We start from the raw sequence: 57671 nt of genomic DNA, 5'->3' as shown, positions 1-57671 counted from the left end.
GACAATCGAAAGTTTTTCTGACTGCAATAGAATTTCTTCCGCTTTTTTGCGGTCGGAGATATCGCGGCTGATGACGATGACATAATGACTACCTTTGACAGGCTGGCAGCGTGATTCAAACTCTTTCCAATGTCCATCTTTATGTTTAAGGCGAACTTCCAATGAATAACCTTCCTGCCCTCCAATCATCGTCGAAATCGTTTGATGAAAGATCTCCAAGTCCTTCGGGTGCACCAACATCCACAATAGATTCCCTTTTAATTCATGGTGTTCATACCCTAACACAAGCTCATGGGAGGGAGAAAAATAACTCACCGTATGATTTTGATCCATAACGATGATCAAGTCGGAAGTATGATTAGCGATCAGCTTGTACTTCGATTCGCTTTTTTCCAGCGTCGCTTCCATGTATTTATTTTGCCTATTAATTCTTAAAAGCCGATCATTCGATTCGATCAGCAAGCCGCCCAAAATAACGCCTAACATGACAAACAGGACATATTGCAAATGAAATAACGGCTCGGTCAATAAAATATGAAACGACAGAATCGTTACCAAATATCCCGCAACATAAGCCATAAAAAGAGAGCCGATTTTTCTGAATTGTGAGCTGTGAGACATGATTTTATGTACAACACACAAAATCATCATATTGATCAACCAGCCTATGATGGCCGGAGCCCAATTTCCACCGGAAACAAGTCTGGTAAGCAGTGAGAATAACCCGGTTATCACCCCAGGGATCGGCCCAAAATAAGCAAACACAAGAATAACGGGCGCGTATCTAATATCGTAGGCATACCCTTGCTGCTTGATAGAAAGGATGACGAGAATAACCGAAACAACCCCAGCATAAAGGCTTGCCCACAAACTAAAATACTTAATCGGCTTTTGGTGAATAAACGAGCGGATGACCAATGGTGTACTGACAAGCAGTGAAAATATAGCAATATTGACTATAAAGTCAAATAGAATCATAACTCCCTCACTTCTGTTAAAATTCTTAAACTTGTTAGCGCATACTTCATATATTAAACCAACTCTGCATCTTCTACCAGCAAAATAACAAGTTAGGAGAATCATGCGTTTTCACACGAAAAAGCCCATGAGCAGTTCATGCTCATGGACTTTTTTGTTTGAATTTTATTAATGATTTGGTACCACGTATACACTGCCATCAGACAACGTTTGTACGGTGCCGGAGGCTGATTCAATTTCACGAAGTGCCCAATGCTCCTGCGGTACATCCGGCCAGCTCGATGACTTCACATCGGCAGTCGGCCGCTTAAACAATCGGTTCAAAATCGTGACTGCTTCCGCACGATTCAATTGCTTTTCCGGCAGGAAGGTGCCATCGGAATAACCCTGCAGAATGCCCGCTTGCGATGCTTTCTTAATGGCTTCGAAAGCCCAATGCTGTTGCGTATCGCTGTATCCCGCATAGGAGGTGCTGCCATCTCCGGCAGGAAGCAGCCTTGCCGCAATGCTGGCCATTTCCCCGCGGGTAATCGCGTCATCTGGGCGGAAGCCGGTGTCATCGCCAAGCATCACACCTGCGCGCTGCATATTGGCAATGGCTTCTGCCGCCCAATGTTCTTTGGCAACGTCAGGATAACCGCTAGGTTGTGCCGATGCCGAATCATTGCCCGACTTCCCAGCGCCAATACGATTCAAAATCATCGCCAATTCCGCACGCGTAATGGCTTGTGAAGGGCGGAATGTGCCGTCCGGGTAACCGGATAAATAAGGTTGCAGTGCATTCGCTCCATTTTTCTGAATAATGGTAAATGTACTGAACTTACTAATTTCAATAGCAATACCAACTGGTTTGCCATCCGCATCATAACGGATTTCTCCGTGCGTTAGCACCTTTTCGCCATCGCTATGTTCAATGTACACAGCCAGCTCATCCAAAATTTCTTTGGCCGCAGCTGCGTTATCCGGCAGGCTGAGGTTATTCAGCGGGAATACAACTTCCGTCTTGTATCCTGAATAGTTTGTCTCAATCTTGACTGGTTGACCGATAATGGAGACAGATCGATCTCCTGCATCTTTGAGCACAAGCTCAGCAGCTTGCACGCGTTTTGTTACTTCACTGCGCTCAGCTTCAACACGGACTGGAACAATTCGGAAATAAGCATCTTTTCCGTCTTTACTCATTTGCTTCAGGGACTCCGCTGATACTGTGATCTGCCCGTCAGGCAGCACCAGTTGCAGCGCCATGCCGCCACCTGCAAGCAAGCTAACCGTTTCTGAATTTAAGCTGACAATTCGCTCATCCGCTGGATTTTCTGGCAAATCCGTTACATAAATACGAGCAACCTGGTCGTTATTCTGTGCTGCTTTTTCCAAAATCCTACGTGCATCCACGCCATCCAACTTCACCGTATCCAACACTTTGCCATCTGACGATTGGGTCCGTACGATGTTGGTTTGGAAAGTCCAACCTCCGGAACTTCCAGCAACCGTCGTTTGGCGCGTGTCAGGGCTAGAACTTGACTCCTCGATACGTTTGACGTCGATGGAATAAGTCTGTGAAGACTTAAGGTCCGCTGACTCCACATTAACGATAATGGTATTGCTGCCAATTGCTAGAGCAGGTTCAAAGGTGCCGCCGCCTTTTTGTTTTACATGCTGCACCGTTACCGTTGCCTCTGGATCATTGGTAATCGCCTTAATTGTTGCGTTAGCACTTTCGGTTGTTGAAATCGTTCCGTATTTAAGCTTGTATGGCGTAAAAGCACCGTCCAAGATCGTACCTGCCTGCAAACTCGCCAGTAATGGCGGCTGCCCAGGCACTGTCTGCTTACGCAATACAGATACGTTATATGTGAGCGTCGTACCATCTTGAGCCTTGACCTCAATAGCATAGGTTTGTGCATCCTTCGTAAATGGAAGGGGCAAGACCGCTCCGCTTGTTACCTTTTGACCATCGATATGAATTTCTGCATCCGACTGTTCGGGAACTGGCAGAAGCTTAAACTCGAGCGCTGTGTAAGGCACTAGTACCTCATAATTTTTCACTGCCGGGTTAAAATCAGCTAACAAATCAGCTCCGTCTGTAGCAAGCCCCAAGCTTTGCAACAGCGCATTACCGCTTGGTTCCCGCCATACGGCTACTTGGTAGCTCCGTGTTTCCGCACCGTCCGGAGAGGTAACTTCCACAGGAACTTGATTCTCGCCAACTTGCAGCTGAATCGCTTGGGATGCTTGCCCGCTCTGAACGGACTGTCCTTTGACCTTAATGCTGGAACCTGCTTTCATAGCGCCGGGTGTCAAGGTTACCGTGTCCACGGTGTTATCCACATAAACAGCATAACTTTCTTCCGCCCCTGTGAAGGCTTGCGCTGGAAGCACATCGCTTTTTTGCGAGGCCGTGGCATTCGTGAGCTTCAAAGTAGCCAATAATGCTTCATTGGAGCCTGTTCCATCAAGACTTAGCGTATAGAACTTGTCTCCTGCACTATCGGAATGTACTTTGATGGATACCGATTTCCCTGTAACAGGTACCGCGATATCGACATAACCGCTCTCAGAAACTGGCTTGCCGTCGATCGTTACGACAGAAGCAGCAGCCATCGGAACTGCATAAATACGAACATTGTCCGAATAAGCTAAAGCTTGATAAGCGGTTGTACCGAATTGATACGGAGCGCGCATCTGTGCGTTGCCTGTTGTCAGTGCTGCAAGATCACTAGGGGTTGCCGGAATTGCTTCAGCTACACCTCGAATGACTTCAAAGCCATACTCCGTTTTGTTGCCAACCCGGTCCGTAGCCGTCATCGTGAGCTGCACTCGATCCGTCGATGTTCCCCACTCCAATGGTGCGTAATAGTCGAATTTCCCTTTATCATCCAGCGGTACTTGAATGCCGTTGACAACAAGCTTAGCTCCCGCGTCAGTTTGGCCGGCGATATAAACTCTGCTGGTATCTGTAACGATACCATTCAACGAAATCGGCTTGCCCTGCGCGTCATTGCCTCCGGAAGCGATCAGCATCGGTCCGGTGCGGTCAATGAAAACCTTGCGGTATGCCGTACTCCGGTCGCCGCGCTCATTCACGGCTTCAACCAATACGTTATATTCTCGCTCTTTCAATACAGCCGTTTGAAGCAAATCTTGCAGAACAAACGTGGAAGTTCCACCTGCTGCTACATGCTCGCTGCTGCCAAGCTGCTGTCCGTTCACAAACAAAGTAAGAGCTGCGGCTTGATTAGCCGTCACTTTCAGAGAGGCTTGTTCAGCTGTTGTAAGCAACAACGTCTCTTCATTTCCGTCATATGACGTATACGTTTGTTCAATGACGGGTTGTGCGCCAGCGTCAAGCGCCACGGCTAACGTTGACGGTTGCGGAACTGGCAAATCCGTCGTCACACTCGCAGATGTTGGGCTGAGCACAACACGCCCTTGCTCATTGCCAATAGCCGAGACGGCAATCTGGTAAGTTGCTCCAGCCGTTAATCCAGTCATTACGGCGTTCTGCTCACTTCCCGCTTCAGGTGTTATATCCATCACCGGAACTGCCGCCTTGCCGCTCGTACTGTCACTAACCCAGATACGATAAGCAGTCACGTTACCTGCAATAGAAGCAAAGTGCAAGGATATTTCTCCATTTCCTGTAGAAAGCACCTTAGGTTGCTCAGGTGTGCTCAGTGAAATAGGCGCAGTCACCTCTACGGTTGTTTCCGCAATGGCATGGATCGGTGCTTTATCTGCACTTTCCCCTACTACAGAAAGATAGTAAGTTCCAGGCAGCATGGAAGTCGGAAGATCAATAGCTTTACTGCCGGAAGATGGCAGACCGCTTTGAATAACTTCTCCCACCCATTGATCGGCGCTGTCCGTTAACATCATGGTTACTTGTGCATCAGATGATGCATTCTCCATGGACCATGCAACTTGAACACGATTTTCCGCGCCAGCTGCAGTCTTCACGGAAGCCTTAATCTCTGGCTGAGGGATTAGTTTCTGTATTTGCAAATCCACTTTTTTCGCGTTTTGAATCATCCATTTGCCAGCTGGCGCATTAAGGAGTGTCACGTAAAGCGTATCCTTGCTGTCGTTCACTGGATTTGGTGTTGTGACCTTCGTCTGTTCAAGCGGATCTCCGCCTGGGCTCGCATTTGTTACTCGGTCTGACGCCGGCTGTAAATAAGCGTTGCCGGCAGGAGCATCAAAGTTCAGTGTGTACGGCGAACCGTCAGGTGCTGTAATCACGGTATTGGCGTTTCCGCCGCTGACCGTCAACATATAATCGCCTTTTTCGGCAATATCAAAATATTTGCCAAATCGGCCTTCCATCGTCAGTGGTTTAATCGACTTAAACTTCCTTGTCGACTTGTAGGCAACAACATTTGTAAAACTGCTGCTTACAACTTGCCACTGTCCACTCAAATCAATACCGTCCAGCAAATACGTTTTCTTCTGCTGTGATTCATCATACAGCACATTCAAACCTGGCAAACTCGGATCAGTTTGAAGTTTGTACAATTCACCATTTGGCGCATACAGCTTTGTCTGCTCATTGGCCCCGTAAATCTCTACAATCGCTTGACCATTATCTGTTTTGGTCATATCAAACACGGTAGGATAAGCTTGATCCTGCACCCACTGCGCGACATCCTCGATTTTCACCTTAGATGATACTGTGCTTAATACGGCGCTTGGACTTGTGCCTGCGCTGATCATCCATGTTCCGGCCTCGACCGCATCCACTAACGTGTACACATGACCATTGGCGTCGCGCAAAGCATTCCAATTCGCTTCGTTCTGTGCCGTGTTCAGACTGTATGGCCTTCCATCTGGTTTGTAAACAATAACATCGCCTTGAGCCTCACCAACGTTAAGCACGTAGCTTCCACGCTCTTTCACTGTAAATGAGGTAACCGAGCGATCCGGTGTTTGCGACCATAGCTCCGCCAACTGGCTCAAGTTCAGCGCTCCGTTGGCAAATAACAATTCATTCACTTGAATGTGACTATTTGTGTTTGTTGTTAGACTCCATTTGCCTGCAAACAAGGATACACGCATATAGGTCATTTGGCTGGCGGCATCATAGCTGATTTCTGGACGCAAGGTCTGCTCAAAACCTTGTCCCGATGCCGTCGCTTTTAAAACAGCAGCCCGTTGATCTCCTGTCAAGGCAAAAAGTGCCGTGAAGGAACGTTCCACCGCAAATGAAGCTGTCGACTTCCCGTTTGCAGCATTGGTTTCCGTTGTGATCAAAGGTGTTTGATCCAGTGATGTAAGCTGTCCATTCACAATGCGTGCTTTCGCATCGGTATGCACTGGCTCCTCCGGTTGGAAAGATAGGCTGACCGGTCTTAGATCAAAGACACGCTTAAGCGGATTCGCAGCAGCGATCCTTACCTCATTGCCTTCTTTGCTCTGATTGCCCGAATCTGTATTCCTTAAGAATAATTCTTCCGCAATGTCCAACCATGGTTCTGCAGCGTCCATAAAATCGGAAACATTGTTCACGAAATCCAGACCTTTTTCCCACCAAGACTTCTTAGGCGGTTCTGCTTCCACTTCGAACAGAATCGTATTGTTATTAAACGTATACTTCAGATTAGCCCCAACGCCGTTATGTTTAAAAGTCCCGTATACACCTGTTTCATTTACACTGAGTGCAACGTTACTCACGGTCGCTCCGCCAATTCGCGGAATCCCTTTTGGAACATAAACCGTTCCTTTAATCGCTCCGTTGAACCCTTTTTGGTTAAAAGAGTACGTGCCAATGGCTCCTTTGACGACTTCAAAAAGATTGATATCGCCTTTCGTTGCAAAGCCCGGCGAAGAAAATCCTTTGATTCCAGCCGTTGCCGGATTTACTACCGTTTGCATGTTCATGTTCTTGACAGGCAACCAATAGTAATATTCCGTTCCGCTGCCGTTAAAACCGTAGGTCGTTAGATCCGTATCAATGGAATCGGTACCGATCAGATTGAACTTGTAATTCGCCTGAGGATGCTTCATTTCAGGGACAATAACATCGTTCACAGATCCGGTGACAGCGAACTTTTGAGGAATCTGAGACATCTCAGCAAGTTTGTCCACGCTGCCGAACAGATAATTAACTTGAAGACCTGTCGACGCAAGCTTCACTTTCTGATACATGCCAAAGTTTACACTATCCAAACGTCCTTGTTTGGTTCTCATATTCAAATCGAAGCTTAACTTCGTATCTGGTAAGCTGCCTGTTCCCTGAACACCGACATAAGGAATGCGGCTTTCCACGACGAATTTGGTATCACTTGCTTTGATTGGGCCAACCTGAAAGCTATTTTTCATCGTAAAGGTGCCCGACAAATCAAAACGATTATTGCGGAATTTCAGGCCATCAAACGGCACAGTTTCCTTAATTTTTTGACTGCCTACCTGCAAGCCGATTTCCAGATCACCCGTTAGGCGCAGGCCTTCTTTTGTGAAAATAAGCGAGCTTGCTTTGACGGGCATGTCCATATTCAAGTAGTCTGTCGCTTCTGAACCGCTCAAGTCGAAAGAAAACTTGTCTGATGTGATGGTGAAAGGCCCATCATGAATCGTGTAAGACAGATTCGAACCGAGTGCTCCACCGCCATTGACATATAAGCGGCCGTTGCCGGTTATTGTGGCTGGGGTTTTCGTTTTGTCTACGACAAGACTGGTGCCTTTGAACATGACCGAGTCGTTGATGACTACTGGTTCGGATGGATCATTAAGTACATAGACATTTTGCGCTGACGGATCTTCCGTGAACGGCCCTTGCAGACCAAGACTGTTTACTTCGTTGCTGGTGGACGTGCTAGGCACATCTACTCTGGCGAAGTTTCTTGGTTTGTAGAAGTCTAGTGCTGTTATTAGGAGACCTTCTGGGAATACGTAGTCGCCATAGTAAACATGATTCAGATGTATATCATATTTTCCTGGAGGCAAAGCCCCATCTTTTTCATCCCAGAACAACTCCAATTGACGCTCATTAATAACATTAGTTTTAAGGCTATATTGGATGCCATCCTTGCTTTGCAAGTAGTAATGGATATCTCCTACAGGTTTACGAAATAGATTAGGAATACCTGTACCCACTGCGACCAATCGCTTTTTGTCTTTCACATGTAGAACCGATGGGCCGATCCGGTCATACTTAAGAACATCAGGTGTTTTTATAGTCTGATCATCATCATTCAGGATGATTGGCACTGGTTCCGTATAGCTCTTACCAATTTCGTTGGCTGCATAGCCGCGAACTTGATATTTTTGCTGCCACTTCAGACCCTTTAATACAACGGTAAAGGAACTTGTTCCTTCTTCCGTACCTGTGTAAGGTACCTGGATCCAATTGCTGAATTCCTGTTCTTTCCCTTCTACTTTTGGAAGGTATTCTCGGTACTCAACTCCTCGTGCGATAATGTCTTTAGTACCGTCATCATAGACATTCGTAACTACGCTTATTGTGTCATCTATATGTTTTGGATCAAAATAGATCATCTCCATCGGATCCACAGTAAGCTTAACACCAGGCGCTGTCGGAGGTGTATAGCCATACAGCCAGGTTTCGTTCATATTACCTGCAGGCACAGAATCAACTACTGAGCCGAAAACTTTATCCATGATACTAATTTGATCGCGACTTCCGCCAAACATGACGAAGTTTTTGCCGTCAAACGCCATGCTGGCATAACTTAATGGGAAAGGCACCTGATTGGGTTGCCCTTGGACCTCATAAACCTTTCCGTCCTTGTCCATATTACTTTTGTACATAACCCCGGTGGAGAATTTTAAAGGAGCTTTTTCCCACCCACTTTTATACCAGCTATAGGCCATGCTACCGAACGTCGGAGGGTACGTACTCGTTGGCAGCTTTAATTTTTTAATCAATTCGTTATCATAATTATGGACATAGTCGCGTTCTCCGCCAAAAAAGACAACGCGACGCCCATCATAAGCCATCGCCTGCCCCCATCGGCCGTAACCCTCCGGACCGGCTGTCGAACTCCATGACTTGGTTTCCCGGTTCCACTTCCATAATAATGGGGAGCTGTCATCATGCGTGACCGACTTCGTTACTTTCGTACCCGTACTCGTATACTCTTTCGTAATAGAACCTGCATTCCCACCGTAGAGTACTGCCGTTTGGCCGTCAAAAGCCATCTGCCCGCCATAAGCAGCAGGCGGTTTTTCAGCAGGATCAACCTCCGTCCAGCCCGTTCCATTCCACAGCCAAGTATCATCTTGAAGAGTCTTAGAACTTCCGCTGCCCGAATATCCGCCGAACAGAACCAACTGTTCGCCGTCGAAGGCAATTTGAGCGCCTCCGCGAGCTATCGGGGAGTCAGGAAGCCCTGTAACTTGCTCCCAAGTAGCGTTCATACCATCCCAAAGCCAAGTATCACCCAGCAGCACGCCGGACTGACCCTCGCCTCCGAATAGAAGAACTTTCCCTGTGCCTGGATCATATGCCATTGCTGCACCTTTGCGTTTTGGAGGGGAGCTCGCAAGGTTAAGTTGTTCCTGCCAAGTTTTTTGTTTGCCATCCCATATCCATGTCTCATCGAAGAACTTGTTATTATCCTGGCCTCCGAACATAACTACATTCTCAGCCATTTCGTCAAAGACCATGGATGCACCTTGTCTAGGATCAGGCGCAAGATTCGTTGTTACTCTACTCCATGTATAATCCGTAATTTTTGTTGCTGGACCGTATGTATTCTGCAGCACTGTGTTGGTTCCGTTAGCCACTCCTGCAGCTTGAGCTACACTCAACCCGCCGTGTAAGAGCGGTATATACTGTAGTAGCAATGCAGCAATTAATAGTTTGGCCCATCCGGCTTTCCGACGTCTATTCAACGTTTACTCCCCTTTTCATAGTTTTCATCAACACCTACATAAGTGTAGTTCCTTAAACCCCTACTTAGTACCTACATTTTGTAGAATTATGTCGATGTATATAAAGTCATTATCGGTATTTTCTCACAAAATGTTTAGAAAAGTATTAAAACAATAATAGTTTTTGTCGAATTAACGGAAAGAGGCTATTGGAACTTTAGATAAATCCTCCTATTCATTCACTACCAAAGTCATAGTTCCAATAATGACATTGCATCACTTTAACGTGTTTAAGATGATCCGCAAAGCTTCTTTCTTCATGTAATGTTCTCCTAACGAGGATCGCCAAAATAAAAAATGTATCCCAGATTACCATACCATTTAAATTTCTCTAACGAAGTAAAAAAAGCCCCAAACCAACTCGGTACGAGCGGTTTGAGGACTTTTCCTATACGTTCGCAGGTGCCGAAGTTGCCTGACCGGCCGTTTCACTTCCTTGCTCCGCCGCAGGCTGTTACCTCGATTACCGCCATTCATTCCGTTCGGGAATCGGCGTTGCCCGCCTCCGAAACCGTCTTTGCCGCCGGGTCCGCCTTTGCCCATCCCGTTGCCCATCTTCGACAGATCCACCGTTGAGGCGTCGATCAGTGCGCTGGCGTCAGCTTTTTGCCCCTCGGTTGTTGAAGGGATTTCGCCGTTCAGCTGACCTTGAATGCTCTCCGAACGAAGTGTTTTCCTAGCTTCGTTAACTCCGTAACAGCAGCTTTGTACTCGTCATAAGTGTTGAAAGCGCTTGGGTCGTTTTGCACATGGCTGGAAATCAATTGATCGAGGTTCGCAACCGTTTGTTCGAATTTACCGTCCGCAAAGTAACCATACAATTTCTTGCAAGTAGGTATGATACTTCTCCTTGTACTCAGGTACTTCAAGCAGCTTGCCAAGGATCGGACGATCCTCCAGGCTTACGCCGGAGAGGGGCGTGTCAATGGCCTGATTGACAACCTTTAATGAAACTTAAATGGAAAATGAACCTTACGGGAGCTTGTTCAATATGTTCTAGCAACCTTATACACTTTTGTATATAAGATGTCTTTACAAACAGAAAACGTCGCTTCCGTGAGCGTTTGAGGATAACTCATAATCTTGAGCGGCAAATCAGGCATCCCAATCTGAAGAGGCGGCTGCATATAATGGAAATCATTCAGATGAAAGCCGAGCCGTGTATAAAAGTTTACTCTTCGCTCCGCTATGTCCGTAGTTGGGGGTTCCACTTCCAATAAAACGGGCTTTAATGATTCTGCGATATAAGCCGTCATTAATTTTCCGCCTAAACCGCTTCCCCGTACGCCAGGATCAACAGCAATGTGCTCCACAAACCGAAACATAGGGAATTCCCATACGGCTAAAAAAGCAATGATCTTGTTGTCCTCGACTTCAGGAATAAGCCGATAGTTAGGATCAGATAGCAGTTCTTTTGCTCCTGCATAAGTTCTGCGTTCAATTTCAGGAAATGAAGCTTCCATAATCGCATAAATTTGATCAAATTGGCTCTCTTGCATCATCATATTCTCCCTTATGTAGACTGCATTTCACATTTCACACTTGCTATGATAACATTCACATTTTCAAAATAAAAAATGCCTGTTAATTAGAAAAAAGGAGCCCGCAAACCCGCGTGGCCCCACTTAATTATTCCGTTTTACAACGTCTCCGTACTGAGCGTAAATCCTTCGATAATAACGTCTTCGTCAACCTCGATCAGGATACATCGTTTTCCTTGATAGTTCACTTGTCTCACATACTTTAAATCTTGCGGACTAACCGAAATCGTAGCTACTTTTGTATCAATCTTAATAGATTTTGATGTGAACTTCGGAAGGACGCTGCTTGCTTTAATTTCATAGTTTTTGTCGTCGACGACATTTTGAAACGCCCGTTCCACCTTTTCCTTCGTCACGTCCTCCACGCCGCTCACCATCAGCATACGTTCCACATCTTGATAATCCAGCTTCGGAGGCTCCTCTTCCTCGTTGGACTCGATGACCCGATGAATTTCCTCGTATACCTGTGCAATCGTAGAGGCATCCAGTTCTTCACCTGCCACTTCCTTCACGATATCCTCAAAAATAGCTCTTTCTTCCAGCGCCGTCACGGTCTTCTCGGCATTCAGGACTTGCTCAATGAAAGGCACATTCGGTTCATGCGCTCTCCCCGAGCAGTACAGAATCCGATTTACGTCGGAGTAGTTATCCGTCACGCTAGGGTAGAAAAACCCTTGCTCCGGCGTATTCAATTTGATGATCGGGTCTACGAAGACATTATACTTGAATTCCCTCTCGACATAATCAAACATGAGCGTTTTCCGCTGCTGCTCCGTGGAATTAATGCTGCACAGAATGAACAAATTCGCGAACATTTCGTCCTTTTCACTCTGCTCGGCTTCATCGTTCCTCGCCTTGGTCGGGCGGGAATATTGACCGCGAACAAAAGTAATCACCGTATCCTGTTCGTATACGGTATCCGCCAACATTTTATCCACCAACAAAAGCATTAAATCCTGCCATTCTTGCGGATCACCGGTTATCAAACCTTGATGGAGAAGCACCTTTGTAGGTTGTTCCGCTTCTTCCTGAAATTTCAATTCGAACATCTTCTGATCTAATTCGCCGGTCAGCAGTTTTTTGAAATTCGCCATATAGAGCTCCTGCTTCTCTCTGTCCAATAAGGCGAACGGCTGGCGTTCGTAGTGGTAGATCTCATTCGTTTCCTTCATAATATACACGTTAAAAATTTCGTAAAGATTTAGCAACTCGTGATCCAATTTAAATAACTTGCGAATATGCGCAATTTCTTTTTTCATCATGATCCGTCAGTCAACTCCGCTTCCACCATTACTTCCTTTGATAATTCCGCTACAAATAAAACGAACATGCGTTTCTCTATTGCTTGAATGAACACTTCCTGTATGTTAATTCATAATGATAATTTTCACAACCATTTTAAAAATTTACCTCCAAAAGATTTTGTAGTAGATATCAATTTCAGACACAAAATATCTGACTCGCGTGCATTTTATTCCCTTTTAAAATCATCTACTATTATAAATATAAAGGAATTGCACATCAGTTTTATACGAACAAAGGAGGATTTTTTTATGACAATTCAAGTTCAATCAGAGAGAGTAAATCCACTTACATCGGAGCAAATCAAGCAGTACCATGAAGATGGTTTTATTATTATTAAAAATGGCTGCAGCGATGATCTGATCGATGCTTTTAATTCGCATATTCATGCTATCCGTTCTTCCGAATCTATGCCTGAATGGGCAAAACCAAGAAAAGGCGGAGCCGTGGTGGATGACAAGGACCGCTTTTCCCTCCGGTTGTTCAATCCTCACCTGCATGACGGCTTTTCCTTGCAGATGATGAAGCTGCCGGTTGTACGCGGCGCACTGGCCCAAGTTCTGGGCGATGAAGCCGTTGGCGTCCAAAGCATGTACTTTTACAAAGAACCCGGCTCCCCAGGGCAAGCAGCGCATCAGGACTATTACTACATTAAAAATGATCCGAACACGTTGACCGCCGCATGGGTTGCCATGGAATATACCAATGAAGAGAACGGCTGCCTGTACGTCATCCCCGGCTCTCAGAAACTCGGAGTTCTGCCCCATGGCGATGTGAAAAATTTACAGGAACACGAAGCTTGGACCCATGAGGTGGAAGGCATCGATTTAAGTCAGGAGATTCCGGTTATTCTGGATAAAGGGGATATCTTGATTTTTGACAGCAACCTTATCCACTCTTCTACACGAAACCGTTCCAACCGCTGGCGGCGCTCCTATGTATGCCACTACATCCGCCATGACTCAACGATTGAGCGAGAAGATTTAAAAAAGAAAATCTCTCTTGTATAATGAAAGAAAAGCTGTCCGAAAGGATGGAATAATCGAATGGACATAGCATCCAAGGTGGAAGTCATTCCACCTTCTTTTGTTGTGACGAATACCTACGCAGGTACCGTGGTCTATGGCCCCGGCGGGAAATACGGTCCCCGTATTCAGATGGATCTGCAGCTTGTCCTGGTCCATAGCGGCTCCATGACGGTAGAGATTGACGGCGTCCCCTTCTCAGTCCCTCCAGAGAGCATTGCGCTGCTCAAACCGGGACATGAGGAGATGTTTCATTTTAATGAGAAACGTGACACGTGGCACCGTTGGATTGCTGTGGCAGTGGAACCTTTAGTACCGGACGCTGCGGCTTATTTCGATTCGTTACCGCTCTACATCCCCTTGACGACGCGACTGAATCAATTGACAGATATGCTGATGTCTTTGCAAAACGATGGATGTTCTACGGAGGACGAAGTGGTAAAAGCGCTAGGCCGTTCTGCTTTGTGGTTATATGCGACGGAGTGTTTGCATTTGGGATTAAATCACCTGAAACATCCGGCCGTTCTCCTTGCTGTGGAAACAATCCACGAAAGATTTGGCGAGGAGCTTAACCTTAAGGATTTATCGCAGATTACCGGAAAAACGCCCGAGCATATGATTCGCCTGTTCCAGCGGGATGAAGGGGTAACACCGATCCAATATTTATGGCAGTATCGGGTAAAAAAGGGGCTGGAATTGCTGCGCAGTACAGGCTTGAATATTGGTGAAGTTGCCGAACAATCCGGTTTTAAAACCTCGTATCATTTTGCACGAACCATCAAACGGCATACCGGTCTGACACCTAGTGAAATTCGTAAGGAACACTACAACAAGCCCTATCGCTCTGGAACGAACGTATGATATCTAAGCGCCTCTAGCCGGAACGGGCGCAATCACTTGCGTTCGTTCCGGCTGGGTGGCTTCATCCCTATTGGACGTTTCTTTCAATGCAGATGGGATATATATTCAAATGCTGTTGTCCCGTAGACACTTTTGAAATGTTTGTTTAGATGGGTTAAATCAACAAATCCGCAGGCAGCTACGGCTGAATATATATCCTTATTTTTCTCGATTATGCATTTCGCCCGTTCGATTTTGGCGTTCAAGAAGTATTGGTAGGGGGATATTCCCATATGGGCCTTGAATAAACGAATTAATTGAAACTTTGATAATTGAAGCTCGCTCGAGATTTCGTCAAGTTTAAGCACATGTTCCAGGTTGGCATGCAGCATTTCCCTTGCTTTACGAATCAACTGGTTATCTTTCTTGACATTTGTTGAAAAGTTCGTTTGAACCAGGCTCTCTGCGAGATTTACGAATAATTCGCTGCACAAAGCCTCATCCTTTTCACTTAAAATGGCATGAGAGAGACTTAAAACGCGTTGTTTTAGCTGAACATCGTAGACAATCGGAGCTGAAAATCGCAAGATCTCCTTTTTCTCTGTAGCATCCAAAAGTAATTGGGGATCAAAATAAAGCATGACATAATCCAAACCTGTCTGGTCATGAGCCATGCCATCATGCGTCTGTTCCGGATTAAAGAGCATAACACCATTCTGATGCGATAATTGCAGACTGCCGTCCAAGTTATATTCTTGAATCCCACGTAACGTCACCCCGATGGCGTACTCCTGGTGAGCGTGCTTTTTATACTTAAAATCCGTCATACTCGCCGACAGCGCTTTAATACCGGCCGACTTTTTATACACAAATTGGTTCATTTCATTCACCTCTTGGTAAGCTTGCTTACAACCAAACCATAACGGCAGCATAAGCCAAAGATAACGCCAATAAGACATTAACAATCTTGTTATGCTTATGTAAAAATGCCTTGAAGATCGCACCGAAAAGGACCCATGTGAGAAATCCTAAAAACCCAATGCCTATGATAACCATAATGCTAATTGACATCATCGTGCGTGAGTGATAGGTAGGTACAAGAAAGGCTGGAATTACAGTAAGTGCAAATAACACGACTTTCGGATTCATAAACTGCATCAGAAAGCCTGACCGAAAGGTGGCCGCTTGGTTTACTGCCGGGCTCGCTGTATCCAATTTGCAAATCAGATAGGAAAGGTAGAGCATATAACCACTTCCAATGATCTGCAGAATCATGATTATTTTCGGTAAGAACGCCATGAATGCCGAATTTAAAAAAGCGGAAATAATCAGTAAAACGCCAAAGCCAACCGTTGCTCCATACGTATATTTCATCGCCTTTTTCGCCCCATGATGATGGACGGTGGACAAAATCACGATATTCGTAGGTCCAGGCGTAAAGGTAGCAATCATACAGTAAATAACAAAAGATGTAATATTCATGAGAACCTCCTCTTACCGGCTTTTCTCATATATTACATCTTAGCTTATAGTCGCTATAGTATATTATTGCAGAGATTGGGCGTCATTCGCCATGGAACTGTGTGGTAAAGCTCTTATTTAGATATCTCCTTGGCTGCGGATACACTAGATTGAAAAGAAAACTTCGGCAGCTTAAGCAGCACAGCGACCAGCAACAACAAACTGCCGTTGATGGCGAATACGACGGGAATAGATAATTGGGTTGCTAGAAAGCCCCCAATTAGCGGCCCCAACAGCAGGCCCATTTGATTGGCCGATTGATTAAGGCTGAACGCGCGGCTGCGGAAACTTGGTTCCGTATGAGTAGCGATAAAAGCATTAAGCGCTGGAAATACAGCAGCGAAAAAGAGCCCGTATACAAACCGCAGCGATCCGAATCCGATTAGATCGTGGAACAATATTTGCAAAAAATTCCCGATGCCTCCGCCGATAAGTCCGATGAACAACACCTTCTCGTAACCCAGTTTGCTTCCGAGCTTGCCCCAACGGGGCGCCGCAATCAATGTTGCAATTCCTACCGCGGAGAAAATGATCCCCGCATGAAGTGAAGCGGAGGACTGACTGGAGCCAAGCTTCAGCACATAGATCGTTAGTAAAGGTTCCAAAATCATGATGGATGTCGATGTAATAAAGACAATAAACAGCGCGTATACGAGCGTCCGATTCGCAATTGCTTCCTTAAGGTCATTAAGCACCGAGGATCGCTTCGCTTCGGATTTAACAAAGGAAGGCTCCTTCACCCAAACCCATGCGATGACGAAGGCAATCAGCACCATCACACCTGCCAGCAAAAAGGTGTCACGCGTGCCGATCAGGTAACTTACACTTCCTCCCACCAGCGGTCCTATGACGGAAGCGGCTGCACCGGAGGTAGAGATGATGCCTAGCGCATAGCCGACGTGTTTTTCCGGCGTATTCGTTGCTACCATCGCTATGGCTGAGGGAATATAACCCGCGAGCAAGCCTTCGATAATTCTTACGAGGATAAGCTCGTATGGATTTTGTACGATGAAGTATAAAAAATACGCGATGGACAAGCATATTCCGGCGCGAAGCATCATAGGCTTCCGGCCATACTTATCGGCCATGGAGCCCCAGAATGGAGCGATTAAAGCAGCCGCCAAAAAAGTAATGGCAAATACGACACCCGTCCATAGTTCCAAATGGCTTTGTACACCGAGATCATTTTGCAGAAATATAGACATAAACGGTATGGATACCGTATAGGCCATACTGACGAGGAAAGTCCCTACCCACAGCACGAAAAGATTTCTTTTCCAGGAATTATCTGCCAAAAAAGCACTCCCTTTTCTTCGTTTGTCTCTATCTTACCATTAAAGTCAAGGGAGTCTTAATAGAACGTTTTTTTTAGATGATAAAATGTTGTAATGACTTTTTACTTCGTGATTAGTTTACCGTTCTCAAGCCAAAGCACTCGGTCACAAAGCGGCAGCACTCTGTCATCATGCGTAACCATAACGGCACTCTTTCGCTGGTCTTTGACTTGCTTGGCAATCATACGCACGACATCGAGTCCGCGTGAAGCGTCCAAACTCGCTGTTGGTTCATCTGCGAACAGAACAGCCGGGTCATTCATAAAGGCCCTGGCTATCGCTACCCGTTGACGTTCCCCACCTGAAAGCTTCTCAGGATAGGCGTTTCGTCGATGCGAGAGCCCCATTTGATCAAGCAAAGTTTTGGCTCTTTGACCTGCCCGCGCCTTCTCCGTCCCGGCAAGCTTGGAGATCAAGATCAGTTGTTCCTCGACTTTTAGGTAAGGGATTAAATTGGCACTTTGAAAAATAAAGCCGATTTTTTGAAGCCGCAGTTCGGACAGTTCTTGCATGTCCTTGCCCTGAATGGCTTCTCCGTCAATCAGTACCTGTCCGCTCGTTGGTTCAAGAAGCGCTCCTGCGATGGACAGAAACGTGCTTTTGCCTGAGCCTGAAGGCCCCATCACCGCAACGAGTTCGCCTTCGGCTACCTCCAAGTCCAGCTTATCCAAAATCATTCTTTCATTGCCGCCATCCTGAAAAGTACGGGTAATCGCCTGTAAGACAAGTCTGTTTGTCATGCTGCAGTCCTCCCAATCGCGTCTAAAGCGTCAATTTTCACAATTTTCCACACCGAAATTAACGAGCCGACAAGAGACATGGCCATAAAAGACAGACTAGTAACCGCCAAAGTAGAGAAACCTAATTGAAATGGCATAGAACTTGGTATTACAGCCTTAAACAATTGAATGAAGAGAATACTAATAACTAAACTGCCAATGGATAAGACTAGAACCTGTAGCGCCACACTTTTTGCTAAATAGGCCGTACGTGCGCCTACAGCTTTCAAAATGCCGAATTGGCTTGTTTTCTGAATTGTAATGACATAAAAGAACACAGCTAATACAAAAGCAGAGATAACAAACAAGAACACAATCATCATCATCAACGAGCCTTGCTCTTCTTTGTATCCAGGAATAGCCGACACAGCCTCAGTCTTTTTTATCACTTCGGTATGAGGCAGCACGCTTTGGAGCTGATCGGCTTTTTCATTCGAGGTCTTTATGGCAATCGCATTGTATGGCTCCTCCGAAGAGTCGGATCCTCGACTGGACGACATCTGAAGATTTTGCCAATCTTGTTTATTTAGAAAGACAGCAGGTGTGTGACTAAATGACTCGTTTTTTACAAAGCCACTGACGGTCCATTTTGTTCCTGAAGCTTGATCGACCAGCTCTGAACCTATTTTGACGCCGGAATCCGACAATTTCCTGTCAACAAGAACATGTCCTGCTGTCAGTTCGGTCATCGGCGAACCTTCTACGGTTTGGGGCGCCAGCCAACCATCCGGATTAATAGCCAGTATCGTAACATCGATCTTCTCCGTTCCTCCAGCTTGCATAACCGTTGTCATTTTCACGCCAAGCGGTTCGGCATTTTCTTGTCCTACGACAAGGCCAGCTTGTTCAATCTGGTTCTTATCTATCTTCGATCGGGTAAATCGGTGGTTGGCGTCCTGTTCCAGTACAAAATGTGTCGCGTTCATGTTTTTAACCGATGCGGCATTATCATACGCCAGACCCTGCGCAAGCCCGGTAACAAACAAAACAAGAAATGCAACAAGCACCATAATGGTGGCGATTAATGAATATCGGGCTTTAGCAAACCTCATTTCTCGAATAGCAAGATACATCATGCTTCCCTCCTTCGTAATGACTCAAGTATAGGAAGCGAAAATGAACGGCAAATGAATAACAGATTACATCTAAGGCAGCGTAACCGTGAAGGTGGTTCCTTCCGGCGAACTGGCTACTTCTATACGGCCTTCATGAACTTGAACGATTTTCTTTACAATGGAAAGCCCAAGACCTGTCCCACCGGAGGAACGCTCGCGTGCACGATCTACCCGATAGAAGCGGTCGAACAAAAACGGCAGATGCTCGGTCGCAATACCATCGCCTGTATCCTGAATCTGTATTTTGCAACAAGAATTTGTCCGTTCCGCTCGTATTTCAATGCTTCTTCCCTTTGGGATATGGTTGACGGCATTGCCAATCAAATTCATCCAAACTTGCATAAGCAGCACTTCATCGCCGTAAAGGATGATCGTTTCAGGTACAGAAAGTTTTAGCAGCAGCTCCTTCTCTTCAATCTGCCATTGCAGGACTTGAACAGCTTGGCGAATCTGCCCTCGCAGCGAGAAAGATGACTTGTTCACTGATTCATGTCCTTGCTCAAGTGACGATAGCAAAAGCAGTTGCTTGCTTAACATCGATAAGTGGCGGCTCTCTTTCTCGATTATGGATGCATAGTGCTTCCTTTCATCCTGAGGAAGCTCACGATCTGCGAGTACGGAGGCGAAGCCTTGAATGGACGTTAGGGGTGATTGAATTTCATGGGAGACGTTGGCTACAAATTGTTGCCGTGCTTGATCGACTCTGTCCAATTCATGGCTCATGGTCATAAAATGCTCAGCCAATTGCCCGATTTCATCGCGGCGATGGATCGGGAGTTTAATCTTATAGCTTCCCTGAGCAATTCGTTTCGTCGCATCGGACAGGCGAGTGATCGGTTTCACTAAATAGGTTGTACTGATTAAGAAAAGCACGATGCTAATGATAATGGTGAATAAAATGATTTGTGCGAAAAATATGCGCAATTCACCAAATTGCAGGAGCACATCCGGGCGTATGAAAAGGGCATAGGTCCTGTCTCTTCCATGAACGGGGACCCCTACTGTATTGCTCAAGCGATTATCAAAAAAACCAGAGATAAAAGGTTTGTTCGGGAACTCAGCGACACCGTGATACAAGTTGCCGCTGAGAACAGATTCTTTCGCGTGATCATCCATATCCTGTTCTCGGAAATCACGTCCATAGTAGCGATTGGTCCCTTGGCCGTCTGTCCAATAGATTTGATATCCAAGTGCCGCCGCATTTTGCAGATATTCATGGATGTTATCAGGTTGTTTCTCCGCATACTGCTTCATCTGCTCCGCAATGCCAATTAACTTCTCGTCATTGTAGGGCTTTAGTTTGACATGATAGTACATATTGGATCCGAGAAAACCGATGATACTGCTTACAATGATGACCGTTAGCGTAATAAGGAAGACCCTGGAGTATAGCGACTTCATGACTTACCCACCTCAATTTTGTAACCAATCCCGCGAACCGTCCTAATGGTGAAATCGTCCGTGTAATCCGCAAATCGTTCACGAAGCCGTTTAATATGCACATCCACCGTTCGATCATCACCTTCGTAATCCATTCCCCATACAAGTTGAATGAGTTCATCGCGCGAAAACAATCGGCCTGGATACTCAGCAAGCTGCGAAAGCAACTCGAATTCCTTCATCGGCAGCAGAAATACAGTCTGACCGTCCGTAATCTCAATATTTCTCCGATCAATTGTAATTCGATTTAATCGAATGGTGTCACTTGAAGCTCGATGATATCGTCGAAACAAGGCTTTAACCCTGAATACCAGCTCTTCCGGCTCGAATGGTTTGGTCAGATAATCGTCTGTCCCCTGGGTATATCCCTTTTCCTTATCTTGCAGTTGATCCCGAGCAGTAAGCATAATAATGGGGATATCGTAATTTCGCCGAATATAGTCACATAGTTCGAGCCCATCCATTCTCGGCATCATGACATCAACGATCGCTAAATCAATGGGTGTTTGCTTCATCAGCTCGACCGCTATCATGCCATCCTGAGCCTCGTAAATCCCAAATCCTTCTTTCGTGAGCACATATCGAAGCAGTTCTCGAATATTCGCATCATCGTCTGCAATGAGCAGGTTCCTCACTATGATTTCCTCCTACAACCTAAATTCAGTCTCAACTAATGAAAATCCAACCAATCCATATTGTATCACGGATGATGCGTCTTCATTTAATCGCAAGCAGGAAGCAAAACAAAAAAAGAGACTAAAATCTCAAGAAATTTTTTCTTAAGAATTTGTCTCCAGAACACTTTTTATACGAGCTGTTTCACACGTTTAGCTTCAAGCACCTTGAGCGTCAAGGCGGCTCCAATCAAGGCAACACCGGTAACGAGGAATACGAAATGGATTCCTATCCATCCACCAAGTACACCGCCAAGCAAAGGACCAGCGACAATGCCGAACTGATTTGACGATTGGTTAAGACTGATTGCCCTTCCCCGAAAATCTGCCTCACTGTATTTGATGACAAGGGAATTCAATGCGGGATAAACGGCAGCAAAAAACAGCCCATAACTGAAACGCAGTATTCCAAAGCCGACAAGATGATGAACACCAATTTGAATTATATTCCCAATCCCTCCGCCGATTAGCCCGATCAAAAGGATTTTGTCATAACCGATACGCCCTCCGATGATTCCCCATCGAGGACCCATGATGACGATGGCAATGCCTACTGCTGAAAAGACAACACCCGAGCTGAGCGTAGCGTTGTTTATACTGCCGCCAATTTGCACCACATAGATTGTGAGCAGCGGCTCCAGGATCATAACGGAAGTTGAGACTAATAAGGTTAGCCCAAATATCTGCATCAATCGCGTGTTGCCAGCAGCTTGTTTAAGATCACCGATGACACTTGGACGAGTCCCCTTATGCCGTTCATGAACTTCTTTAACACCGATCAGAACAATGAAAGCGGAAACCAACGTGATAAGACCAGATACGACGAAGCACGCCCGCAATCCCAACCAGTGACTAAGAACACCACCCGCGAGCGGCCCTAGAATTCCCCCAGCAGCAGTTGCCGTCGATATGACGCCAAGTGCGTAACCGACATGTTTCTCAGGCGTATTCGTGCCGACCAAAGCAATTGAAGCAGGACTAAAGCCCGCCATAAGTCCTTGAAAGATTCTAACAATCATGAAACTATAAGGATCATGAACGAAGTAGTTCGCGAAGTGTGCCAAAGCTAGGCCTATACCAGAACGAATGAGCATAGGTTTCTTGCCATATATATCGGCGAGCCCGCCCCAAAATGGCGCACACAAACCACTAATCAGAAAGCTGATCGAAATGGAAACGCCTGACCAAACTTCTAAACCTCTCTGAATACCTAAATCTTCTTGCAAAAAGATAGGAAAAAATGGAACTGAAAGGGTATACGCTATGTGATTAAAAAATAAGCCTAGCCATAACATATAAAGATTGCGTTTCCAATAGCGTTCCATGCTGCCACCGCTTTTCTCTGATTACCGCGCCTTGTCTTTTCTACCTCGTTATTTAAATCCTGTAAGAGCTATCCCTCGAATAATTTGTTTCTGAAAAATGAAAAAAATAACAATAAGCGGAATGACAGATAATGAAGCTCCCGTCATAATTAATACCCAGCTTGCGCTGTCTTTTAATTCACTTGAGAAATACGAGATTCCTACCGGAATCGTCAGGCGTTCCGGGGTTTGCGTAACAATTAACGGCCATATAAACGCATTCCAGCTACCAAGAAAAGACAATATACATAGCGTGGCAAGAGCAGGCTTGACAAGCGGAATGGCTATACGAAAAAGTATGTTCCACTCATTCATTCCATCAATTCTTGCAGCATCTAGTAAATCCACTGGCAAGGATTCCATGAATTGTTTCATCAGGAAGATACCAAATGCCGAGATAAGACCAGGAAATAAAATCCCTATATACGTATCTACCCAGCCCAGCTTTACGGTGAGTAAATACCAAGGAATGATGAGCATTTCGGTAGGAACCATTAATGTGCTCAGAATGGCGGCAAAAATAAGCTTCTTCCCTCTAAATGAGAACTTTGCCAAGACATACCCGATCACAGTATCAAAGAAACAGACGCTTATCGTTGTTATAATAGCTATGATAACGCTGTTCAGAATCCATTGAGAGAATGGCGTTCGGGTAAATACTTCCACATAATTAGACAATGTTGCTTGTTTCGGTAATAGGTTTAGTGTGAAAGCATCAACCGGAGATTTCAAAGATGTTGATATCATCCACACAAATGGAAAAATCATGCCCAAACTTCCGACTGCTAGCAAAATCAACCGGAACGTTCTGCTCATTGTTACACCTCCGTAATCCTGGCCGTTCCGTCAATAATCAATCTTTCTATTGAGTATCTTCATCTGCAGAAGTGACAATGACAGAATCATTGCAAATAAGATAATCGTGGCCGCCGATGCTTCCCCCATTTTAAAGTGCTTAAATGCTAAATTATAAATGTAAAGGACTAGCGAAACTGTAGAGTTCAGGGGTCCGCCGTTGGTCATGTTCAGCACTTGCGTGAACGATTGCAGAAAGCTTATCGTCGCGATCACGATGGAAAAGACGATCACGGGATTCAGCAGCGGCAGCGTGATGTGCCACAATCTTTGCCATGAATTGGCGCCATCAATGGCTGCCGCTTCTTCATAGGATTTCGGTACCGTCTCCAACCCCGTCAGAAAAATGAGCATTTGAAACCCGATATTTTGCCAAATCATAACGGCAATAATGATGTAGATTCCTTGTGATGGAGATCCAAGAAATAGCTGCGGCTCGAACCCAAGCTTAATTAGCAGAGCGTTCACAATACCGTTCTTCATTAACGTCCAACGAAATACCCAACTTACGGCCACAACGCTTGTGACGTAAGGGATAAAATAAAGGGTACGAAAGAAACCTTTTAACCGATTCAACCGCTGCAGCAAGAGTGCAATCACAAGTCCTGCCAGAAGCTGTGCAGGCACACCAACAATGACATAAATGAGCGTATTTCGGATCGACGCGATAAAGACTTCATCTTGAAATAAATGAACAAAATTGTGCAAGCCGACAAAAGGTTTCTCTTCCGAAAGCATATCCCACTCCCTGAAACTTATGTTAAACGAGTACAAGATCGGTACGATTCGAATACTTAAGAAAAAGAATAGTGGAAGTAGTAAGCAGCTGTAGATAAACAAATATTTTTGCTTTACCATTATTTTTTGTCCTGTTTGGCCCAATAATCATCAAATAGCTTTTGCGTTTTCTTCACCAGGTCATCAAAGGCTTTTTCATACGGAACTTTGTTCAATACGACTTCATCGACAGCCTGTGTGAAATAATCTCTCTCGAGTTTCTCATCCACAAAGTAATGCGCATGGGCATAACTGAGCTGGCTAATGAACGGCCCCAGTTTCTCATCCTTCGTATATTTATCTTGGAGCGCGACTTCTTTTTTGGCAGGCAGCTCGCCTACCTTTTCCGCCCATTGCTCCTGAACTTCTTTACTCGTTAGAAATTGCAAAAATGCTGTAGCAGCCTCAAGCTTCTTTCCTTGCACATTTTTAGTAATCGCATTCGCCCAGAAAGAAACCTGAGTAGCTTTATCTTTATAGGAAGGCAGTGGCGCAACAGCGTAATTAAGGTTTGGCGCATCTTTACCAATTCCACCCAGCTGGAAGGAGCCGTCAATGTTCATCGCTGCATGACCGCCTTTGAACGCCGTGATGTCATCATTGTAAAAATCTTTTGTGCCCAATTGATGAACAAGCGACAAGTCAATCAAGTATTTGAATGCCTCCAAACCTGCAGGGGATTCATTCCACAGAATATGCCGGCGGTCATCGCTGATATCTTTACCTCCCGCTTGATAAACCAATGCATCACGGAACCAGTGGTGCAGCTGCGCTCCCGGCTGCCAAGCAATGCCCTCAACAACAAATTGACCATTTTTGTCTTTTTCCGTTAATTTCTTCCCATATGTGACTAGCTCATCCCAAGTAGCAGGCGGCTTACTCGGGTCAAGTCCTGCTTTCGCATATAGATCCTTATTGTAGAACAACGCAAGTGTTCGCACCGCCGTCGGTATGGCAAAATATTTTCCATTCAGCTTCGCTGTCTCAACAAAAGGGAAAAACTCCGATTTAATTTTCTCTTCAGAAAATGCACTTTCCGGTAGGGGCTGTAAGAAGCCCGATGCGACATATTTGGGCAGCCAGCCATAATACAGATTGATGACATCCGGCCCTTTGCCGGCAGGTACCAGCGTCGCCACTTTCTCATTGTATTGATCATATGGGAATGTAGTTTGCTTCACCGTTATGTTCGGATATTTCTTTTGAAAATCGTCAATTAATTTGGTAATGAGTTCCACCTTGGCTGGGTACTGATACTGCCAGTATTCAATGGTCACTTTCTCATCATTACTAGCATTGGCTGTAGTCGCTGCTTGTGGTGCTGTCGTATTCGTTGGCACTGTAGTCGAGACTGATTTACTGTCTCCTGCCGAGCACCCGGTTAGTAGAACAATGAATCCTAAAGATGAAACAATAGCTCTTTTGGCCGTACGGTATGTGGTTGTCATAATCTTACTTCCCCTCCACTTATCAGTGAATATGTACCCACTTGCAGTAACTTCCTCGCATTATTTCCGAAAATAAGTTCAATATCCGTTTCACTGAACCGAAGATCTCTACAGACCCGGACCTGGTCCTGCAAATATCGGAATACGAAACCTCTGGGGAACGTACTCGAATCTGTGCCGAATATGATGCGCTCAGGCCCGATGAGTTCATAGGTTTTGCGAAATAACGTCTCCAGCGTCAATTCATAAGGACTCCATCGAATCCACTGATTAGATCCCGATGTGTCGATATAGACATTGGGGCAGCTCCAGCATAAATGCAGCAGTTCCTGAAAATATCCGGCTCCAAAATGCGGGATGATAAACGGGATGTCGGGATATTCTCTGGCGACGTTGAAAATGGCCAATGGGTTAATGTTCAAATGCTGCACAATTCCTCCCGTGTGACCTAATAGGCCAAAGTGGATTAAAACCGGAAGCTTTCTCTCAGCCAGAAACCGCCATACCGGAGTCAATCGGGGATCATGAAACGGAATTTCAACCAGCGGCCCAAATAATTTATAACCTTTCAAACCTAGTGTATCAACGGCTCTTTGGAGTTCTTCCGCAGCATTTGGCTCTTCAATGTTGTGATGAGCAAATCCTGTCACACGATCTGGATATTTACGAATTTGCGCAGCCAGATCATCGTTATTCCAAGCCGTTAAGAAATTAATACCGCCAATTGAATATCGATCCAATTCATCGATCCATCGGTCTATGAGCGGACGCTTGGACTCCTCTTCATTGTCTGGTTGGGATGGAAAATCCCAAGTCAAACGCATACGCTCGGATCGCAGCGCTTTGTGACGATTAATGAACTCATGGTATGAACCTAATGGCAAAGAATAAGGTAAATGAGCATGAATATCAAAAACACGAAAACCATTTTTAAACATAGCCATCTTCCTCCTAAGTCATGTCTCCTAGAATAATAAAAAAAGAGATGCGTCATCTCCTCTTGGCAGAAGAAAACTCATCTCCGGTTGTCCGGTAAATTGAATGGAACGGATCTATTTATCTTGTTTAGCCAGTTTATCGAGTACGCGTTCCACTTTCTCATGAGCATCGTGTATCGCGCTTCTTTTACTTGCGAGCCATACTTTTTCAGCATCTACTCGCTGATCTTGCCCCTTCAATGCCCGCTCCACCTCCGATGGATTCGGTCCGCCGATAATCTTTCGGACATGAATGAAATGTCTGGGATCCAATGCAAGTTTAAGCCTTTCTTCACTTATTTCCAACTTACGTCCAATAACTTCAGAAGCCGCATCGTTTAATAGCTCCAAGGAAAGATAACGTTTGGAATTTCCGAATTCCAACGCTTTTCGCACGACACTGCTAACAATGGAATGTGCGGTGCGGAACGAAAGCTGCTCCTCACGAACCAATGTATCCGCAAGCTCAGTAACCGTGGAAAAGCTCTCCTCTGCTCTGGCCTCCAGCACTTCATTATTAATCGTGAGTGTTGCAATAACATTAGCAAGCAACCGATAAATGGATTCAAGTACAGCAAGGCTTTTCCAAGCGTAGGGCTGCATATCATCTTCGGTATCAACAATATCGCCAAACGGTGTATTATGAATCATAGTCAACACGGTCTGTGTAAGGCCAACACAGCTGGACAAAAGCGAGCGCATATGCTCAATAGATACAGGATTTCGTTTCTGAGGCATAATGGAGCTAATCTGAACATAGGGAGCTGCCACCTTCAAAACGGCAAACTCCTGCGTGCTCCAAAGCAGCAATTCTTGTACAAAACGGCCCAGGTTTATTGCCGCAAGTTGAACACTCGTTGCAATTTCACCGATATAGTCCGCTCCGCTAACTGCGTCGTACGCATTTTCAATAACCTCATCAAATGCAAGTAATTCAGCCATCCGTTCCCTGTTCACAGGAAATCCGGAAGTCGTTAAAGCTGCAGCCCCCATACTGCTGCGGTTGCAATTCGCGTAGGCTAATTGAAGCCGGCGGATATCCCGGCCTAGCGAGTCAGAAACTGCTGCTATATAATGGCCTATCGTCGTAGGCTGGGCTTGCTGTGTATGCGTATAGCCAATCATAATTGTATGAACGTGAGAACGTGCAAACTGTAACAAATTCTCCTCCAGAAATAAAGCGGATGCCAGTGTATCCAAAAGTTTTTCCCTCAGTGTAATTCGATAGATCGCTACTCCCATATCATTCCGGCTTCGCCCTAGATGCAAATGACCTGCAGCTTCCCCAGCCAAAATGTGCAATTGGTGCTCGACCTCAAAAAACAAATCCTCGAACTCTCCTGTGTAAGAAGTTCCCCGCAATCGCCCAACATTCATTTCCTTTAAGGAGTCTGCAAGCGTATGGGCGTCATGATCACTTATTAAAGATTGCTCCCACAGCATAATTAAATGCGCTTTGTTAATGTCCATCATGGGACTCAACAATTCTTCCTTGGCATGGTCATAAGCTGGACTTAAGACAACCTCCGCATATGTTTTCCCTGGGAACTTATGGTCCTGATCTAATGTTGGAATAGACACTTGATGAGACATCCTCCTATTGGGCGAGTAGCTTGAACTCGGCCTGTTTATTTTGGGTGATCCTTCATCGAATAAACCGATTTTACCCTCCCGGTTGTAATTATTGAATTAGCCGAGAATGGAACGAATACTTTCAATAATAGCCGTCTTTTCTTGTTCACGAGCCTTTGGGCGTTGTTCATTTAAATAACGCAATAACGACCTTTTTACTTCTTCATTCAATTCAGAAAGTGCCTTATCTCTCCCTTCCCACTCTGGGTGAAGACTCCAAAATTCCTCCTTCCAAGTGCTGATTAGATCAGTTATTTGATCGGGGCGTTCTATGAACAAGCCCAGCTCCTCTCCGGCTCCATTAAAAAACACATAAGTTGGAATATGATTACGCCCGTCTTTGTGCAGGTAAGCGGCAGCAATATCTTGATTATCAGGGTCTCGCAGTAGAATATGTAGGTTCAGTTTACCCGTTTCGCGCTCAATCCTGGCGAATAAAGGTAAATTCGCAACAACATCTCCGCACCAATCGTGGGCTAGCACCAAGACATTTATTGGCTCTGGAAGACTTTTAAAATAAGTTAAGTCCTGTTTGCTCAATGTATACTGCTCGAAATTCACCTGAAACCTTTCAACATTTACCTTGGCGCTGTCTATAAATTGCTGGTAAGTTAATGCTTCCTGAAAAGCTCGATCTCTTCTTGTCTGTGAAATTCTTTCTGTATTTTGAGTGCTCATACCCGTCATTCCTCCATAAAAGTTTTTCATTCCACACTATTAGTAGACGAAAAAAAGCATGGATTTAGCATCCATGCTTCCGGTTTTCCGGTCAGTCTTAGATTGTTATATTCCTATAAGTTTACTCGGTATTTACACAATAGCACCAACAACCAAAATTTGTCAATGAAAAGATCAGCTCCCTTCTTACAAAGAAACGAGCTCTCGGGAAAGCTGATTCAAACGTTCACAACCATTCGTTGTGACCAACACCATATCCTCGATCATCATCGCACCAATGCCGTAACCGTAATAAGGCGTTTCAAGACAAATGACCATTCCAGGCTGAAACAATGTCTTTTCTGATGGGCCTAGGAAAGGCGGCTCCTCGGCTGCGAGGCTTAAACCTGCGCTATGCCCAAGGTGCCCGCGATTGTAATTCGGAAGCCCCGAGCGCCGGATCACTCCCATCGCATCCTCGAATACTGCCTGCATCGAGATGCCCGGTGTTATGATCTCCAAAAGGCGGTCGTGACCAGCCTTCAATGCGCTGTAGACCCGCGATATCGTTTCCGAGGGATTGCCGAGAACGAAGGTCCGCGCAATATCGGACCCGTAGCCGTTCACATCCACGCCAACATCAAATTTGATGACATCCCCTGTTTTCGCAGGGTAGGTATCAAAGCGATGAGCAGGTGCAAATGAAGCACCCACCGAGATCATATCGAAACGTGCGGATAAGCCCTTCACGTCTTTCATCAAAGACAGGCGAAACTCATGCACGATGTCTTGCGCTGTGCTGCCTTGGCGAATGCTTTGAATCGCATCCGTTATACCGGCTTCCGCATAGGCGCACGCGGCACGAAGCTGCTCGATCTCCCACGTTGTTTTGATCATGCGCAGCGCTGTGAACAGACCTTGTGCCTCCACCAGCTCCGCTTCTGGTACCGCCTGATGCAGCGTTGCCACCGATGAATGCCGCATGTTGTTCAGTTCGACAGCAATTCTGCCGGCCTGGCAGCCATATTCCGCTAGCGTCTTCTGGAGCAGACCGAACATTTCCTGCGCCTGATGACCTGTTGGTCGTTTGCCTTCATACTTGCCGCCTCTCAAACCGAGCGGATCATCAACATCTACCCAAGTCGGATAAGTTCGCAGCTCACAATTCGGCAAATCGCTGGATACGCCAGCCGCTTCAAAGTCATTCATAATTATGACTGTCTTGGAACTGGGGTCGCGGAATAGGACAGCTAAAGCGACTTCGCTCATCCGCAATGTATACATAAATGTGCTTTCATGCCCGCAAAGATAATAGAAATTTTCATAAGACGATGCCACAAGCGCATCCAGGTTCTTTTCCTCCATCAGTACTCGTGCTCTTGCCGCAATCGTGTTTAAATGATGCTCATCGGGATGGGACACTGTATTTTTCTCCTCTCCTTCAGCTTACGTGAGGCGATATGCCTACAAATCCCCTAACTGTCTTAGAAATCTACGAGCACGTTCTGTCTGCGGCTGCACGAAAAATTGACTCGGACTCCCCTCTTCTTGAATGGCACCATCGCTCATAAAAATGACTCGATTTGCAACTTCGCTCGCAAACTTCATTTCGTGAGTGACAACGATCATCGTCATTCCATCAAGTGCAAGCTCCTTCATAACCTGAAGCACCTCACTGGTCAGTTCTGGGTCCAATGCCGAGGTCGGCTCATCGAAAAGCATCACTTTCGGCTGCATCGCCAACGAGCGTGCAATCGCTACTCGTTGCTGTTGACCGCCCGAAAGGCGGGAAGGATATTCGTGCTTTTTCTCCAGTAGACCGACTTTTACGAGTAATCTTTCTGCCAGCTCTGCCGCTTGCTTAGCGCTTAAATTTTTAACCAGCATAGGCGCCATCGTAATATTTTCAAGCACTGTCATATGGGAAAACAAATGAAAAGATTGAAAGACCATCCCGCTCATTAATCGAATTCGTCGAATGGCTTCCCGCTTCGCGGATTTGGTCATGTTAGCGTTCCATGTGACATCATCCATGCGTATTGTCCCGGAATCCGGCTCTTCCAGCCCATTGAGGCAGCGCAGCAGCGTGCTCTTCCCCGAACCGCTTGGTCCAAGCAGCACGACGATTTCTTTGGCCTTCATTTTAAACTCGATCTGTTGCAGCACTTGCAAGTCATTAAAACTCTTCGAAAGCTGATTCACTTCAATCATACGGTTCACACCTTCAATAAGCCTTAGATAAATTCTTTTCAATCCTCGTCAGCAGATGGGAAAACAGCAAGCTCATGATCCAGTACATAATAGCAATAGCTATGTAAAATGGCATGGCGATATAATACTGTGCGATCAAAAGCTGAGCTGTGCGGAGCAGCTCTGTCACGGTAACAATGGAAACGAGCGATGTTTCCTTGAGCATCCCGATAAAAGTGTTGCCCATCGGCGGTATCGCTACGCGCGCGGCCTGTGGCAGTACAACCTTATAAGTCGTTTGCCAAGGAGTAAGACCTAGTGACATCGCAGCTTCCGTCTGCCCTTTGCTGACAGATAGAATGGCACCGCGGAAGGTCTCCGATAAAAAAGCGCCAATATTAAGGCTGAGTGAAAGAAAAGCGGCTGTAAGGGGACCCAAACGTATGCCGTAATCCGGTAAGCCGTAGTAGATGATGAAAATTTGGACGAGAATTGGCGTTCCCCGAAAAACAGAAACATAAAACATCGCGATATTCCTCACAACGATGTTTCCTTTTAGGCGGGCAAACGCCAAAACCAGAGCAAGAATGAAGCCGAAAAACATCGACACCACGGTGATTAACAGCGTGTAATACGCACCCTTCAATAGAAAGTCGAGATTTTGCCAAACAAGCTCCATACATGCCTCCTCCTACGCACTGATGCTCAGATGTTAGGATCGACTTTGAACCATTTTTGGAAGATTTGTTTAAATGTTCCGTCTGATTTCATTTCGGCCAATGCATTATTCAACGCGCTTAAGAGTTCAGCGTTATTTTTACGAATCGCGATACCGGCAAAGTCATCTTTTACTGAAGCACCTACAGTTTTAATCTGAAAATGGTTCTTTTCAACCAACGGTTGAATGGCAAAAATATTGTTGATTGTGGCATCGATTCTCCCCGCATTCAAATCCGTAAGCGATGTAATCACATCGTTATAGGTCACGATATCAAAGGTACCGACCTTCGGCAGCACTTCGTTGCGTAAATAAGTCTCATCATTTGTTCCAAGACCAACCCCGATTTTTTTCCCTTTAAAATCTTCAATCCCCTTCACAGAGGTATTCTCATTTTTAACGATGACACTCACGCTGTTTTTTATATAGGGTGAAGAGAAATCCATCGTTTTCTTGCGGTCGTCCGTAATGGTAACTTGGCTGACAAGGGCGTCATACTTTTTTGTTTGCAGCCCTTCGATTAATCCTGAAAACTCACCCGTAATGAATTCTGCTTGAACACCGATCCGCTTGGCAACTTCCTTGGCAACATCGGCATCGAATCCGTCCACTTCATGTTTATCATTGAGAAAATTGTAGGGTGCATACGTCCCCATCAAGCCAATTCTGATTTTGCCTGACTTCTTAATTGATGCCAACAAATCCTCAGAGGCCGCATTGGTGCTCTTCGGTGTTGCGGAAGCTGTTCCTTGCGTATTATTCCCTGATTTACTGGAGCAACCAACAACCGCTGCAGTTATCACACTTATAATTGAGATCCCTTTTATTAATTGCTTGACTGTGACTGACATGTTCTGTCCTCCTTGAGAAAGTAAACGCGAATTAACTACACCTAAGGTTTCCCAATTTCTCCAAATCATACGCAAGTTTACTTCCTCAAACTCTTCGATATCCAATTTCCTAGGGATTGCACGATCTGAACAATCAGAACAAGCAAAAGCACAGAGGTATACATCACATCAGGCTCCCACCGCTGATATCCGAACCTTATCGCTACATCCCCTAAACCTCCGGCCCCCATAACACCAGCCATTGCCGATGCCCCAACCAACCCAATTGTAGCAATTGCAAGTCCGAGAATCACAGCTGGCCGTGCCTCTCTCAATATGACTCGGATAATAATCTGCCGTTTGGAAGCGCCCATAGCCTGATAAGCCTCAATGACACCGTGGTCGACCTCCAACAGCGCCGTTTCCATCAAACGTGAGATATAAGGGGCCGTGTAAAAAACAAGAGGCACAATAGCTCCTTTTACACCGATAGTCGTACCAACAAGCCATTTCGTTAAGGGAATAATAGCAACCATAATAATGATAAAAGGTATAGAGCGAATAATATTAATAATCGTGTTCAAGATATGATAGACAACTGGATTTGCATAAAGATGGCCTGGTCTAAGCACAACTAACAGTACCCCTAACAAGAGTCCAATCACGCTTGAATAAACGATTGAATATCCGACCATGACAGCTGTTTCGTTCAGAGACTTCACATAGAGATCAGCATCCTCGATTAATTTATTCAACATCCTGTATCACCTCAATCTTTAAGTTCTGCTCCTTCAGGAAACGTATGCCATTCTCGATAATTACGCGATCGCCAGTTATATGTAAAACAAGCATTCCAAAAATACTCTCTTTGATTTGAGTAATATTCCCATAAATAATGCTGGGTCGTAGACCGTATTTTGCGGTTAAGTCGGCCAGTACAGGCTCTGTGACAGATTCACCAATGAATGAAGCACGGAGCAAGAGGCTTGTTTTCCCAGAGTTTCGTAACTTAGACAATAATAATTCCGGGATTTCCATATCAAAAACGCCTTGGATAAACTTACGCGAGGTATTCGTTTGGGGGGAGTAAAACAGATCGATAACCGAACCTTGTTCGACAATACGGCCATTGTCCATGACAGCAACCCGATCGCAGATTTTCTTGATGACATGCATCTCATGCGTGATAAGGACTATCGTTATCTCGTATTTACGGTTAATATCCAGTAGCAAATCTAAGATAGATTCCGTAGTTTGAGGATCTAATGCCGAAGTAGCCTCATCGCATAACAAAATCTCCGGATCGTTTGCCAAGGCTCTGGCAATGGCAACACGCTGTTTCTGCCCTCCCGAAAGCTGGCGTGGATACGATTTTTCTTTGTCCTCTAGTCCCACCAACTCAAGCAATTCTCTTACCTTGGCGTCGATCATCTTTCTTGGAACCTTTGCCAACTGCAGCGGTGCGGCTACGTTCTGATAAACAGTTCCTGAAGACAGCAGGTTAAAATGCTGAAAGATCATCCCTATCTTTCTTCTCATCATCCTTAGATCATTTTCGTTTAATTGCGACATCTCCACGCCGTTGATCTGGATACTGCCGGAGGTCGGCTTTTCCAAATAATTGATACAGCGCAAGAGCGAGCTTTTGCCAGCCCCACTGTAGCCGATTACACCGAATATTTCGCCTTTATGGATTTGAATGTTGGCTTGTTTAACCGCTTCTACCCGCACTCCTTTTTGTTCAAATGTTTTACTGACATTCCTCAACTCGATCAAGCTGTACATCTCCTCTCCGTTCAAGTGCAAAGCAAGAGGCCTCTTTCGATTGGAAAGAGACCTCTATTTTTCCATTCCGCATATATTTACCAAGAAGGTACGATGTAGCTACCGTACTTGTCTTCAACAAGTTTTTTCACTTCATCCGAATGATAAGCTTTAATTAATCGTTGAAACACCGGTTTATCTTTATCTGCTGTGCGCACAGCTATCAGGTTTACCCAAGGTGAATCTTTAGGTTCGATAAAAATGGCATCCTTAGTAGGCACGAACCCGTTATCCACTGCATAGTTCGTATTAATGACTGCTGCGGTAAGATCCGGCAGTGCTTTCGGGATAAAAGGAGCTTCCAATTCCTTGAACTTAAGTTTCTTAGGGTTTTCTACGATATCACGAACTGTAGCTTTGACGCCTACGCCTTCCTTCAGCTTGATCAAGCCTGCCCGTTCAAATAAAATTAATGCTCTTGCCCCGTTGGACGGATCATTTGGCAGCCCCAGTTCATCGCCTTCTTTGATCTCAGAAACGTTTTTAATTTTCTTTGAATAAAGCCCTATGGGAAAATTCAACGTATTCGCCAGTTTAACGATATCCAGCTTGTTATCTGCCTTGAACTGATTAAGATATGGCTCATGCTGGAAAGCATTGGCATCCAATTGGCCATCCGCCAGCACTTTATTCGGCTGAATGTAGTCGTTGAACGTTACAATTTCGATTTCCAGATTGTCCTTCGCAGCTACTTCTTTAACCTTCTTCCAAATTTCTTCCTCCACGCCTGCGGAAATGCCGACCTTCAACTTGGCTTTTTCATTTGCTGGACTGGCTGAAGGTGAAGGAGCAGCAGTAGTACTTGCTGCCGTTGCAGCTGGGCTTGCAGCAGGTTTCGTATCCGACGGTTTTGCGCATCCCGTTACCGACAAAATAAAAATCATAGATAGGATAGATAATAAATGCGATCTTTTCATGCTTTTGCCCACTCCCGTATTCTCTAGTATTTGTTTCAGAAAGCTATAGTCGAATCTCTACTTTTTGCGTTTAGAAAATAGGGATCCTGTATTTATTTCCTTCGCTTGCGTACAGTATGGCCTCCGAATTATATAAATCAATATACAAAGGAGACTCCTTAAAGGATGCCAATGTAAGTTTATTTAACCTTAATGCAGATAAGAGAGCCGGAATCAGCTTTTGTGTGGTGCCGATCAAATAAACGGGTACAGGGACTTCATTGTATGAAATTTTGACTTGCTTTGTGGTCATAATCACTCCTCCTTTCTCCAAAATATTGAACGAAAAAAAGCATGGATATAGCACCCATGCTTCCGGTTTTCCGGTCAGTATTAGATATTCTTAAATTCCTATGAGATTACTTGGTATTTGTATAATAGCATCATGAGACAAAATCTGTCAACCTAGAAATCTTGCAACATGATAAACGGGACAAATAGCGGCCCACAGTTCCTCTCCGCGCAAAAAAAAGCCTCTATCGCAGAATTAGCGCCCTGTACTTCCCTGCCTGGGAGCAACCTGGCTCAAGCGAAGCAAAAATAAGACGCTCGGGAAAACCTCGAGCGTCTTAAGCATGAAACTATGTTAAGCTTCCTGAACAACTTGAACCGTTTTGTGAACGACTTCGCCTTGAATCTCCTGCGGGTTCTTCAGCAGGTTATAAATTGGGCATACCCGCTCAATAGCTTCATGAAGGGCGGCGATCGTCTCCGACGATTCGTTAGAGGTGATGTAGAGCTTATATTGAATATTATGCGGATAAATAGGAACATCCTCATATCCTGGCTTGCCGGCCAGCGGATGCTGCTCCCCGGTCACTTCCACCTCGAGGGATTCGAGCGTAACACCACGCTCTGACGCTTGGATCAGCGCAATATGCGTAATGCAGCTGCTAAGGACGCCAAGCTGTAGCTCCGGTGAGCTTGGTCCGAGATTATAGCCGGCGAAATTTTCCGGGCTGTCGCTAATGATTTGGAAATCGCGAATGCGGATTTCGCGTATGCCGCTGCGACCGGCTGCGCGGGCTTGTGCTTTTAACACATTCGGCTTCGGATCTTGCGCCGCTTTCTCACGCAGAGCAGCACCTGCCGCTTTTTTCTGAATCAGATACTCGTTTAATGTTGACATATGAACACACTCCCATTTTATAATTAAATACTTTTCTTACCCGTTTAATCGGATTTGATATTAACAATATATCACGTGGATTCCGGTCTGGAACAATACTCATTATTCATCCATCAATAACCTAACAGAATGGCAAGCGCAAGCTTGTCAAAGGTTCACTTGTCGCCGGATAAACCTCTCTCCGTGGAATCAGCGGCAGCACGTGTTTTCGTTCATTAATTTTCCTTTGTAAAAAATCGATGAAAGCAGCGCAAGCTTGAGGCAGCTGATAATTCCGCCTATACCCTATACCAAGCTGCACGGGAACGGGTGGAGAGAGCGGTACAGTCCGAAGCCCTTCATCCGTACTGGATGTCGTTCGCAGCAATATGCTTGCCCCCATTCCTTCGGCGACTAAAGAGCGGAGCAAAGCGAACTGATTCGTTGTAAAAGCAATGTTTGGTGCGATACCTGACTCTTGGCTGGCTTCTAAGAAAATGTTGAGCTGCAGCTCATCCTCCTTGAACAAAATCAACGGTTCCTCCAGCAATTTCTCCATCGTCACCGATCTTCTGTTGGAAAGCGGATGATCTTCAGCAACACAAGCAACTGCTTCGTCGGTCAACAGCGGAACGACCATGAGCTCAGCATCTTCATTCGAACCAAGCAGGATACCGAAATCGATCTCTTTACATGCAATGAGATGGCGAATATGGTCGTTCCCTTCCTCGATGACCGTAATAGCGAGCTTGGGATGCAGCTTTTTGAATTCCTTTAACAATGGAGCAAATGAGCTGCTCCCGATGATGGAAGGAAGGCCTATCCGAATCTCCCCGCGCTCAAGTCTGCGTAACTCCTCCATCTCCCGGCGAGCTTCGTCGAATTGGCCTAGAATCGACTGAGCGTAAGCGAGCAGCACATTCCCTTCTGAAGTCAGCACAACACTTTTGTCCGACCTATCAAACAGCTTCAGCTGCAGCTCCTCCTCCAGCTTTTGAATCGCTTTGCTTATGGCAGGCTGAGCCACCAGCAGCTTCTCCGCCGCCTTCGTGAAGCTGCATGATGCAGCAACCTCTACGAAGTATTGCAGCTTCCGACTATCCATCGTTACACTCCTCCCCTAGACAAAAAAAGACATAACACAGCCGTGAATAAACGACAAATGTTATGTCTTCAGTTATCTGATCGACACACCAACAATTCCCATGAAATTACTTTGTTATTGAGCGTATCACCCTTCAAGCCTATAGTCAATCAAGAATAAGCTCGGATGCTATTCAATTTTCAAAGAGGGAATCGAATTGCCCAATATGTTGATCGGATCGAGGTCCACCCCTTTAACCCGTGCGTTATGCGCGGACAAAATTTTCAGATAAGACAGCAGCAGCACAGGCGGATCCTCCTTCAGCTCTTTGTACAGCGAATGATAAAGCTCCGTTCTTTTGCCCGTATCCAGAACGCCCGTCGACTGATCGATCAATTGATCCACCTTTGGATTGGCATAGCCACTGATGTTGTATTTCGAATGGTAGCTTTTTACTCCATCATACGGATCGGATAAATTCGTCGTTGTGAACGACGTGAGATCGAAGTCCCCTTTCTTCCGCTTGGCCAGCAACGCGTTGAAATCCAAAATCTCCGATTCCACACCGATGCCTATATCCTTCAAGTTTTCTTTAGCCAGAGGAATGAGCACATCATCGATATTGTAGCCTTTGCGGCCCAAATATTGCAGCACGAGTTTTTGTCCGTCTTTCTCCCGAATACCGTCAGAGCCCACTTTCCAGCCGGCTTCGTCAAGCAGTTGCTTCGCCTTTTGCGGATCAAACGGATAAGCGGTCACGTCTTTGGTATACGCCCACGAGCTCGGAGATACCGGAACATTGGCTACGGACCCGAAGCCCTGGTACAAAATGTCGGTGAACTTTTGCCGATCCAGCCCGTAATATAACGCCTGACGAACGCGTTTGTCTTTAAAGTACGGCTTATTCGAATTGAAATCGAGATAGACGTAAGAGGTTGCCGTAAAAATGTTGATATTGGCAAATCCGAGCGATTTCAGCTGCTCATAGTTATCGCGGTTCGCCGTGAATCGATCAAAATCGGTTTCGCCTACTTTTAACAATTGAAAATTCGTACTGCCATCGGTAACCTTGAAAATGAAATTTTCCACAGCCGGCTTGCCGTTAAAGTAATAAGGATTCGCTATGAGCCTTACCTCCTGGCCCTTTACATATTTGCTAAATTTATAGGGTCCAGCACCTAGAGGCTGTGAATGCAAAGTTTTAATTTCATCCAAATTCCCCTGCTTGTAACCCTTGCCGTAGTAGGCCTTGGAAAGCACCTTGCCGCCAATCAAGGGCAGCGACAGCGTACTCACCTTATCCGTCGTCACTTGAATGGTTTGCGGATCAATCACTTTGATTCCTTCTACCGAGGACGCTTTCCCCTCTTTGTAGGCTTTGCCACCCACAATGTTCGCTTGCGTAATATCCGTATTTCCATCATAAACGGGATCGTGCAGCAGCGTCAGCGTAAAAGCTACATCTTCGGCCGTTAACGGCGTACCGTCGCTGAATGTCAAGTCCGGACGCAGCCGGAATGTATAGGTCAATTGATCTTGGGAGATCTCCCATTTCTCAGCCAACTCGGGAATCGCTTTGCCCGCACCGTCTTTGCCGACTAATTGACCGAAAATGACGTTCGTCACGTTCCCATCCCAGCCGTTTTGCGAAAAATACGGATTGAAAACACCTTCCATCGACAGTGTCCCCGATACGAATGTGTTGATTCGTTTCTTGGAGGTATCCGGATTTTTCGAAAGATCCGTTGCTTTCAGCAGACCATCTTTAATATCACTAGCACTTGACTGCTCGGCTGCTGGTGGAGTCTGGCCCGCTTGATTGGCGGTAGAGGTAGCCGTTGGATTGCTTCCGCATGCTGACACCAACGTTGTTGTCATAAGACTCCATAATATGAGCGTAACCCACTTTTTTCTCTTCATTTTCTATTCCTTTCTCTAACTCAAAATGTTGTTAAACCCGGAGATTTCAAGACGATGTCCACCGTACTCTCACCTGCTACTGCGACATTTTCGCGAACCACGATATGCCAATGTACATCGGGTATGGTCTCCCGCAATTGGACTAACTCTTCCTGATTCAGCCTCAATTGTTCCACACCGTATTCACTGCTGCTGAAGTCTCGGTCCTCTACCAGTCCAAACCGGTATTTCAAATACGTCTTTAATCCCCGAATCGTAATAAAGGTAAAAGAATAGCCGTGCAGGATGGCTTCCTCGCACTCCTCCCGCCGGGAGGCTGCGTATTCGAACAAGCTGTCCCACGTCCAGTCGTCGAGAACCGCATTCTTCAGTCTATTGAAGTCACCTGATCTTAATATTTCCGTCAACTCCGTTCCGGAAATCCCGTATGCCCGGGCAGCTTCAATACGAACGCCTATCGGCTGAGGAAGTTTTACTTTCGGCATCGTTCTGCCTCCTTCTCAATTAGATCAAATGACAAGCAGCATAATGACCGCCGCCTACATCTCGAAACATTGGCTTCTGTTCTCGGCAAACGGCTTCTGCCCATGGGCATCTCGTATGAAACTTGCAGCCGGATGGAGGATGAGCCGGGCTTGGAATATCTCCCTTCAGCACAATCCTCTCCCTCACGGCAGTCGGATCAGGGATCGGAACTGCAGAGAGCAGCGCCTTTGTATACGGGTGCTGGGGATGGCTGAACAACTCATCACGGGGAGCAAGCTCCACCAGTGAGCCCAGATATAGAACACCGATGGTCGTGCATAAGTGCTCGACCACACTCAAATCGTGCGAGATGAGCAAATACGTGTAGCCACGGCTCCCTTGCAGGTCGCTTAGCAAATTGATGATTTGTGCTTGAATCGACACGTCGAGCGCAGAAACCGGTTCATCTGCTACGATAAACTCAGGATTCAAGATGATAGCGCGAGCAATGCCGATCCTCTGCCGCTGGCCGCCGGAAAATTCATGGGGATACCTGTCGATATGATAGGAAGCCAAACCGCACAGGTTAAGCACCTCCAGCACCTTCTCCCTGATTTCCGCTTTGGAGGCAAGACCATGATCGAGCAGCGCTTCTCCGATGGCGTCTCCAATGCGGATGCGCGGGTTAAGCGAGCCGAACGGATCCTGAAACACCATCTGCATCCGCGGGCGCATGCTGCGAAGTTCGTTCCGAGATAAGGAGTATAGGTCGATCCCGTCGAACCGGACTTCGCCGTCGGTCTTCTCACCGAGACGCAAAATTGTGCGTCCGATCGTGCTTTTGCCGCTGCCGGACTCACCGACAAGCCCAAAGGTTTCCCCTCTGCGAATCGTCAGGTCGATGCCATCAACCGCTTTTACGTCCCCGACCTTACGTCCCCATAACCCTTGAGTAATAGGAAAATATGTCTTAAGCCCTTTGACTTGCACCAACGCTTCGGACAATGTCGCTCCCCTCCTCATACAGCCAGCAGGCTACGGAATGATCTTTTTCAGTATTTCGATTTTCCGGTTCTCTCGTACGGCAAATCTCCATTGCATATTCGCATCTGTCGCTGAACCGGCATATGCTTGCAAGGCCGATTGGGCTCGGGACCTGCCCAGGGATGGCGTATAGTCTGTCCACCCGCTGCCCGAGTCGGGGTCTGGATTTCAGCAGCCCTTGCGTGTACGGATGCTGTGGATTGCGGAACAACGGCAGCACCGGCGCCTGTTCGATCACTTGGCCACCGTACATGACAATAACTTGATCGGCCATTTCTGCCACCACACCAAGATCGTGCGTAATAAGTAGAATCGACATCCCGGTTTCTACCCTAAGCGTCCTCAATAAATCGAGGATTTGTGCCTGTATCGTCACATCCAGCGCCGTTGTTGGCTCATCGGCAATGAGCAGCTTGGGCCGGCAGCATAAGGCAATCGCGATCATGATTCGCTGCAGCATCCCCCCACTAAGTTCATGGGGGTAAGCATCCACTAGCTGCTCAGCTCTCGGGACGCCAACCTTGCGAATCCACTCGACCGCTTCGGCGCGAGCTTCTTTTTTGCGAAGATGCAAATGTTCCATCAGCGGCTCCATGAGCTGCTCACCGATCGTGAGCACCGGATTAAGCGAGGACATCGGCTCTTGGAAGATCATCGCGATTTCGTGCCCACGCAGCCGGTGCACCGGCTTTCCGCCGTCCCGCAGCAAATTTTCGCCATCAAATATAATTTCACCGCCGACGATACGGCCTGCCGGCTGCTCGATCAGGCCCATCATCGAAAGCGCCGTTACGCTTTTGCCGCAGCCGGATTCCCCGACCAATGCCACCGTTTCCCCTTCGCCGATACGGAAACTCACGCCATTGACGGATTTGACAATCCCCTGCTCCGTATAAAAATAAGTATGCAAATCTTTAAATTCCGCTAATGTTCCGGGCAACGGATTCACCTACCTTTTTAGTTTCGGATCCAAAGCGTCCCGCAGCCCATCTCCGAGCAAGTTAATGGCAATGACCGTGAAGAAAATCGCCGTCCCCGGCGGAATCCACAACCATGGCCGTGTTTGGAAATCGATGAGCGAATTGGCCGCAGCCATCATATTTCCCCAAGATGGCGTTGGCGGCACAACGCCAAGCCCTAAATAGCTAAGCACTGTCTCGCTTAAAATAGCCCTGGCCACACTCAAGGTGGCAACGACGATGATGACCGGCACCGCATTCAACAGCAGATGCACGATTTTCCTTCGGTCTCGCAGCCCGAGCGATTCTGCAGCGAGCATGAAGGTTCTCTCCCTGAACGATAAAATCTGACTGCGCACGAGCCTGGCGAGCGACGGCCAAGCCATGAAGCTAATCATGACCATGACCAGATAGATCCGATATTCGGAAGGCACCTTGAGGTCGGATAAAATGGCACCGATGATGATAAGAATCGGAATTTCCGGGACTGCCAGCAAAATGTCTGCCGCACGCATGATGATGTTATCAACCGCTCCGCGATAGTAGCCTGCAAGAGCCCCGAGCAGCGAACCCAATACGACGGAGAGCACCATCGATACAACGCCAACAAGCAGCGATATGCGCCCAGCTTGCATCAGCCTCGTCAGCACATCCCGACCGAGCTGGTCCGTTCCTAGCCAGTGCTCGGCATTAGGCGGTTTGTTAATCAGCGATACAATCACCTTGCCTTCCTTATAATCCGAGAACAAAGGTCCAATCACACATAATAGCGCCATAAAGAGCAAAAAGAACAGTCCAGCCATAGCCAATTTTTTTCTACCTAACCGTTTTCGTGCAGTTCCCCAAAGTGACGAGGCCCTTGTGCGGGATTCGTGATCTGCGGCGGTCTTATTTCCGGTCTGCACCGAGCTCCAGGTCTCCGCTTGCATCCCCCCACCTCCCTATTTCATCCGTATTCGTGGATCCGCTGTGGCATATAGCCAGTCGGCAAGTAAATTGCCGAGCACCGTTATAATGGCCAGAAACATCGTAAATCCCATAAGCAGCGTATAATCCCGGTTAGTGATCGCCTCCATATGGATGTAGCCCACTCCCGGCCATGTGAACACTTTTTCGGTGATAATAGCGCCGGAAAACAATCCCGGCAGTTCGAGCCCCAGCAGCGTAATTGCCGGAAGCAAAGCATTGCGCAGCGCATGTTTGAACACTACGACCCGCTCCTTGAGTCCCTTCGCTCTTGCCGTACGGACAAAATCCTGCTTGATGACGTCAATCATATTAGTCCGAAAATGCCGGGTAAGCGATCCAACGCTTAGCAGCGTCATCACGGTTGCCGGTAAAAGCATATGGTTCAGTACCTCCCATGCGTAAGCCCACCCCGTCGCCTCACTTCCGGTATTCAGCATGCCTCCTATAGGCAGCCACCCCAAGTCAACGGCGAAAAACTTCACCATCAGCAAACCGAGGAAAAACGAAGGAAACGACATCAGCGCAAATACACCGAAGGTGACGAGTGAATCGTACCAGGTGTACATTTTGACAGCCGATATGACACCCGCCAAAAGTGCGATGATCCAGGTCATGATGAGCGAGGCGCCGGCTATGAGAAACGAGTTCCATATATATTCCCCGAGCACTTTCATGACAGGCTGCTGGTATTGAAGCGAGTAGCCGAAGTCACCCCTCAGCGCATTGCCCAGCCAGATGAAATATCGTTCGAACAGCGGCTTATCGAAACCGTAGATCGCCTTAAGCTCCAAGGCCCGTTCCGGTGTCAGATTTATGTCTGAGTCGATGAAATCTCCCGGCGCCAGGGCGAAGATAAAGAAAATAACCAACGAGGCGCCGACAAGTGTTGGAATAAGGTGCAGCACCCGCTTCATCATGTATGCACGCATACTCGCTTGTCCTCCCCTCCATTGTCTTTCTTACTTTTCCAACTTGTTTAATCGGATTTTAACATGCTATGGACAATTGATTAAATACGAAAAAATAATCGAACGATAACTTCATGGAATAGCTCACAAACTAAAAAAATAAAAAAGCCCTTACCATAAAGGCTCGGGCCGACATCATCATCTATTTCTTTTTAAACTAAAATTGTTATCCGATCCAAATCCTATTTTTTCGAACTCACCCACGCATCCAATTGCTTTTGCTTTTCCTGTATTATTTTATCGATGCCTGCTGATTTAAGTTTAGCATTATAGTCAGGAAGCGCCTTATCCGGGTCAAGTGTTCCTGTTTCAAGACCTTTTTGATATTGATTGACTACATTCGTGACTGCTGTTATTTCCGTTTTCACAGATTCGGCGTTAAAGTTAAAACCAAGCGCCTTCGATTTCTTCGCGGTTTTATTGAATTCATCCATCTTTTTCCAAATATCCGGATCATCTCCCTTAAACACGTAGGAGAGAAATTGGTTGCCGAAAATCCAACTCAGCCCCAAGTAATAACCACTGTTTTTGGCGTCAATACCTGGTGGGAAGTCGATCATATTGTCAGATACTTTCACATAATGTTTACCTTCAATACCCCAATCAAGCAAATTAATTAAGTCTTTATCCGTATACAATAAATTTAACAGCATCATGGCGCGCTCTGGATACGCAGAATTCTGCGGAATCCCCCACATCAGATTCGTAATCGTTCCTGTCGTCGCAACGGGGTCGAGCAATTGGACAGTGACCATTTGATAAGTCGATGCTCGGGATTCCTGGGCATCATAGCCGGGCTTCATTCCTGCCAAATACCCGAATAATTTTCCCGATTTGACTAAGTCACTCGTTGATGTTTGGCTCGTTGCCGCATCCTTTATCACATAACCGGCTTGGTACCAACTTCTAAATCTTTTGATAAGCTCAGCATATTCCGGTGCTTCTTGATAATTAACAACTTTCATATTATTGTCATAGCCAGGCAGAACACCAAAGCCATCAACTAATGGATCTTCTAATCTATATACTTTCAGAAACGTACTGCCCGTCCCGCCTGAAGCAATCGGGGTTAAATCTGGCTCTTTTTCTTTTACAAGCTTCAGAACAGCCTCCACATCGTCTAATGTTTTGATCTTACTGATATCGATATTATATTTGTCAACAATGTCCTTCCTCATGACTAGCCCATAATTTTTTGCCAAATCACGGATGCTGGCAACCCCATAGATCTTACCATCAATTTTCGAAGCGTTCAGATAAGCGGGTTCCAAAACAGCGGAAATCCCCTTTCCATATTGGGCAAGTAAGTCGTCCAAAGGTTTTAATTGTCCTTTAGCCACAACAGAAGGATAACCGCCTCCACCGCCATTGATTGTCATAAGATCAAGTTTATCGTTACTGCTCATCATCAAGTTCGTTTGTTGAACCCAATTCCCGGAGTTAATAGGTAAAAGTTTGACAGAAGCGTTAATTTTCGCTTTGGTGATTTTGTTCACTTCTGCCTCAATAAGATTCATATCTTTTGGCATCGCGCCGTAAATAGGGAACGCCATCGTAAGTTCGGCAGGCGCTTTCGTATCCCCTTTGCCAGACGAAGTTGCAGTTGAAGGCGTCGACGTTGCGGTGGAAGCGACTTGCTGATTGCTCGGATTCTTTCCACATGCCGTTAGAAAAAGCATCGTTGCCATGATCATCGCCAAAAACATAATCATCATTTTAGTCCGTTTGTTCATGTTCTAACCCCTTTTTAAGAAAGTTTATGGCTGTTACTAGTTGTAATAATAAACTAAGGGATCCCAGACCTGCTAACAGTTTGATGACCATTTCATTACCGCCTTCATGACTTTTTCCGGGACTATTAACCATGCTGCTGGCGATAATCATTTGGATTCAAGTTCGTCACTTTTTTGAACATTTTAGAGAAATGGGAGAAATTCGAATAGCCCACGGAGAAGGCGATACTACCGATCGACATGTTGCTTTTGCACAGTAATTGCTTGGCCAGATTCACTCTTTCTTGCAGCAAATAGTCCGATATGGACATCCCCGTCTCTTTCTTAAAAAAACGAGATAAATAATCCGGATGTAAATAGACATGCTCAGCCAAATCCTCACGGGATAACTCCGCTTGATCCAAATGAACGGCAATATACTGTTTAACAGACGCAATAACGGAAGTACCTTGTTCCACGGCCTCCGCTTGATCCATTGCTTTCACAACGGTATGCCGAATCCAGGCTAACAGGTCAGTTACCGAACGAGTGGCCTTGCCGGACAGAGACAAAGAGATCTCATCACAAAATAATTGATGAGCCTGAATGCCTTTCAGATTCAGTACGAAATACGTCATCTGAAGGAAATTTTCATAAAATTGACGCAGTAAACTCGCATTTAACGCTTCGTTTTGTACCAATTTCTCCACAAATTCCGTCGCTTCCGCGATCACGTGCTCCTTCGTTCCCTTTTTTAGCATCGCCGACCAGAGGGTCATGTCCGGCAACTGGATCTGTACAGAGGAGACAGCTTTCCTGTTTAACGGGAATACTTTGTTATTAAAGGCCACATTATTGGTATCCAGTGCTATCAATTCCTGTACAATAGGCAAAACCTCGTGCAGATAACCATCAGTGCCCAAATAACAACATAAATCGCAGTAAAAATAATGATTGCAAAACTCAATATAAGCTTCACAGCTGCGTATTAACTTCTCCATGAGCTCATGGGCATACGTTTCAAAATATAAAATGACGAGAATTTGTCCTCTGTCGATGGGGAGTATTTGCCCACTCGTTACTTGTTGAACAATCATTTCTTTCGCCGAATTTTTGAGCGCATATTCCAAATTTTTCTCATCGCGCATACTAAATTCCTGATGCCAGCGCTGAACACTGATGAGAACGGGCAGAAAAGTCATCGTTTCGGAGTAAAGAAAATTCCGATGTGTGGCAATTTCTCTTATTTCCTTTTCATGTGAGGGGATTGTTTGATCAAGTAAATCCTTCCAAAACCTTTCCTCGATCAAGTGATGATTTTGCGTCCATAACAGATTCACACGATGAAGCTCGCTGTGTCGGGATATTTTCTGCTTGGCATTCGTCAGCACCTCTTCCAGTTCATCAACAAGTGCCGGCTTAATTAAATAAGCCAAGCTCCCTAGTTGAATCGCTTGTTTGGCGTATTTGAAATCCGCATGCGCAGTCAAGAAAATGACCTCTGTTTCCAGGTGATTTTCCCTTACCCAAGCTAGCAGCTCCAGGCCGCTGCCCTGCGGCATTTCAATGTCACAAAACAGAATATCGATGCGGTGCTCGGCAAAAATGGCTTTAGCTTGCCTGATGTTATACGCCGTATAGAGTTCAGAGATTTCGTTTTTTGCTAAATCCAAATCGGATTTTACACCCTCAATCACATGCTTTTCATCATCAACAATCAGTAAATGGTACATCGTCCGCACCTCCAGCTTTCATTTTCAAATGGATAGGTAGAGTAATTGAAATGGCCGCTCCGCGAGGCAGCCGATTCGAAAAAGAGATTTGGGCCGATTGGGCATACAGCAGGCGGAGTCTCCGTTGAATGTTCCATATTCCGACATGTTCCCCTTGCTCGGTGACCAGACTTTCCTCTTTTTGCAGAACATGCAGCACTTCTTCGGAGAAGCCCCTGCCCGTATCTTGAATTAAAACGGTAAGATAAGGAACATGATCCTGCTCGATTACATCAATATCGATTGAAATATGTATCGGTTCATCCAGCGTAACCGCGTGCTTCACCGTGTTTTCAACAAAAGTTTGAATGACAAGTGGCGGCACATACGTATCAATTAAAAATTCCGGTGCGTTAATTTGACATGTCAGACTTTCCGGAAAACGAAGTTCCTGGATACGAAAATAATTCTGTGTGTGTTCGAGTTCATCTTTTAACTTCACTAGACTGAGATTACTTCTGAGCATATATCTGAAATATTTCATTAAGGATAAAGACATTTCTTTAATCAATTCAAAATTTTTCACTTTGGCTAAGTTGTATAATATATTTAACGAATTTAAAAAGAAATGTGGATTAATCTGCAGTTGTAAACGCTGCAGCTCTTCCTTTTGCTTGCTTAGCTGTTCTTCATAAACATTAATTCGCAGTCCCTCAATTTGTGCGATCATATTGTTAAACGTCTCATTAACCAGAATAAATTCATCAGATGTTGGAAATGTTTCAATGCGAGCTTCCATATAACCGCTTCGAATTCTTTTCATAGCGGCCATCAAGCGGTTAAGCGGAAGCATGATCGTTCTTCGTAACAAACTGAGCCCTAACGGCAGTGAAAAAAGGCTTGCAAAAGTAATAAGACCAACCATTTTTTGTAAGTAGGGCAGCTTTTCCAGGATCTTCTCGTCAGGCACGAGTGCGATCAGATTGAAATCCCCTTTGGATGACGGTTCTCCAACCACCAAGAAATTGCGAGAATTACCTGATAAATAATAATTTTCCATAACAGATTTCAGCTGAACTTGATTTCGGTTGACAAGGTCAATGTTCGTCAAAGGTACTCCGTCTTGAGTTGCGAATAAAGCTCCTCCGTTCGTACCAAAATCTATGGTTTTGAACGGAACCATCAGATTGTCCGCTTTGATCCAGGCCCCAAAATAAACATCCCCGGATTGGAAGATGTACATTAAATAATAAGTGTTGTTGATTTGCTCAACATTCCAATGTTTGGAGTTGATTCGCTGGGAATCCACGGTCATCTTAATGACGTTATTCATGGCCTCATCTTCTTCAATGGTGCCTCTATCTCTGGTGACTCGTAATATATCATCTCTTTTGGGAGCATATAGGAAGAAAGAATTGATAGAATTGTACATACTAATATCATTCGATAATTTATTAAACATCATAATTTTATTGAAATTAAAATCATAATCCGATTTCGACAATTGGTAGGCGATAAAATCAGAATCGGCAGCTACTGTGTTATTAATATACTTTTCACTATCCTCCAAAGTTTTATCTACTTGATCCATATATAGGATCATCATGTTCTTATAGGAATCCGCTACCTGATTTCGCACGACTTTGGTTGAATATACGCTGTAATAAATCAGTATAGTGATCAATGGTACCGTTAAAATCAATACCCCCAGCATCAATTTCATCCTTATTGAATTCAGGGAATGCTTCCATTTTGACTTTGATGCCTTCATCCAACACCTACCCCAACACCTGTGGTTTCTATATTTTAGTATCCTTATTATAGTACACGAATAAGTAAAGGAAGCCCATTTAATAAGCCCTTATGAGCTAACTAAATGGACCTGATATGTTTTTTGAAAATGATTGCAAATGAACTACCCTTTCACGGCTCCGATCGTAATCCCTTTGACAAAATATTTCTGGAAGAACGGGTAGGCGATTAGAATCGGGATCATGCCAATTACCGCGATAGCCATTTTTACGGTAGAGCCGGGAATTGATTCCGCTGCTGTGCTGGAGCCAGAATTGAAATCACTGCTTGCCAGATACTGCGCATCCTGTAAAATGCGGTTCAGAAGATTTTGGATACTATAATAACGCGGGTCTGTAATATAGATCATTCCATTCATCCAATCATTCCAGTAGGTAATGGTTTGAAAAAGCCCCACAGTTGCAAGAATTGGCATTGAAAGTGGTAGCACAATCGATCCGAACGTTCTAACCTCTCCCGCTCCATCTATATTCGCTGATTCGATTACGGCCATGGGTATCGAGGTTTGAAAATAGGTCCGCATCAGCATGACGTTAAATCCATTCATTAAAAGTCCGGGGATAATCAGCGCCAAAATCGTGTTCTTGAGATCCAGCATCTGTGAATAAACCAGATAGGACGGTACCAGTCCTCCATTAAATAACAGAGTGAAGAAAACGACGAATGCTAACACGTTTCGAAGAGGATAATCTCTCCGTGAAATAGGATAGGCCAATAACGAAGTGAACACAAGGCTCGCTGTAGTCCCTACCACAGTAATCAGCACCGTGATGCCATAGGCCCGAAAAATGTCTGCGCCTTCTTCTAACATATATCGGTAGGCAAGCACGCTGAATTGAGACGGCAGAAAGGAATACCCGTTTCGGATAATCTCTTTCTCGTCGGTAATGGATGAAAGAAACAGGAGAAGAAAAGGAACCACGCACGCCAGGGAGAACAAAATCATGAGGATATGTCCCAACCTTTGAAGCGTTTTACTTTCATTTTTCATAGATGTCACCTCGCTAGAACAATGCATTATCTTTGTTGAATTTACCAACCAAATAGTTGGTTATAAGGACGAGGACAAATCCGACCACCGATTGATACAAACCAGCTGCCGCTGACATTCCGATGTCTCCTAGTTCCTTCAATCCTCGATACACATAGGTATCGATGACGTTGGTTGTCGAGTAAATTGCACCCGAGTTCATCGTCACCTGATAGAACAGACCGAAGTCGGAATGAAATATTTTTCCGATGCTTAGCAGAACCAACATCGTTATTGTAGGCGTCAACAACGGGAACGTAATATGACGGATCTGCTGCCACTTGCTAGCCCCATCCAATTTCGCCGCCTCATAATATTCTTCGTCAATTCCGATGATAGCGGCAAAATAAACAATACTGCTGTAGCCCAGACCTTTCCATACATGAATCAAGGTTAAAATGACCGGCCAATATTTCGACTCCTGATACCAGTCAATCTCCCGCATCCCCAAGAGAGGAAGTACCGTCTTGTTGAGGAAACCCGTTTCCAAGCTTAGACCTGCATAAGCTAAATAGCTGACGATGACCATAGAAATGAGAAAGGGCAACAAAATAATACTCTGGTACAACCTTGAGAGGAATCGATTTTTGATTTCATTTAAAAGAATCGCTACCCCGATAGAAAGTAGGGTCCCTATAATGATAAACACTACATTATAGAGAATCGTATTTCTCGTAATTTCGTAAGCATCCGAAGTTTTAAATAAATATTCAAAATTTTTGAGACCAATCCAATCACTACCCCATATCCCTTTGGCATAGTTGATATTTTTAAATGCAATAATGATGCCGAACATGGGTAGGTAGTTATTGAGCGCCAGGTAAAGCAGCCCAGGAACCGTCATTACTGTAAGCGGGATATACTTTTTAAAAACTCTCTTTTGCATTTTTACTGCCTCTGCCAAGTAGTTCCCCTCTTTCTGCGTTTCTTTGCTCCTATCATACAATAGCGTTGAAATCGCCTCTAACAGTATGCTGACTTTTTTGTTATCGTTCTGCTGACTTTTTTAAAGAATGCGAGAAGAGTCTTTCTTATAAAATGAGAAAAAGCCGCGATTTGCGCGGCTTTTAATGAGAACATGATCTTGATCAATAAGTTGATAGATTTGATATTAGTGTTTCTCGTGCAAATCCATAAGCTCTTTCGCCTTATCAAACACCCAATTCAGGTCCGCATAGCCTCGTTCCAAGTGCAGTCGAACGGCATCTTCCCAAATGAAATATTGAGCACCTTGAACTTCATCAGCCTGGTGGATTGGCTCAGCCTGTTCGTCAATGGCTTCAAGAAGGAATAAGCGCACCTGCTTGCGAATAGTTAACCCTTTTCGTTCGATAGGATATTCAATGTCGCCAAGAAGTGAAAGAATTCTGGAATTAATCCCAGTTTCTTCTGAAATTTCTCGGACTGCGGCTTCCTCCCATGTCTCTCCGGCTTCCAGGTGGCCCTTTGGGAAACCGATATGTCCATATCTATCGTGAATGAGTAGGACATGTATTCCTGAATGTGTCTTGCGGAGAACTAATCCCCCGGCAGCACGTTCAATAAGATTCTCTGTCATAATAAGCTCCTTTGTGGCTAATAGCCTAAAGCTCCTCGGTGCAGTATCGACTAATCATTTACTCCAGCTCTTCTGCAGCTTCCGAATATAGCAAATTTGACCAATGTGATAGGCATTATGAGTTGATACATTTCCAAGTATCTCCCACCACTTGGCAGCCACCGGAAATCCGTTTACTTCACTTTCGACTTGTTCTTCAGTAAGTAGATCTTGCCATTTTAAAAGAACATCTACTAATTGATCTTTTAAGTCCGTGAACTTTTTGTCTTTAGGAACTATAAAACTTTTATTATTATCTCCTATGGAAGGCACGGCATTGACATCAGATTTTTGGTACCTGGTTTGCCATGTCTCATTCCAATAAAGTAAATGCTGCACAATTTCAGCGATACTATTGCTATCTTCACTAGGCTTCCAAAAAGCTGCTTCCTCCGACAAATTGTCAACTGCAGCTGAAAATGGTAGGTACCAACTAGGGTCATCAGCATTTGCTAATAACTGATCGGATAACAAATCTTTTACATGAACCATACTTTTCACTCTCCTCCTTGACTAATTCTCCAAACCTTTTTCTGTTCCGTTATCACCGATTATTTTCTTTAAATAACAATGCTTTCATTACAAAACGAGGCAAAATTAATTGTCTTCGCCATCTGGATGGTTGATTTAATAATCGATAAAGCCATTCCACATTTAACTTCTGCCATATCACTGGTGCTCTTTTTACTGTCCCAGCAATGATATCAAGACTTCCTCCAACGCCAATAGCAACTCTAACATTTAATTCATTTTTAAATTTATGTATCCATAATTCAGCTTTTGGGGCTCCAAGTGCAACTACTAGAACATCGGGACTCAAGGTCGCAATCTCATCTACAATTTGTGCCTCATCCTTCTGGTCAAAAAAGCCATGCTGTCTACCCAAAACGGATACATTTGGATATCTCTTGCTTATTTCTTCTGCTGCCATTTTACTAGTCATCTCATTCGCGCCCAGAAGATAAAATGACCATTTCTTTCGGTTCCCCATCTCTAATAAATTGAATAGAAGATCACATCCTGTAACACGTTCGGGAAGTGGATTTCCCTTTAAACGAGAGACCATGACTATACCTGCACCGTCCGCAGTTAGGTGACCAGCCTCAGCAATGATGGTATGGAGCAGCAAATCATGTTGACAAGACATAGTGATTTCTGGATTTAGCGTTACCACATGAAACAGTTCCGCTTTATTTTCCGTTATTACTTGGTCAATAATATGGACTGTATCTTCCATTGTAATTTTGGGCACAGGAATTCCCATTATTTTCGAGCAGTTCTCCATAGAATCACCTTAGGGTTTTAACCACATTTTAACATAAAGGATTACTCCAAACTATCCTGCTCTGGTACATTAACTAATACCAATACTAAAACAGACCCAACGATTTCTCGTCGGGTCTGTTTTTATGACGCACATGTCTTAAACTGTGCCTGATGAATCCGGTACGTCCGGACCATCGACGACATCGATCACACCGATAGCCAGAATGCTGATAGCAGCTGCTTTTCCCAGCTTTTTCACGCCGTCTTTCAACCGCGCTTTATCGCTGTCCTTAAAGCCTGTCACGACATCTTTTCCGCTCTCAACCACATACTCGATGCCATGGACAACTCCTTTTGCCGTCGTAATGGCAGTTTGTTCAAGTTCATGTAGTCCAGCTTTCGATTGCTGCTTATCTGCGGTAATTAGGCCTGCGCTTAAATTCCATACACCGCTCGCTGCATGGCCCGCGATTTCGCCAGTTTTGGCCGTTACCTGTTCTATATCATTGCCGATTTCCTTTATATAATCACTGCGAACAAGCTCCCCTGCCACACGGACAGTTCCTCCAAGCACTTTGCCTGTCACATCGCCTGCCAGCTTGCCTAAATCCTTCAAAAAATCCATCTCAAGCACCTCCGTACATCAGTATATGCTGTATTACGATTGTCGAATCACTTGGTTGCAATTTATGAAGAAACGTAGGCGTTCTTGGAGTCAAACTTTTAGCCTTCAACAGACTATTAATTTCTTTGTTGACTTAAACCATGGTTTAAGGCGTATCATAATCCTGTCGACATGAAATATAAAATTTGGAGGCCTCCAGATGAAGTATTATTCAATTAGCGAAGTTTCAGACAGACTCGATATTCCGGAATCAACGATACGTTATTATGAAAAAAAAGGATTATTACCACAAATTGAGCGTGATGAAGCTGGGAGGCGTTTTTTTTCAGAAAATCAAATTGCCTTCCTTGGAATCATTATTTATCTAAAAAACACGCATATGCCAATAAGTGTAATTAAACAATATGTTGATTGGGTAGTAGAGGGAGAGAGTACTATTGAATTGCGACTTGAAATGATGAAGAATCACAAAAAAAATGTACTAGCTGAAATTTCGCTAATGCAAGAAGCATTAAAAGGAATTGATGTAAAAATCGCACGTTATACAAAGTATACCCAGGAAAGAAAAGAAGCAAGAGAAGATGAATTCATATTGGAAAAGAGGAAATAAGATGAAACTTTCAGGAAATACAATACTTATTACAGGCGGAAGCACTGGAATAGGTTTAGCTTTTGCAGAGCGATTTATCGAAGCTGGAAATAAAGTCATTGTTTGTGGACGACGTGAAGATGCACTTCAACATGCAAAAGAAAAATCCCCTAACCTTATTACTCGTGTAAGTAATTTGGATATTGAATCCGAGCGTGTAGCATTGTTTGATTGGGTAACAGCAAACTATCCAGAAGTGAATGTGTTAGTTAATAATGCAGGGATCCAACAACGCTTTAATGTGTTAAAAGGGGATGCGAAGAACAATTGGAATTATTTCAGTAAAGAAATCACAACCAACCTTGAAGCACCTTTGCATCTCTCTATGATGTTCGCTCCATTTTTTGCAACAAAAAAAGAGGCGACTATCATCAACGTGACATCTGGATTAGCTTTTACACCGTTTGCAATTGCCCCCATTTATTCAGCATCCAAAGCGGCGCTTCATTCATTTACAATGAGTCTACGACACCAACTTTCTGAAACGTCTGTAGAAGTAATTGAAGTTGCTCCTCCGGCAGTGAATACAAATTTAGGTGGAGTGGGGGGCCATACTCAAGGAGAACCATTAGATGCCTTCGCAGATGGAATTATCAAAGAATTAGAAGAAGGTAAAAAGGAAATTGGATATGGTACTTCTGTGAATCGCTTACGCATGACACGAGATGAAGTAGATGTATACGTGGAAAATTTGTATAAGGCCACGAAAAACCTAATTGAATAATTATGCTTGCTGGATTTTAACAGTGCGTTTCATCTACTAAATTTAGCAAAGCCCAATGGAAAATGTATATAAAAGACACCGTATCTACCCGTCACTTGAATAAAATAAGGGACAATTGCCGGCCACGGCGATCTGTCCCTTCCTAAATTCCACTCCCCACTCATTCGTGCAAGGAACACGATAAACCTTTGCCTTTCGGTAGTCCACGCATTTCGTGAAGGACACCGATCAAATCGGCAGCCTCAACTGATGTCCCGATATCTTAACGTGGTGCCTTACTATTGAACGCCTGCAATTCCAAAGGTGCTCTTAATTACTTTTTTATAATTTTCCCATTCAAAATAAAAAGGAACGATATTTTTTTTTCATATCAGGCTCAATGAAAAAGTCCTTCCAAGTAACAATGTTATTCTCCCTATCGATTTTTACAGAGACAATTCCGCAACCCTCATCCCCACACCACGAACAAACCATGAGAGGATATTCGTACCACATTGTTTCATGTGGTTTTCTCAGTAAAAAATAATCATTCATTTCCATAGTTACTCCCTGTATTTCGATATGCATAGCTACCACTAGTTCTGCTCAACTATCGTGTCCCCGTTAGCATAATCATCACTTCTTTTGAAAGGTTATATTATTTTTTATCAAATTGCTTGACCGTTCATATGGTTTTTGTTCAGCATTATTACTTCTGGCTCTGTTAAACTTTGTTGTTGATTTCATTGAACAAACAGGTATAAATATTGAATACATCTAATGATTTTGGAAAAGAAGCCTTATAGGTATAATCTTGTTGAGAAACTCAATAAGCATCCCTAAGTTGTTTTGATGTTCACCCCAAGCCACTTGATAGTTGAGCTTGTAATTTAAGCATCCAAGAAGTATGAGCAAATGAACAAGATTGTTTGTAGGATTAATCCATATTGAATTTACATTATCAATTGTTTTTTACTTTGTATTATGCTCATTTTGTTCGCTCTACAGAATACAGAAAAAATTCCATATCTATATTCCTAAAATTCTTGGTATCTTTATCAATAATATTCATACCGTTTCGAACAGCAACTTTTTGAGAGGCTATATTTGTGTCCCTAATAATAGAATAAACCCTACTTGCATTAAGAACTGAGAAAGCGTATTCCTTGCAAGCAATTCCCGCTTCTGTTGCGTAACCTTTGTGCCAGTACGCTTTTTGAAACAAAAACCCTATTTCCAAAATTTCTTTTTCTCTCCAGCTTTGCATCGTCAATCCACATTGACCAATCATTTCGTTTGTTTCTTTTAATACAACAGCCCAAAGTCCAAAACCATACTCTTCATATCTTTTAAGATGTCTGTTAAGCCAATTTTGTGCTTCTTCTAAGTTGAATGCACTTTCATAAGCAGCACGCATTACTTCCTCATCACACAATATTCCGCACAATGCATCATAATCGGACTGCACCATTTCTCTAATTATAAGACGTTTTGTTTCTATCAAGAATCTCCCACCTTTTTTTTATTTCAATTACCTTTCAAAAATTCCTTTTTTCTCGTTGTTCTATGAGTAAAAATGACCCGCCTGGAATAAGTATTGCTTCATATTTGTGTGGTAAAGAAAGCACCTGTAAATCCGACTAATACTAGGATGCTTAATCTTTTAATTGAACTATCCTGCCCGTTACTTCAACAGGCAACAGCAGCCGATCGTATTAGCCGGCTGCAGCGGTGTCTATTAATCAACTTACGTTCCTAAGTTAGCTTAGAATTTCCTGGTAAAAAATCAATGAAGGTATATCAAACACGTTGCTCAGAATCTGACACAGAGAGGACTGAGGCGAATACTTCGAAGTTAAATATGATGTTAGGCGCTGTTGCTGACATTTGACATCTTGTATTAACCATTAATAACTCTAATTGGACCACCAAGATCAGAGGTCAAGAGTTTTGTTAAATATATTAATACACCTAAATGTACAATAAATAAAATCCAAAATATTAACTTGTTTTTCTTTCTAATCCATCTCAATCCAAAACAAATAGCAAGCGAGGCTATTAACCCTAAGAAAATCGTGAGATAAAAAAAATAAAAAGGATTATGTTTTAATAAAGATATATTATAAAAAATAGAGATTGTCTTATTACTTATGATTAAATAACTTTCTATCCAGTAGATTAAAAAAAGTACTATATACATTATTGTATTTAATAACCATCTTAGTGTCTTCAGGTGGCTTCACTTCCTTATCATTTTTTACTGTATTTAATGCCATTCTTGCGGCTCCTGTTTAGTTCTCCGATTTCATATAACTCTACTCTGAAAACTTCGCATATTTTAACTTATTTGAAGTAATCTCTAAGTGATTCAACTATCGTTCA

At 44.7% G+C, this 57671-nt stretch carries 51 protein-coding genes and 1 pseudogene (1 of these 52 running past the window's edge); 4 read left to right on the top strand and 48 right to left on the bottom strand.

Annotated elements, in window-relative coordinates; translation table 11 throughout:
* The 6 genes from PCH02S_RS00255 to PCH02S_RS00235 all read right to left on the bottom strand — a co-directional run.
* Positions 1-978 carry the 5' portion of an ATP-binding protein gene (locus PCH02S_RS00255; RefSeq protein ID WP_127448976.1) on the bottom strand. Its footprint begins 636 nt before the window's first position, so the window shows 978 of its 1614 coding nt (coding positions 1-978); the start codon lies at positions 976-978; its stop codon lies off the left edge, out of view.
* Between the two features lie 168 nt (positions 979-1146).
* Positions 1147-9828, bottom strand: a complete 8682-nt coding sequence (locus PCH02S_RS00250; RefSeq protein ID WP_127448975.1) for a cadherin-like beta sandwich domain-containing protein — start codon at positions 9826-9828, stop codon at positions 1147-1149.
* 360 nt (positions 9829-10188) lie between these two features.
* Entirely contained in the window at positions 10189-10422 is a 234-nt protein-coding gene (locus PCH02S_RS36085; protein WP_174806712.1) for a hypothetical protein, read from the bottom strand.
* An 83-nt stretch (positions 10423-10505) separates the two neighbouring features.
* Positions 10506-10748, bottom strand: a complete 243-nt coding sequence (locus PCH02S_RS36080; protein WP_174806711.1) for a hypothetical protein — start codon at positions 10746-10748, stop codon at positions 10506-10508.
* 105 nt (positions 10749-10853) lie between these two features.
* Positions 10854-11366 (bottom strand): GNAT family N-acetyltransferase, encoded by a 513-nt coding sequence (locus tag PCH02S_RS00240; protein ID WP_127448974.1) that lies wholly within the window; start codon positions 11364-11366, stop codon positions 10854-10856.
* 140 nt (positions 11367-11506) lie between these two features.
* The gene (locus tag PCH02S_RS00235) at positions 11507-12670 is read right to left on the bottom strand and encodes a DUF4317 domain-containing protein (RefSeq protein ID WP_127448973.1); all 1164 of its coding nucleotides are present in this window, start codon (positions 12668-12670) and stop codon (positions 11507-11509) included.
* 291 nt (positions 12671-12961) lie between these two features.
* On the opposite strand from PCH02S_RS00235, the gene PCH02S_RS00230 reads away from it, so the two are divergent.
* Positions 12962-13720, top strand: coding sequence for a phytanoyl-CoA dioxygenase family protein (locus tag PCH02S_RS00230; RefSeq protein WP_127448972.1), 759 nt, complete (start codon positions 12962-12964; stop codon positions 13718-13720).
* 36 nt (positions 13721-13756) lie between these two features.
* The gene (locus PCH02S_RS00225) at positions 13757-14596 is read left to right on the top strand and encodes a helix-turn-helix transcriptional regulator (RefSeq protein ID WP_127448971.1); all 840 of its coding nucleotides are present in this window, start codon (positions 13757-13759) and stop codon (positions 14594-14596) included.
* A gap of 83 nt (positions 14597-14679) precedes the next feature.
* On the opposite strand, the gene PCH02S_RS00220 is transcribed toward PCH02S_RS00225, so the two are convergent.
* The 39 genes from PCH02S_RS00220 to PCH02S_RS00030 form a co-directional block, all read right to left on the bottom strand.
* The gene (locus tag PCH02S_RS00220) at positions 14680-15456 is read right to left on the bottom strand and encodes an AraC family transcriptional regulator (RefSeq protein ID WP_127448970.1); all 777 of its coding nucleotides are present in this window, start codon (positions 15454-15456) and stop codon (positions 14680-14682) included.
* A 25-nt stretch (positions 15457-15481) separates the two neighbouring features.
* Complete coding sequence (locus PCH02S_RS00215; protein ID WP_127448969.1) at positions 15482-16057, bottom strand: LysE family translocator; 576 nt, start codon at positions 16055-16057, stop codon at positions 15482-15484.
* A gap of 113 nt (positions 16058-16170) precedes the next feature.
* Positions 16171-17391, bottom strand: coding sequence for an MFS transporter (locus tag PCH02S_RS00210; RefSeq protein ID WP_127448968.1), 1221 nt, complete (start codon positions 17389-17391; stop codon positions 16171-16173).
* A gap of 101 nt (positions 17392-17492) precedes the next feature.
* On the bottom strand, positions 17493-18170 hold the full coding sequence (locus tag PCH02S_RS00205; RefSeq protein ID WP_127448967.1) for an ABC transporter ATP-binding protein: 678 nt from the start codon (positions 18168-18170) through the stop codon (positions 17493-17495).
* Positions 18167-19285 carry an ABC transporter permease gene (locus PCH02S_RS00200; RefSeq protein WP_246068875.1) on the bottom strand — a complete coding sequence of 373 codons (1119 nt, stop codon included), beginning with the start codon at positions 19283-19285 and terminating at the stop codon, positions 18167-18169. The genes PCH02S_RS00205 and PCH02S_RS00200 overlap by 4 nt, the downstream gene beginning before the upstream one ends.
* Before the next feature lie 69 nt (positions 19286-19354).
* Positions 19355-20725, bottom strand: coding sequence for a sensor histidine kinase (locus PCH02S_RS00195; RefSeq protein WP_127448966.1), 1371 nt, complete (start codon positions 20723-20725; stop codon positions 19355-19357).
* Positions 20722-21405 (bottom strand): response regulator transcription factor, encoded by a 684-nt coding sequence (locus PCH02S_RS00190; protein ID WP_218033137.1) that lies wholly within the window; start codon positions 21403-21405, stop codon positions 20722-20724. The genes PCH02S_RS00195 and PCH02S_RS00190 overlap by 4 nt, the downstream gene beginning before the upstream one ends.
* Before the next feature lie 164 nt (positions 21406-21569).
* Positions 21570-22763, bottom strand: a complete 1194-nt coding sequence (locus PCH02S_RS00185) for an MFS transporter (RefSeq protein WP_127448964.1) — start codon at positions 22761-22763, stop codon at positions 21570-21572.
* A 48-nt stretch (positions 22764-22811) separates the two neighbouring features.
* Positions 22812-23618 (bottom strand): carbohydrate ABC transporter permease, encoded by an 807-nt coding sequence (locus PCH02S_RS00180; protein ID WP_127448963.1) that lies wholly within the window; start codon positions 23616-23618, stop codon positions 22812-22814.
* A 30-nt stretch (positions 23619-23648) separates the two neighbouring features.
* Positions 23649-24515 carry a carbohydrate ABC transporter permease gene (locus PCH02S_RS00175; protein WP_127448962.1) on the bottom strand — a complete coding sequence of 289 codons (867 nt, stop codon included), beginning with the start codon at positions 24513-24515 and terminating at the stop codon, positions 23649-23651.
* Positions 24515-25882: an extracellular solute-binding protein gene (locus tag PCH02S_RS00170; RefSeq protein ID WP_127448961.1), complete on the bottom strand. Its 1368-nt coding sequence runs from the start codon at positions 25880-25882 to the stop codon at positions 24515-24517. The genes PCH02S_RS00175 and PCH02S_RS00170 overlap by 1 nt, the downstream gene beginning before the upstream one ends.
* Positions 25879-26820, bottom strand: coding sequence for an amidohydrolase family protein (locus tag PCH02S_RS00165; RefSeq protein WP_127448960.1), 942 nt, complete (start codon positions 26818-26820; stop codon positions 25879-25881). Before PCH02S_RS00165 ends, PCH02S_RS00170 begins: the two co-directional genes overlap by 4 nt.
* 114 nt (positions 26821-26934) lie before the next feature.
* Entirely contained in the window at positions 26935-28440 is a 1506-nt protein-coding gene (gene argH, locus PCH02S_RS00160; protein ID WP_407670006.1) for an argininosuccinate lyase, read from the bottom strand.
* Positions 28441-28548: 108 nt separating this feature from the next.
* On the bottom strand, positions 28549-29169 hold the full coding sequence (locus tag PCH02S_RS00155) for a thioredoxin family protein (RefSeq protein WP_164819371.1): 621 nt from the start codon (positions 29167-29169) through the stop codon (positions 28549-28551).
* Positions 29170-29355: 186 nt separating this feature from the next.
* Positions 29356-30570 carry a M24 family metallopeptidase gene (locus PCH02S_RS00150; RefSeq protein WP_246068873.1) on the bottom strand — a complete coding sequence of 405 codons (1215 nt, stop codon included), beginning with the start codon at positions 30568-30570 and terminating at the stop codon, positions 29356-29358.
* A 42-nt stretch (positions 30571-30612) separates the two neighbouring features.
* Entirely contained in the window at positions 30613-31359 is a 747-nt protein-coding gene (locus PCH02S_RS00145) for an amino acid ABC transporter ATP-binding protein (RefSeq protein ID WP_127448957.1), read from the bottom strand.
* Between the two features lie 13 nt (positions 31360-31372).
* On the bottom strand, positions 31373-32017 hold the full coding sequence (locus PCH02S_RS00140) for an amino acid ABC transporter permease (protein WP_127448956.1): 645 nt from the start codon (positions 32015-32017) through the stop codon (positions 31373-31375).
* A gap of 26 nt (positions 32018-32043) precedes the next feature.
* Positions 32044-32907, bottom strand: coding sequence for a transporter substrate-binding domain-containing protein (locus PCH02S_RS00135; protein ID WP_127448955.1), 864 nt, complete (start codon positions 32905-32907; stop codon positions 32044-32046).
* A 77-nt stretch (positions 32908-32984) separates the two neighbouring features.
* Entirely contained in the window at positions 32985-33644 is a 660-nt protein-coding gene (locus PCH02S_RS00130; protein ID WP_127448954.1) for a methionine ABC transporter permease, read from the bottom strand.
* Positions 33634-34662, bottom strand: a complete 1029-nt coding sequence (locus tag PCH02S_RS00125; protein ID WP_127448953.1) for a methionine ABC transporter ATP-binding protein — start codon at positions 34660-34662, stop codon at positions 33634-33636. The genes PCH02S_RS00130 and PCH02S_RS00125 overlap by 11 nt, the downstream gene beginning before the upstream one ends.
* Positions 34663-34748: 86 nt before the next feature.
* Entirely contained in the window at positions 34749-35627 is an 879-nt protein-coding gene (locus PCH02S_RS00120) for a MetQ/NlpA family ABC transporter substrate-binding protein (protein ID WP_127448952.1), read from the bottom strand.
* Positions 35628-35697: 70 nt separating this feature from the next.
* The gene (locus tag PCH02S_RS00115) at positions 35698-35919 is read right to left on the bottom strand and encodes a hypothetical protein (protein WP_127448951.1); all 222 of its coding nucleotides are present in this window, start codon (positions 35917-35919) and stop codon (positions 35698-35700) included.
* Positions 35920-36252: 333 nt separating this feature from the next.
* Positions 36253-36795: an OsmC family protein gene (locus PCH02S_RS00110; RefSeq protein ID WP_127448950.1), complete on the bottom strand. Its 543-nt coding sequence runs from the start codon at positions 36793-36795 to the stop codon at positions 36253-36255.
* 121 nt (positions 36796-36916) lie between these two features.
* Positions 36917-37879: a LysR family transcriptional regulator gene (locus PCH02S_RS00105; protein WP_127448949.1), complete on the bottom strand. Its 963-nt coding sequence runs from the start codon at positions 37877-37879 to the stop codon at positions 36917-36919.
* 168 nt (positions 37880-38047) lie between these two features.
* Positions 38048-39778, bottom strand: a complete 1731-nt coding sequence (locus tag PCH02S_RS00100; RefSeq protein WP_127448948.1) for an ABC transporter substrate-binding protein — start codon at positions 39776-39778, stop codon at positions 38048-38050.
* A gap of 20 nt (positions 39779-39798) precedes the next feature.
* Positions 39799-40263, bottom strand: a complete 465-nt coding sequence (locus tag PCH02S_RS00095) for a hypothetical protein (protein ID WP_127448947.1) — start codon at positions 40261-40263, stop codon at positions 39799-39801.
* Positions 40264-40282: 19 nt separating this feature from the next.
* The gene (locus tag PCH02S_RS00090; protein ID WP_127448946.1) at positions 40283-41248 is read right to left on the bottom strand and encodes an ABC transporter ATP-binding protein; all 966 of its coding nucleotides are present in this window, start codon (positions 41246-41248) and stop codon (positions 40283-40285) included.
* Complete coding sequence (locus tag PCH02S_RS00085) at positions 41214-42227, bottom strand: ABC transporter ATP-binding protein (protein WP_127448945.1); 1014 nt, start codon at positions 42225-42227, stop codon at positions 41214-41216. Before PCH02S_RS00085 ends, PCH02S_RS00090 begins: the two co-directional genes overlap by 35 nt.
* Positions 42228-42236: 9 nt before the next feature.
* On the bottom strand, positions 42237-43175 hold the full coding sequence (gene opp4C, locus PCH02S_RS00080) for an oligopeptide ABC transporter permease (RefSeq protein WP_127448944.1): 939 nt from the start codon (positions 43173-43175) through the stop codon (positions 42237-42239).
* Between the two features lie 12 nt (positions 43176-43187).
* Positions 43188-44144 carry an ABC transporter permease gene (locus PCH02S_RS00075; protein WP_127448943.1) on the bottom strand — a complete coding sequence of 319 codons (957 nt, stop codon included), beginning with the start codon at positions 44142-44144 and terminating at the stop codon, positions 43188-43190.
* 221 nt (positions 44145-44365) lie between these two features.
* Entirely contained in the window at positions 44366-45916 is a 1551-nt protein-coding gene (locus tag PCH02S_RS00070; RefSeq protein ID WP_127448942.1) for an ABC transporter substrate-binding protein, read from the bottom strand.
* A 125-nt stretch (positions 45917-46041) separates the two neighbouring features.
* On the bottom strand, positions 46042-47628 hold the full coding sequence (locus PCH02S_RS00065; RefSeq protein WP_127448941.1) for a response regulator transcription factor: 1587 nt from the start codon (positions 47626-47628) through the stop codon (positions 46042-46044).
* Complete coding sequence (locus PCH02S_RS00060) at positions 47606-49321, bottom strand: sensor histidine kinase (RefSeq protein WP_164819369.1); 1716 nt, start codon at positions 49319-49321, stop codon at positions 47606-47608. Before PCH02S_RS00060 ends, PCH02S_RS00065 begins: the two co-directional genes overlap by 23 nt.
* Positions 49322-49522: 201 nt before the next feature.
* A complete protein-coding gene (locus PCH02S_RS00055) occupies positions 49523-50410 on the bottom strand; it encodes a carbohydrate ABC transporter permease (RefSeq protein ID WP_127448939.1) in 888 nt (295 codons plus the stop codon).
* 13 nt (positions 50411-50423) lie between these two features.
* Complete coding sequence (locus PCH02S_RS00050; RefSeq protein ID WP_167494413.1) at positions 50424-51335, bottom strand: ABC transporter permease; 912 nt, start codon at positions 51333-51335, stop codon at positions 50424-50426.
* Positions 51336-51560: 225 nt separating this feature from the next.
* Complete coding sequence (locus tag PCH02S_RS00045; RefSeq protein WP_127448938.1) at positions 51561-52007, bottom strand: NUDIX hydrolase; 447 nt, start codon at positions 52005-52007, stop codon at positions 51561-51563.
* A gap of 54 nt (positions 52008-52061) precedes the next feature.
* Entirely contained in the window at positions 52062-52538 is a 477-nt protein-coding gene (locus PCH02S_RS00040) for a DinB family protein (RefSeq protein ID WP_127448937.1), read from the bottom strand.
* A gap of 52 nt (positions 52539-52590) precedes the next feature.
* Positions 52591-53310 carry a WecB/TagA/CpsF family glycosyltransferase gene (locus PCH02S_RS00035; protein ID WP_307719915.1) on the bottom strand — a complete coding sequence of 240 codons (720 nt, stop codon included), beginning with the start codon at positions 53308-53310 and terminating at the stop codon, positions 52591-52593.
* Positions 53311-53469: 159 nt separating this feature from the next.
* Positions 53470-53937 (bottom strand): hypothetical protein, encoded by a 468-nt coding sequence (locus tag PCH02S_RS00030; RefSeq protein ID WP_127448935.1) that lies wholly within the window; start codon positions 53935-53937, stop codon positions 53470-53472.
* Between the two features lie 199 nt (positions 53938-54136).
* Here PCH02S_RS00030 and PCH02S_RS00025 point away from each other — a divergent pair, with 199 nt between their 5' ends.
* Positions 54137-54547 (top strand): MerR family transcriptional regulator, encoded by a 411-nt coding sequence (locus tag PCH02S_RS00025; RefSeq protein ID WP_127448934.1) that lies wholly within the window; start codon positions 54137-54139, stop codon positions 54545-54547.
* A 1-nt stretch (position 54548) separates the two neighbouring features.
* Complete coding sequence (locus tag PCH02S_RS00020; protein ID WP_127448933.1) at positions 54549-55310, top strand: SDR family oxidoreductase; 762 nt, start codon at positions 54549-54551, stop codon at positions 55308-55310.
* Between the two features lie 336 nt (positions 55311-55646).
* Here PCH02S_RS00020 and PCH02S_RS00015 read toward each other — a convergent pair whose 3' ends face one another.
* The 3 genes and pseudogenes from PCH02S_RS00015 to PCH02S_RS00005 all read right to left on the bottom strand — a co-directional run.
* Entirely contained in the window at positions 55647-55850 is a 204-nt protein-coding gene (locus tag PCH02S_RS00015; protein ID WP_174806709.1) for a hypothetical protein, read from the bottom strand.
* 427 nt (positions 55851-56277) lie between these two features.
* Entirely contained in the window at positions 56278-56793 is a 516-nt protein-coding gene (locus tag PCH02S_RS00010) for a GNAT family N-acetyltransferase (RefSeq protein WP_127448932.1), read from the bottom strand.
* A gap of 49 nt (positions 56794-56842) precedes the next feature.
* Positions 56843-56923: pseudogene (locus PCH02S_RS00005) on the bottom strand (class I SAM-dependent methyltransferase); the annotation flags it as partial.
* Positions 56924-57671: the final 748 nt, after the last annotated feature.

The organism is Paenibacillus chondroitinus NBRC 15376, assembly GCF_004000765.1.
Taxonomy (GTDB): Bacteria; Bacillota; Bacilli; order Paenibacillales; family NBRC-103111; genus Paenibacillus_E; species Paenibacillus_E chondroitinus.
This window is presented reverse-complemented; position numbering and strand designations above follow the sequence as displayed.

Coding starts and splice junctions, on each gene's coding strand:
- PCH02S_RS00025 (WP_127448934.1), top strand. CDS start 54,137: ATGAAGTATTATTCAATTAGCGAAGTTTCAGACAGACTCGATATTCCG.
- PCH02S_RS00155 (WP_164819371.1), bottom strand. CDS start 29,169: ATGAGCACTCAAAATACAGAAAGAATTTCACAGACAAGAAGAGATCGA.
- PCH02S_RS00105 (WP_127448949.1), bottom strand. CDS start 37,879: ATGGATAGTCGGAAGCTGCAATACTTCGTAGAGGTTGCTGCATCATGC.
- PCH02S_RS00175 (WP_127448962.1), bottom strand. CDS start 24,515: ATGGTAAAGCAAAAATATTTGTTTATCTACAGCTGCTTACTACTTCCA.
- PCH02S_RS00225 (WP_127448971.1), top strand. CDS start 13,757: ATGGACATAGCATCCAAGGTGGAAGTCATTCCACCTTCTTTTGTTGTG.
- PCH02S_RS00180 (WP_127448963.1), bottom strand. CDS start 23,618: ATGAGCAGAACGTTCCGGTTGATTTTGCTAGCAGTCGGAAGTTTGGGC.
- PCH02S_RS00040 (WP_127448937.1), bottom strand. CDS start 52,538: ATGGTTCATGTAAAAGATTTGTTATCCGATCAGTTATTAGCAAATGCT.
- PCH02S_RS00110 (WP_127448950.1), bottom strand. CDS start 36,795: ATGTCAACATTAAACGAGTATCTGATTCAGAAAAAAGCGGCAGGTGCT.
- PCH02S_RS00115 (WP_127448951.1), bottom strand. CDS start 35,919: ATGACCACAAAGCAAGTCAAAATTTCATACAATGAAGTCCCTGTACCC.
- PCH02S_RS36085 (WP_174806712.1), bottom strand. CDS start 10,422: ATGGGCAACGGGATGGGCAAAGGCGGACCCGGCGGCAAAGACGGTTTC.
- PCH02S_RS00030 (WP_127448935.1), bottom strand. CDS start 53,937: ATGGATTTTTTGAAGGATTTAGGCAAGCTGGCAGGCGATGTGACAGGC.
- PCH02S_RS00200 (WP_246068875.1), bottom strand. CDS start 19,285: ATGATGTATCTTGCTATTCGAGAAATGAGGTTTGCTAAAGCCCGATAT.
- PCH02S_RS00195 (WP_127448966.1), bottom strand. CDS start 20,725: ATGAAGTCGCTATACTCCAGGGTCTTCCTTATTACGCTAACGGTCATC.
- PCH02S_RS00185 (WP_127448964.1), bottom strand. CDS start 22,763: ATGGAACGCTATTGGAAACGCAATCTTTATATGTTATGGCTAGGCTTA.
- PCH02S_RS00065 (WP_127448941.1), bottom strand. CDS start 47,628: ATGTACCATTTACTGATTGTTGATGATGAAAAGCATGTGATTGAGGGT.
- PCH02S_RS00070 (WP_127448942.1), bottom strand. CDS start 45,916: ATGAACAAACGGACTAAAATGATGATTATGTTTTTGGCGATGATCATG.
- PCH02S_RS00035 (WP_307719915.1), bottom strand. CDS start 53,310: ATGGGAATTCCTGTGCCCAAAATTACAATGGAAGATACAGTCCATATT.
- PCH02S_RS00015 (WP_174806709.1), bottom strand. CDS start 55,850: ATGGAAATGAATGATTATTTTTTACTGAGAAAACCACATGAAACAATG.
- PCH02S_RS00215 (WP_127448969.1), bottom strand. CDS start 16,057: ATGAATATTACATCTTTTGTTATTTACTGTATGATTGCTACCTTTACG.
- PCH02S_RS00045 (WP_127448938.1), bottom strand. CDS start 52,007: ATGACAGAGAATCTTATTGAACGTGCTGCCGGGGGATTAGTTCTCCGC.
- PCH02S_RS00140 (WP_127448956.1), bottom strand. CDS start 32,017: ATGGAGCTTGTTTGGCAAAATCTCGACTTTCTATTGAAGGGTGCGTAT.
- PCH02S_RS00120 (WP_127448952.1), bottom strand. CDS start 35,627: ATGAAAAGATCGCATTTATTATCTATCCTATCTATGATTTTTATTTTG.
- PCH02S_RS00170 (WP_127448961.1), bottom strand. CDS start 25,882: ATGACAACCACATACCGTACGGCCAAAAGAGCTATTGTTTCATCTTTA.
- PCH02S_RS00145 (WP_127448957.1), bottom strand. CDS start 31,359: ATGATTGAAGTGAATCAGCTTTCGAAGAGTTTTAATGACTTGCAAGTG.
- PCH02S_RS00100 (WP_127448948.1), bottom strand. CDS start 39,778: ATGAAGAGAAAAAAGTGGGTTACGCTCATATTATGGAGTCTTATGACA.
- PCH02S_RS00130 (WP_127448954.1), bottom strand. CDS start 33,644: ATGTTGAATAAATTAATCGAGGATGCTGATCTCTATGTGAAGTCTCTG.
- PCH02S_RS00020 (WP_127448933.1), top strand. CDS start 54,549: ATGAAACTTTCAGGAAATACAATACTTATTACAGGCGGAAGCACTGGA.
- PCH02S_RS00240 (WP_127448974.1), bottom strand. CDS start 11,366: ATGCAAGAGAGCCAATTTGATCAAATTTATGCGATTATGGAAGCTTCA.
- PCH02S_RS00095 (WP_127448947.1), bottom strand. CDS start 40,263: ATGCCGAAAGTAAAACTTCCTCAGCCGATAGGCGTTCGTATTGAAGCT.
- PCH02S_RS00060 (WP_164819369.1), bottom strand. CDS start 49,321: ATGCTGGGGGTATTGATTTTAACGGTACCATTGATCACTATACTGATT.
- PCH02S_RS00165 (WP_127448960.1), bottom strand. CDS start 26,820: ATGTTTAAAAATGGTTTTCGTGTTTTTGATATTCATGCTCATTTACCT.
- PCH02S_RS00055 (WP_127448939.1), bottom strand. CDS start 50,410: ATGAAAAATGAAAGTAAAACGCTTCAAAGGTTGGGACATATCCTCATG.
- PCH02S_RS00135 (WP_127448955.1), bottom strand. CDS start 32,907: ATGTCAGTCACAGTCAAGCAATTAATAAAAGGGATCTCAATTATAAGT.
- PCH02S_RS00205 (WP_127448967.1), bottom strand. CDS start 18,170: ATGACAAACAGACTTGTCTTACAGGCGATTACCCGTACTTTTCAGGAT.
- PCH02S_RS00235 (WP_127448973.1), bottom strand. CDS start 12,670: ATGATGAAAAAAGAAATTGCGCATATTCGCAAGTTATTTAAATTGGAT.
- PCH02S_RS00230 (WP_127448972.1), top strand. CDS start 12,962: ATGACAATTCAAGTTCAATCAGAGAGAGTAAATCCACTTACATCGGAG.
- PCH02S_RS00050 (WP_167494413.1), bottom strand. CDS start 51,335: ATGCAAAAGAGAGTTTTTAAAAAGTATATCCCGCTTACAGTAATGACG.
- PCH02S_RS00220 (WP_127448970.1), bottom strand. CDS start 15,456: ATGAACCAATTTGTGTATAAAAAGTCGGCCGGTATTAAAGCGCTGTCG.
- opp4C (WP_127448944.1), bottom strand. CDS start 43,175: ATGCAAGCGGAGACCTGGAGCTCGGTGCAGACCGGAAATAAGACCGCC.
- PCH02S_RS00075 (WP_127448943.1), bottom strand. CDS start 44,144: ATGCGTGCATACATGATGAAGCGGGTGCTGCACCTTATTCCAACACTT.